Origin of the sequence: Nocardioides sp. HDW12B (genome assembly GCF_011299595.1) — a bacterium.
GTDB lineage: Bacteria > Actinomycetota > Actinomycetes > Propionibacteriales > Nocardioidaceae > Marmoricola_A.
Window position 1 is genome coordinate 2113454 of record NZ_CP049867.1, and the last position, 57671, is coordinate 2171124.

At 72.0% G+C, this 57671-nt stretch carries 52 protein-coding genes and 1 tRNA gene (2 of these 53 running past the window's edge); 14 read left to right on the plus strand and 39 right to left on the minus strand.

The annotated features are described in order from the left end of the window. A protein-coding gene (pyrR, locus tag G7072_RS09890; RefSeq protein WP_166085910.1) for a bifunctional pyr operon transcriptional regulator/uracil phosphoribosyltransferase PyrR crosses the window boundary here: on the minus strand, positions 1–479 show its 5' portion. 169 nt of this gene lie to the left of the window's left edge; 479 of the gene's 648 nt are visible here — the first part of the coding sequence; the start codon lies at positions 477–479; its stop codon lies beyond the left edge, outside the window. Between the two features lie 143 nt (positions 480–622). On the opposite strand from pyrR, the gene G7072_RS09895 reads away from it, so the two are divergent. Further along, a complete protein-coding gene (locus G7072_RS09895; RefSeq protein WP_166085913.1) occupies positions 623–1333 on the plus strand; it encodes an acetoacetate decarboxylase family protein in 711 nt (236 codons plus the stop codon). A 25-nt stretch (positions 1334–1358) separates the two neighbouring features. Here G7072_RS09895 and G7072_RS09900 read toward each other — a convergent pair whose 3' ends face one another. From G7072_RS09900 to efp, 3 genes are all read right to left on the minus strand, one after another. Continuing rightward, positions 1359–2816, minus strand: coding sequence for an NAD(P)/FAD-dependent oxidoreductase (locus G7072_RS09900; protein ID WP_166085915.1), 1458 nt, complete (start codon positions 2814–2816; stop codon positions 1359–1361). A gap of 180 nt (positions 2817–2996) precedes the next feature. After that, positions 2997–3425: a transcription antitermination factor NusB gene (gene nusB / locus G7072_RS09905; protein WP_166085918.1), complete on the minus strand. Its 429-nt coding sequence runs from the start codon at positions 3423–3425 to the stop codon at positions 2997–2999. A 43-nt stretch (positions 3426–3468) separates the two neighbouring features. Continuing rightward, positions 3469–4032, minus strand: coding sequence for an elongation factor P (gene efp / locus G7072_RS09910; protein WP_166085920.1), 564 nt, complete (start codon positions 4030–4032; stop codon positions 3469–3471). 154 nt (positions 4033–4186) lie between these two features. Here efp and argS point away from each other — a divergent pair, with 154 nt between their 5' ends. Together argS and G7072_RS09920 are read left to right on the plus strand one after the other, a co-directional pair. Continuing rightward, a complete protein-coding gene (gene argS, locus G7072_RS09915; RefSeq protein ID WP_166085922.1) occupies positions 4187–5911 on the plus strand; it encodes an arginine--tRNA ligase in 1725 nt (574 codons plus the stop codon). 223 nt (positions 5912–6134) lie between these two features. Further along, positions 6135–6716 (plus strand): DJ-1/PfpI family protein, encoded by a 582-nt coding sequence (locus G7072_RS09920; protein WP_166085924.1) that lies wholly within the window; start codon positions 6135–6137, stop codon positions 6714–6716. A 94-nt stretch (positions 6717–6810) separates the two neighbouring features. Here G7072_RS09920 and G7072_RS09925 read toward each other — a convergent pair whose 3' ends face one another. Together G7072_RS09925 and G7072_RS09930 are read right to left on the minus strand one after the other, a co-directional pair. Next, complete coding sequence (locus G7072_RS09925; RefSeq protein ID WP_166085926.1) at positions 6811–7239, minus strand: hypothetical protein; 429 nt, start codon at positions 7237–7239, stop codon at positions 6811–6813. A 444-nt stretch (positions 7240–7683) separates the two neighbouring features. Next, positions 7684–8229: a DUF6318 family protein gene (locus G7072_RS09930; RefSeq protein ID WP_166085928.1), complete on the minus strand. Its 546-nt coding sequence runs from the start codon at positions 8227–8229 to the stop codon at positions 7684–7686. Positions 8230–8761: 532 nt separating this feature from the next. On the opposite strand from G7072_RS09930, the gene G7072_RS09935 reads away from it, so the two are divergent. Both G7072_RS09935 and G7072_RS09940 read left to right on the plus strand, forming a co-directional pair. Beyond that, complete coding sequence (locus G7072_RS09935) at positions 8762–9679, plus strand: MoxR family ATPase (RefSeq protein WP_206063067.1); 918 nt, start codon at positions 8762–8764, stop codon at positions 9677–9679. Positions 9680–9758: 79 nt separating this feature from the next. Beyond that, positions 9759–11171, plus strand: coding sequence for a VWA domain-containing protein (locus G7072_RS09940; RefSeq protein WP_166085930.1), 1413 nt, complete (start codon positions 9759–9761; stop codon positions 11169–11171). 77 nt (positions 11172–11248) lie between these two features. Here G7072_RS09940 and G7072_RS09945 read toward each other — a convergent pair whose 3' ends face one another. Continuing rightward, a complete protein-coding gene (locus G7072_RS09945) occupies positions 11249–11443 on the minus strand; it encodes a hypothetical protein (protein ID WP_166085932.1) in 195 nt (64 codons plus the stop codon). A gap of 118 nt (positions 11444–11561) precedes the next feature. Between G7072_RS09945 and G7072_RS09950 the strand changes: the two genes are divergently transcribed. Continuing rightward, positions 11562–12512: a LysR family transcriptional regulator gene (locus G7072_RS09950; protein WP_166085934.1), complete on the plus strand. Its 951-nt coding sequence runs from the start codon at positions 11562–11564 to the stop codon at positions 12510–12512. On the opposite strand, the gene aroB is transcribed toward G7072_RS09950, so the two are convergent. The 11 genes from aroB to G7072_RS10005 all read right to left on the minus strand — a co-directional run bounded on the left by aroB (position 12509) and on the right by G7072_RS10005 (position 23966). Further along, positions 12509–13648: a 3-dehydroquinate synthase gene (gene aroB, locus G7072_RS09955; RefSeq protein ID WP_166085936.1), complete on the minus strand. Its 1140-nt coding sequence runs from the start codon at positions 13646–13648 to the stop codon at positions 12509–12511. The genes G7072_RS09950 and aroB overlap by 4 nt on opposite strands. Beyond that, complete coding sequence (locus G7072_RS09960; protein WP_240916854.1) at positions 13645–14199, minus strand: shikimate kinase; 555 nt, start codon at positions 14197–14199, stop codon at positions 13645–13647. Before G7072_RS09960 ends, aroB begins: the two co-directional genes overlap by 4 nt. Beyond that, entirely contained in the window at positions 14196–15383 is a 1188-nt protein-coding gene (aroC, locus tag G7072_RS09965; protein WP_166085938.1) for a chorismate synthase, read from the minus strand. Before aroC ends, G7072_RS09960 begins: the two co-directional genes overlap by 4 nt. Positions 15384–15426: 43 nt before the next feature. After that, a complete protein-coding gene (locus G7072_RS09970) occupies positions 15427–16134 on the minus strand; it encodes an A24 family peptidase (RefSeq protein ID WP_166085940.1) in 708 nt (235 codons plus the stop codon). Between the two features lie 67 nt (positions 16135–16201). Further along, complete coding sequence (locus G7072_RS09975; protein ID WP_206063068.1) at positions 16202–17026, minus strand: shikimate dehydrogenase; 825 nt, start codon at positions 17024–17026, stop codon at positions 16202–16204. Between the two features lie 14 nt (positions 17027–17040). Continuing rightward, positions 17041–18348, minus strand: coding sequence for an endolytic transglycosylase MltG (gene mltG / locus G7072_RS09980; protein ID WP_166085942.1), 1308 nt, complete (start codon positions 18346–18348; stop codon positions 17041–17043). Continuing rightward, positions 18345–18851 carry a Holliday junction resolvase RuvX gene (ruvX, locus tag G7072_RS09985; RefSeq protein ID WP_166085944.1) on the minus strand — a complete coding sequence of 169 codons (507 nt, stop codon included), beginning with the start codon at positions 18849–18851 and terminating at the stop codon, positions 18345–18347. Before ruvX ends, mltG begins: the two co-directional genes overlap by 4 nt. Further along, a complete protein-coding gene (gene alaS, locus G7072_RS09990) occupies positions 18851–21541 on the minus strand; it encodes an alanine--tRNA ligase (RefSeq protein WP_166085946.1) in 2691 nt (896 codons plus the stop codon). Before alaS ends, ruvX begins: the two co-directional genes overlap by 1 nt. Then, entirely contained in the window at positions 21541–21825 is a 285-nt protein-coding gene (locus tag G7072_RS09995) for a DUF6167 family protein (protein ID WP_166085949.1), read from the minus strand. The genes alaS and G7072_RS09995 overlap by 1 nt, the downstream gene beginning before the upstream one ends. Positions 21826–21844: 19 nt before the next feature. Next, positions 21845–22525, minus strand: coding sequence for a hypothetical protein (locus tag G7072_RS10000; RefSeq protein WP_166085951.1), 681 nt, complete (start codon positions 22523–22525; stop codon positions 21845–21847). A 91-nt stretch (positions 22526–22616) separates the two neighbouring features. Next, a complete protein-coding gene (locus tag G7072_RS10005) occupies positions 22617–23966 on the minus strand; it encodes a replication-associated recombination protein A (protein WP_240917275.1) in 1350 nt (449 codons plus the stop codon). 352 nt (positions 23967–24318) lie between these two features. Between G7072_RS10005 and G7072_RS10010 the strand changes: the two genes are divergently transcribed. From G7072_RS10010 to G7072_RS10030, 5 genes are all read left to right on the plus strand, one after another. Further along, positions 24319–25986 (plus strand): ABC transporter substrate-binding protein, encoded by a 1668-nt coding sequence (locus G7072_RS10010; protein ID WP_166085953.1) that lies wholly within the window; start codon positions 24319–24321, stop codon positions 25984–25986. Positions 25987–26101: 115 nt separating this feature from the next. Next, positions 26102–27103 carry an ABC transporter permease gene (locus tag G7072_RS10015; protein ID WP_166085955.1) on the plus strand — a complete coding sequence of 334 codons (1002 nt, stop codon included), beginning with the start codon at positions 26102–26104 and terminating at the stop codon, positions 27101–27103. Further along, positions 27096–28097: an ABC transporter permease gene (locus tag G7072_RS10020; protein ID WP_166085957.1), complete on the plus strand. Its 1002-nt coding sequence runs from the start codon at positions 27096–27098 to the stop codon at positions 28095–28097. The genes G7072_RS10015 and G7072_RS10020 overlap by 8 nt, the downstream gene beginning before the upstream one ends. After that, complete coding sequence (locus G7072_RS10025; RefSeq protein ID WP_166085959.1) at positions 28097–29173, plus strand: ABC transporter ATP-binding protein; 1077 nt, start codon at positions 28097–28099, stop codon at positions 29171–29173. The genes G7072_RS10020 and G7072_RS10025 overlap by 1 nt, the downstream gene beginning before the upstream one ends. Next, positions 29170–30192 (plus strand): dipeptide ABC transporter ATP-binding protein, encoded by a 1023-nt coding sequence (locus G7072_RS10030; protein WP_206063069.1) that lies wholly within the window; start codon positions 29170–29172, stop codon positions 30190–30192. The genes G7072_RS10025 and G7072_RS10030 overlap by 4 nt, the downstream gene beginning before the upstream one ends. Positions 30193–30304: 112 nt before the next feature. Here the strand turns inward: G7072_RS10030 and aspS are convergent, their stop codons facing one another. Genes aspS through G7072_RS10045 form a run of 3 tightly spaced genes read right to left on the minus strand, consistent with a single transcriptional unit; the run spans position 30305 to position 34208 of the window. After that, positions 30305–32110, minus strand: a complete 1806-nt coding sequence (gene aspS, locus G7072_RS10035) for an aspartate--tRNA ligase (protein WP_166085961.1) — start codon at positions 32108–32110, stop codon at positions 30305–30307. Further along, positions 32107–33486, minus strand: a complete 1380-nt coding sequence (gene hisS, locus G7072_RS10040) for a histidine--tRNA ligase (RefSeq protein WP_166085963.1) — start codon at positions 33484–33486, stop codon at positions 32107–32109. The genes aspS and hisS overlap by 4 nt, the downstream gene beginning before the upstream one ends. Next, a complete protein-coding gene (locus G7072_RS10045) occupies positions 33486–34208 on the minus strand; it encodes an MBL fold metallo-hydrolase (RefSeq protein ID WP_166085966.1) in 723 nt (240 codons plus the stop codon). Before G7072_RS10045 ends, hisS begins: the two co-directional genes overlap by 1 nt. A gap of 707 nt (positions 34209–34915) precedes the next feature. On the opposite strand from G7072_RS10045, the gene G7072_RS10050 reads away from it, so the two are divergent. Next, positions 34916–36151, plus strand: coding sequence for a DUF349 domain-containing protein (locus G7072_RS10050; RefSeq protein ID WP_166085968.1), 1236 nt, complete (start codon positions 34916–34918; stop codon positions 36149–36151). 357 nt (positions 36152–36508) lie between these two features. On the opposite strand, the gene G7072_RS10055 is transcribed toward G7072_RS10050, so the two are convergent. The 16 genes from G7072_RS10055 to thrS all read right to left on the minus strand — a co-directional run bounded on the left by G7072_RS10055 (position 36509) and on the right by thrS (position 53726). Further along, the gene (locus tag G7072_RS10055; protein WP_166089961.1) at positions 36509–38746 is read right to left on the minus strand and encodes a bifunctional (p)ppGpp synthetase/guanosine-3',5'-bis(diphosphate) 3'-pyrophosphohydrolase; all 2238 of its coding nucleotides are present in this window, start codon (positions 38744–38746) and stop codon (positions 36509–36511) included. Between the two features lie 251 nt (positions 38747–38997). Further along, a complete protein-coding gene (locus tag G7072_RS10060; protein WP_166085972.1) occupies positions 38998–39537 on the minus strand; it encodes an adenine phosphoribosyltransferase in 540 nt (179 codons plus the stop codon). Further along, on the minus strand, positions 39534–40796 hold the full coding sequence (gene secF, locus G7072_RS10065) for a protein translocase subunit SecF (RefSeq protein ID WP_166085974.1): 1263 nt from the start codon (positions 40794–40796) through the stop codon (positions 39534–39536). The genes G7072_RS10060 and secF overlap by 4 nt, the downstream gene beginning before the upstream one ends. Continuing rightward, complete coding sequence (gene secD / locus G7072_RS10070; protein WP_166085976.1) at positions 40793–42643, minus strand: protein translocase subunit SecD; 1851 nt, start codon at positions 42641–42643, stop codon at positions 40793–40795. Before secD ends, secF begins: the two co-directional genes overlap by 4 nt. Positions 42644–42705: 62 nt before the next feature. Further along, positions 42706–43128: a preprotein translocase subunit YajC gene (gene yajC, locus G7072_RS10075; protein ID WP_166085978.1), complete on the minus strand. Its 423-nt coding sequence runs from the start codon at positions 43126–43128 to the stop codon at positions 42706–42708. 358 nt (positions 43129–43486) lie between these two features. After that, entirely contained in the window at positions 43487–44605 is a 1119-nt protein-coding gene (gene ruvB, locus G7072_RS10080; protein WP_166085981.1) for a Holliday junction branch migration DNA helicase RuvB, read from the minus strand. Between the two features lies 1 nt (position 44606). After that, complete coding sequence (gene ruvA, locus G7072_RS10085; RefSeq protein ID WP_166085983.1) at positions 44607–45215, minus strand: Holliday junction branch migration protein RuvA; 609 nt, start codon at positions 45213–45215, stop codon at positions 44607–44609. After that, complete coding sequence (ruvC, locus tag G7072_RS10090; RefSeq protein ID WP_166085985.1) at positions 45212–45748, minus strand: crossover junction endodeoxyribonuclease RuvC; 537 nt, start codon at positions 45746–45748, stop codon at positions 45212–45214. The genes ruvA and ruvC overlap by 4 nt, the downstream gene beginning before the upstream one ends. Positions 45749–45826: 78 nt before the next feature. Then, positions 45827–46591: a YebC/PmpR family DNA-binding transcriptional regulator gene (locus G7072_RS10095; RefSeq protein WP_166085987.1), complete on the minus strand. Its 765-nt coding sequence runs from the start codon at positions 46589–46591 to the stop codon at positions 45827–45829. Between the two features lie 133 nt (positions 46592–46724). Next, complete coding sequence (gene pdxT, locus G7072_RS10100; RefSeq protein ID WP_277343365.1) at positions 46725–47381, minus strand: pyridoxal 5'-phosphate synthase glutaminase subunit PdxT; 657 nt, start codon at positions 47379–47381, stop codon at positions 46725–46727. After that, positions 47378–48313: a pyridoxal 5'-phosphate synthase lyase subunit PdxS gene (gene pdxS / locus G7072_RS10105; protein ID WP_166085989.1), complete on the minus strand. Its 936-nt coding sequence runs from the start codon at positions 48311–48313 to the stop codon at positions 47378–47380. The genes pdxT and pdxS overlap by 4 nt, the downstream gene beginning before the upstream one ends. 9 nt (positions 48314–48322) lie before the next feature. Next, positions 48323–49567: a glycosyltransferase family 4 protein gene (locus G7072_RS10110; RefSeq protein ID WP_240916856.1), complete on the minus strand. Its 1245-nt coding sequence runs from the start codon at positions 49565–49567 to the stop codon at positions 48323–48325. Continuing rightward, positions 49564–50505: a phosphatidylinositol mannoside acyltransferase gene (locus G7072_RS10115; RefSeq protein ID WP_166085991.1), complete on the minus strand. Its 942-nt coding sequence runs from the start codon at positions 50503–50505 to the stop codon at positions 49564–49566. Before G7072_RS10115 ends, G7072_RS10110 begins: the two co-directional genes overlap by 4 nt. Continuing rightward, entirely contained in the window at positions 50502–51134 is a 633-nt protein-coding gene (gene pgsA, locus G7072_RS10120; protein ID WP_166085993.1) for a phosphatidylinositol phosphate synthase, read from the minus strand. The genes G7072_RS10115 and pgsA overlap by 4 nt, the downstream gene beginning before the upstream one ends. Positions 51135–51163: 29 nt before the next feature. Beyond that, positions 51164–51730, minus strand: coding sequence for an HIT domain-containing protein (locus G7072_RS10125; RefSeq protein ID WP_240916858.1), 567 nt, complete (start codon positions 51728–51730; stop codon positions 51164–51166). A gap of 7 nt (positions 51731–51737) precedes the next feature. Then, entirely contained in the window at positions 51738–53726 is a 1989-nt protein-coding gene (gene thrS, locus G7072_RS10130; protein ID WP_166085996.1) for a threonine--tRNA ligase, read from the minus strand. Between the two features lie 212 nt (positions 53727–53938). Between thrS and G7072_RS10135 the strand changes: the two genes are divergently transcribed. Beyond that, positions 53939–55612: a sulfatase gene (locus G7072_RS10135; protein ID WP_166085998.1), complete on the plus strand. Its 1674-nt coding sequence runs from the start codon at positions 53939–53941 to the stop codon at positions 55610–55612. A 52-nt stretch (positions 55613–55664) separates the two neighbouring features. Here the strand turns inward: G7072_RS10135 and G7072_RS10140 are convergent. Continuing rightward, positions 55665–55736, minus strand: a tRNA-Val gene (locus G7072_RS10140). Between the two features lie 548 nt (positions 55737–56284). Between G7072_RS10140 and G7072_RS10145 the strand changes: the two genes are divergently transcribed. Then, positions 56285–56728: an SsgA family sporulation/cell division regulator gene (locus G7072_RS10145; protein ID WP_166086001.1), complete on the plus strand. Its 444-nt coding sequence runs from the start codon at positions 56285–56287 to the stop codon at positions 56726–56728. A 142-nt stretch (positions 56729–56870) separates the two neighbouring features. Here the strand turns inward: G7072_RS10145 and G7072_RS10150 are convergent, their stop codons facing one another. Continuing rightward, on the minus strand, positions 56871–57671 hold the 3' portion of the coding sequence (locus tag G7072_RS10150) for an aminotransferase class IV (RefSeq protein ID WP_166086003.1). 21 nt of this gene lie beyond the right edge of the window; only the last 801 of its 822 coding nucleotides appear in the window; the start codon falls outside the window, past its right edge; its stop codon occupies positions 56871–56873.

Below are 57671 nucleotides of genomic sequence, written 5' to 3' on the forward strand. Positions count from 1 at the left end.
ACGGCCTGCGGCCGACCCAGGTCGTTCAGGGCGTCCAGCGCGGCGCGGATGGTTCGGCCGGAGTAGAGGACGTCGTCGACGAGCACCACGACCTTCCCGTCGATCCCGTCGTGGGGGATCTCGGTGGGGAGCAGGGCCCGGGCCGGGCGCAGGCGGAGGTCGTCGCGGTACATCGTCACGTCGAGCGAGCCGACGGCCACGGTGGCGCCCTCGACGGCGGCGATGCGCTCGGCGACCCGCTGGGCCAGCGGCACGCCGCGGCGGGGGATGCCGAGCAGCACGAGGTCGGCGGCGCCCTTGTTGCGCTCGAGGATCTCGTGCGCGATGCGGGTCAGCGCCCGGGCGATGTCGGGGGCGTCGAGGACCACGCGCTCGGCGGTCCCGACGTCGGGAGCCTGCGAGAAGGGCGGGGGCGGCACGGCCTCCGCGGTCCCGGGGGACGGCGTGCTCTGGGGATCCTGCTCCGAGGATGACGGCATCAGCGCGTCTGACCTCCTTCTCCGCCTCACGGGACGGCTCGTTAAAGGATGTCGATCGGGGCTCACCCTAACAGCGCGCGCGCCCCCGCCCGCTAGGGTCGGGCTCCCGGACCCGGGCAGACACCACCAGCGCAGGGGGCCTCGTGACCACCACCCGACCCGAGATCAGCGGCGTGCGCGGAGTGCCGGAGTCGGCGGTCAGCGCCGCGCTGCTGGCCACCCTGCCGGCGAACGACGCCCCGGCTCCCTGGACGGTCACCTGCGAGGCCGTGCTGTGGTTCTGCCGCGGTGGCGACGCGGCGACGCAGGCGCTGCCGCCGTCCCTGCGCGCGGGACACCGCGGCCTGGTCGTGGTGGGAGGCGTGGTCCGCTACAGCGACACCCCCGTCGGCCCGTACGACGAGGTCTTCGGGCTGGTCGGCTCGCGCAGCGGACGCCACGGGTGGGGCTCGGTGTGCTTCATGTCGGTCGACTCCCCCGCGTCGCTGGTCGGCGGGCGCGCCAACTGGGGCATGCCCAAGACCCTCGGCGCCTTCACCGGCGAGATCCGCAGCGGGTCGACGGTCGTCGCGCGCGGTGTCGACGAGACGGACTGGTCGGTCAGCGCCACCCCGCGCGTACGCGGCCCCCGGCTGCCGGCGCGCAGCCGCGCCACCACCCGTCAGGAGCTCGACGGCGGCCGGGTCGGCCACAGCCGCCTGAGCGCGTCGGCGAAGGTCCGCCCGGCCCTGGTCGACGTCGAGGTCCGCTCCCCCGGCGACCTCGCCACGTGGCTGCGGTCCGGGCGGCACCTTGGGGCCGTCGTCGAGCGCTCCACCTTCACGCTCGCTCCCCCGACGTACCCGAACGGCTGACTCGGGAGGTCGCACCCGCCTGGCCTCACTCGATCCGGGCGAGGGCCACGCGGACCTGGCCGTGCCAGGTCGGGTAGGCGTAGATCATGCTCTCGAGGTCGCCGATCGGCACCCGGGCGTGGACGGCCAGGGTGAGCATCGACAGCACCTCGCCCCCGGCCGGTCCGACCGACGTGGCGCCGACGAGCTTGTCGTCGACGACGACGAGCTTGATGAGGCCGTCGTTGCCAGGGCCGTGCATGTGGCCGCGGGACGACTCCGGCAGCCCGACGCAGCCCACCTTCACGTCGAGGCCCTGCTCGCGCGCCTGCTCCTCGGTCAGGCCCACGGCTCCGACCTCGGGCTGGGTGAAGGTGACGCGCGGGACGGCGCGGTAGTCGGCCGGAGGTCCGGGCTTGCCGCGCAGCTGGCGGATGACGATGCCGGCCTGGTACTTCGCGGTGTGGGTGAAGGGCCCCTTGCCCACGATGTCGCCGACCGCGAACAGCCCCGGCACCGGCTCGCCGTCGCGCAGCACGTGCAGGCAGTCGTCGGTGTCGAGCGCGTCGACCTCGCCGTCCAGCCCGACGGTCTCCAGGCCCAGGTCGGGCAGGTTGGTGCGTCGTCCGGCCGCGACGAGCAGCTTCTCGACGTGGATCGTCTCCTCGCCGAGGTCGAGGGCGAAGCGGCCGTCGTCGTACGCCACCGACGCGATGTCGACCCCGGGCATCACCCGCATGCCCTCGCGCGTGAGGACCTCGGTCATGACGGTGCTGACCTCGGGCTCCTCGGCGACGAGGATGCGGTCGGCGACCTCCAGCAGGGTGACCTGCGAGCCGAAGCGCTGGAAGACCTGGGCCAGCTCGGAGCCGATCGCGCCCGACCCGATGACCGCGAGCGAGCCGGGGGCCTCGGTGACCTTCACGACCTCGCGGTTCGTCCAGTACGGCGTGTCGGCCAGCCCGTCGATCGGCGGGGCCGTCGGGTGGGTGCCGGTGGCCAGGACGATGCCCGAGCGGGCCCGCACCTGGTGCCCTCCGACGTCGACGACGCCCTCGCCGGCCAGCCGCGCGTGGGCGTGGACGACGGTGGCGCCGTTCTCGCAGAGCCGGTCGACGACCACGGTGTCGTCCCAGTCGTGGGTGGCCTCGGTGCGGATGCGCTCGGCCACCGGGCCGAAGTCGGGCGTCACCGTGCTGTCGCCGGCGACCTCGCGGACCAGGCGGGCCTCGGCGAGTGCCTCGGCGGCGCGGATCATCATCTTGCTCGGCACGCAGCCGTAGAAGGGGCACTCGCCGCCCGCCAGGTGCTTGTCGATCGCCAGCACCTCGAGCCCGGCCAGCGCCAGCTTGTTGGCGGTGAACTCGCCGCCGGGGCCGAGCCCCACGACGACGACGTCGTACTCGTCGGCCAGGTCGTCGGTGACGCTCGAGCGGTCCGCGGCCGCCTCCCCCGACACCGCGCGGGGGAACTTCTCGGCGGGCGGCGGCGGAGGCGGCGTCATGGGCCCACCCTGCCATCGGGGACCAACGCCGTACGGGGTTCGGCGCGGCTCACTCCGGCATCGGCGGACCCACCACCTCGAGTCCGTAGCGCGGCCCGCCGTCGACCCAGCGCGGGATCTCGACCTCCGGGGTGAGCCCGTCCGCACCGGGCAGGCCGCTCGGCCGGTCGGTACGAGGTGTCAGGACGACGGCGTGATGGACGCCAGGATCTCCTGCTTGTTGCGCACCACGGTGCCGAGGATGCCGTTGACGAAGCCCGGCGACTCGTCGGTCGACAGCTCCCGGACCAGCGCGAGCGCCTCGCTCACCGCCACGGCGTCCGGGACGTCGTCGACATGGAGGATCTCGAAGACGCCGATGCGCAGGACGTTGCGGTCCACCGCCGGCATCCGGTCGAGGGTCCAGCCCTCGGCGTACTGCGCGATGACGTCGTCGACCTCGGCGCGGTGGGCGGCGACGCCGCGCACCAGCTCCACGGTGTAGTCGTTCATGGGGCGGTCGGGCACGTTGAGCCGCTGCGCGAGCGTGCCGTCGGGCGCGAGCCCGCGGACCTCGCTCTCGAAGATGGCGTCGAGCGCACGCTTGCGTGCCTTGGACCGTGCCGACATGGGGAGCCTCAGACCTGCTGGAGTGACGGGGGGCGGAGCGAGGTCAGCTGTTGACGCGGCCGAGGTAGCTGCTGTCGCGGGTGTCGACCTTGACCTTCTCGCCGTTGGTGATGAACAGCGGGACCTGGATCTCGTGGCCGGTCTCGAGACGGGCGGGCTTGGTGCCGCCGCTGGAGCGGTCACCCTGCAGGCCGGGCTCGGTGTACTCGATGAGCAGCTCGACCGAGGCCGGCAGCTCGATGTACAGCACGCGGCCCTCGTTGGTGGCCACGATGGCCTCCTGCTGCTCGAGCAGGAAGTTCGAGGCGTCGCCGACGATCTCCGGAGCGATCTCCAGCTGCTCGTAGTCGGTGTTGTCCATGAAGATGTAGCTGGTGCCGTCGTTGTAGAGGTACTGCATCGTGCGCTTGTCGACGCTGGCCACCTCGACCTTGACGTCGGCGTTGAAGGTCTTGTCCACGGTCTTGCCGGACTCGATGCCGCGCAGCTTGGTGCGCACCACGGCGCCACCCTTGCCGGGCTTGTGGTGCTGGAACCACATGACCTGCCAGAGCTGGCCGTCGAGCTTGAGAACCATGCCGTTCTTCAGGTCGTTCGTGGTCGCCATGCGCGCGTGAACCTCTTCGTGGGTGGGAGACGGTGGGTCGTGCCGGGCGGCCGGGGCCCGCGGAGGGGCCGAGATGACGCCTCCCGCGTGGGGTTGGTCACCGGCCAGCGGTCCAGTTTATCGCGGGTGGGCGCTCGCCCCTAACCTTGGACGCATGACCAGCCCCACCGTCGCCCTCACCGAGCGCTTCCAGCAGGCCCTGGGCAAGGCGTTCGGCGACGAGTACGCCGACGCCGACCCGGTGATCCGGCCCTCGCAGTTCGCCGACCTGCAGGCCAACGCCGCGATGGCGCTCGCCAAGCGGCTCGGCTCCAAGCCGCGCGACGTGGCCGCCCGCATCGTGGAGGCGCTGGACGTCGACGACGTCGTCGAGGCCCCCGAGGTGACCGGGCCCGGCTTCGTGAACCTCCGGGTCCGCCCCGAGTGGGTGGCGTCGCAGGTCGAGCAGCTCGGGACCCGTCTCGGCGTACCGGAGCAGCCGCGGCAGGTCGTGCCGCTCGACTACTCCGCGCCCAACGTGGCCAAGGAGATGCACGTCGCGCACCTGCGCACCACCGTGGTCGGCGACGCGCTGGCCCGGACACTGGAGCACCTCGGCCACGAGGTCGTGCGCCAGAACCACGTCGGCGACTGGGGCACGCCGTTCGGGATGCTCATCGAGCACCTGCTCGACGTCGGGCGCGACTCCGAGGAGGCGCACGACCTGGAGGCGAGCCCGAACCGCTTCTACCAGGCGGCGCGCGCCAAGTTCGACGGTGACGAGACGTTCGCCGCCCGGGCCCGGCAGCGGGTGGTGACGCTGCAGGCCGGCGACCCCGACACGCTGGCACTGTGGGGCGAGCTGATCGAGCTGTCGAAGGCCTACTTCAACCGGATCTACCGGCTGCTCGACGTCACGCTCACCGACGACGACCTGGCCGGCGAGAGCATCTACAACGACGCGCTCGCCGGGATCTGCGACGAGCTGGAGGCCGCGGGCATCGCGACGGTCAGCGAGGGCGCACTGTGCGTCTTCCTCGAGGGCCACACCGGCCGCGAGGGCAAGCCGGTCCCGCTCATCATCCGCAAGAGCGACGGTGGCTACGGCTACGCCACCACCGACCTCGCCACGATCCGGCACCGCGTCGAGGACCTGCGCGCCGACCGGGTTCTCTACGTCGTCGGCGCGCCGCAGGCGCTGCACTTCCAGATGGTGTGGGAGACGGCCCGGCTGGCCGGCTGGCTGCCGGACGGAGTCGAGGTCGTCCACGTCAAGATCGGCAACGTGCTCGGCCCGGACGGCAAGATCCTCCGCACGCGCAGCGGCGACCCGATCCGGCTGATGTCGCTGCTCGAGGAGGCCGTGGAGCGCGCCGAGGGCGTGGTCGCCGAGTCGCGTCCCGACCTCGACGCCGAGACGCGCTCCCACATCGCCTGGCAGGTGGGGATCGGGGCGGTGAAGTACGCCGACCTCTCGGTCTCGCACGACAGCGAGTACACCTTCGACTTCGAGCGGATGCTGTCGCTGCAGGGCAACACCGGCCCCTACCTGCAGTACGCCGCCGCCCGGATCCGCTCGATCCTGCGCAAGGCCGCCGAGGCCGGTCATTCCGCCGGCCCGCTCGTGGTCGGCGAGGAGGCCGAGCGTGCGCTGGGGCTGGCGCTGCTCGGCTTCGGCGACGTGGTCGCGGCCGTCGGCGACACCCTCGAGCCCCACCGGCTCTGCGGCTACCTCTTCGACCTGGCCCAGGCGTTCACCGCGTTCTACGAGCACTGCCCGGTCCTCAAGGTCGACGACGACGCCGTCCGCGCCTCCCGCCTGACCCTGTGCACCCGGACCCTCGACGTCCTCGTCGCCGGCCTCGACCTGCTCGGCATCCAGACCCCCGACCAGATGTAGCCCCCCGCGAAGCGTCGCGTGCGTACCCGCGAAGCGTCGCGCGTGTACGCGCGAAGCGTCGCGTGTGTACGTCCGAAGCGTCGCGTGTGTACGCACGAAACGTCGCGTGTGTACGCACGAGACGTCAATCAGGAACGCGGCCACGTCATACTGACCGGATCTCGCGGCACGGTGGCAGCGCGTGCGCTGTCGCGCGACGCCGTACGCCGCGATGCTGTCCGGCATGACCACGACCCGAGTCGGGCTCCTCGCCTTCGACGACTGCGACGCCATGGACCTGATCGGTCCCTACGAGGTGCTCCTGACAGCCAACCGGCTGCTCGCGCGCGACGGACGTGAGCCGGCCTTCGAGGTGCTGGTGGTCGGCGAGGCCAAGGTGGCGGTGTACGGCGGTCTGCGGATCGCGCCGAGCGTCGCTCCCAGGGACGTCGAGCACCTCGACGTGCTCGTCGTACCCGGGGCCATCGACATCGACGCCGCGAGCCCCGACGACGCCGTCCGCGTCTTGGCGCCGAGGTCGGACGTGCTGACCTCGGTCTGCACGGGCGCGTTCTCCCTGCAGCGGCTGGGACTCGTCGACGGGCTCGAGGTCACGACCCACTGGGAGGACGTCGGTGTGCTGCGCGATGCCGGCGCCCAGGTCCGCGACGACCTGCGCTGGGTCGACAGCGGCGCACTCGTCACCTCGGGCGGGATCAGCTCTGGCATCGCGATGACGCTGCACCTCGTCGCGAGGTACGTCGACCGGGCGCTGGCCGAAGCGACCGCACGGCAGATCGACTACGTGTGGACCGAGAGCCGCTGACCCTGCCCCCATTCCGGGCTGCTCGGCCGCTCGTCATACGTCTGGACGGTTTCTGCCGCGAGAACTGTCCAGACGTATGACGAAGGCACTGCGGTCAGCGGTCGCCGGCCGTCAGCAGGGGCGTCGCCTCGCTGACCAGCAGCGGCGTCCCGGGACCCGCGCTGCTGACGGTGCCGTCGATGTCCTGCCACGCTCCTCCGCCGACGCGGAACCGGGCGGTGTAGCTGACGGTCACCGACGGCGAGACCGTCACGTCCGCGTCGGGGTAGCGGTGCGTGATGTCCTTCGACGGGTACGGCGCCCCCGGCGACGTCGTCGTCAAGCCGCTCCCGTCCCCGAAGCTCCAGGCGTACCCGGCCGGGGTCGCCACCACGTCCACCGCCTGGCCCAGGACCGTCAGGTCGACGCTCACCTGCTGAGGGTCGACGTAGAAGATCGTGTCGAAGTTGACCAGCGTCTCCCCCGCCGGCTGGGTCTGCACCGTGAGGTACGGCAGCCCGGTCCGCTCGAGTGCAGACAGCACGTCCCCCGGCGTCACCTCAGGCGGCACGTACTCCTCCGGTGGCGTCGATCCGCCGACGCACTGGCTGCCCAAGGATGACCACGCTCCCGTGGAGTCTCTGCCCCATAACCGGAAGCGACGCGCTTCACGTGTTGGACACGTCTGTGCCGAAGAGCATTCATCTGTAACTAGGTTTGTAGGCGACGACCCGAAGCACGATATGCCCCAGCGGTAATCGATGTAGGGCGAGCGTGATGACGAGTCACCTTCCGGCGAAGCGATACTCTCAGGTGCGCTTGATGGCGGGTGAGAGCACTGAACCTGCACTCGAAAAAAGCTGCCGCCGGCGCTGCCGCCAGAGGTGCATCCAGCCCCACTCGCGGATGGCAGGGTTACTGGAATCGCCTCGGTGGCGAATGCCGCCACAAGAGCGATAACCATGCAGGCGAATCGTCGCGTCACGATTCACCTCTGCTCGACGATTTCGTTCAGTCTCCAGTCACGGACTTTCACGCTCGTGACGGTGAAGTCATACAGAACGCTCTCCGCCGCAGTCTCGCGCGGCTCAGCACCGGCGCTATCGATAACTCTTTGCCGCTGGGTCTCGACAAGGACCTGCACACGCGTGAGTTCAGGATTAACCGGCCCTACGACACCAAGGTCACGAATAGACCAGAGACCATCCTCGAGCCGACCACCCGCGCTGCGAAGTTCGTCCACAGCTCCGGAGATCGCTTCACATGATTTACAGCCGGAAGCCGAGAGAGCTCGCAGCGGCTCCGTATCGAGCGAGGCGCTGGTGTAGTTGAGGACGTCGACGGCGTACCGGACGAAGGCTTCGGCGGACTTGCGCGACGTACCTTTCGCGGCGGCGGGCATCTCGGGCGGGCCCTCGACGTCGCTGGTGGGCTCGGGCTCGGCCGTGGCGGTCTGCTCCGTAGAGGCCGAGGGCGAGCTGTCCAACGGTGCCGGCTCGGGAGCGGGGTCGCTGCACCCGGCCACCAGGAACACCAGCGCGACGGCGCCTCCGACAGCGGTGCGGAGCGGGCGTGGACGTACGGACGGCATGACTCCCCCGACCGGCTCCGGGCACCCAGAGCCGTCGACTCGACAGGCAATGTGGACACAGCGTCGCCGCAGGACGGCGCCCGGCGAACATAACCCGAGCAGCACGTGCCTGCCGAGACCCGAGCTCGTCCCTGTGGACAACGCGCCCCCGAGCCCGCGGGCCAGGTGCCCCCGAGCCCGTGGGCCAGGCGCTCCCGGCCTGTGGACCAGGCGCCCCGAGTCCGTGGCCGGCGCTCCCCGACGCCTGCGCACGCCGACCCTCGAGATCGTGTGCATCTCGAGCCACCTGGTGACGTCGAACGCACACGATGACTGTCCCCACCCGCGCAGGAAGCCGAGGCACCCAGAACATCGCCCCAAGCGGCGAGTGACCAGAACGCCGCCCCCGCGCCGCGCGTGACCAGAAGTCGGCCGTCGGCGGCACCCCGTGCCCCACACCCGAGGACCCGCGACCCCGGCAACTAGGCTGCGCCGGGTGACCTGGTTCCAGTCCCCTGCGGACGCGTCCGAGCAGCTCCACGAGGCTGCCTACCTCGCCGACACGTCCACCGCGACGACGACCTACCTGGCCGGAGCGCTCGAGAAGCCGCTCCTGGTCGAGGGCCCGGCCGGGGTCGGCAAGACCGAGCTGGCCAAGGCGATCGCGCGCGCCAACGGCGCGGAGCTCGTCCGCCTGCAGTGCTACGAAGGTCTCGACGAGGCGCGGGCGCTTTATGAGTGGAACTACAAGAAACAGCTCCTTCGCATCCAGGCCACGTCGAGCGACCAGGCCTGGGAGGAGACCCACGACGACATCTTCACCGACGAGTTCCTCCTGCCCCGGCCCCTCCTGACGGCGATCCGCCGCGAGCAGCCCACCGTGCTGCTCATCGACGAGGTCGACAAGACCGACATCGAGGTCGAGGGCCTCCTGCTCGAGGTGCTCTCCGACTTCCAGGTCACGATCCCCGAGATGGGCACCGTCACCGCCGTACGGCGCCCCTTCGTGGTGCTGACCTCCAACGCCACCCGCGAGCTCTCCGAGGCACTCAAGCGCCGCTGCCTCTTCCTGCACCTCGACTACCCCGACGCCGTCCGCGAGAAGGAGATCGTGCTCTCCCAGGTCCCGGACCTCGACGACACCCTCGCCGGCCAGCTGGTGCAGATGATCGCCCGGCTGCGCGAGATGGAGCTGAAGAAGGCCCCGTCCATTGCCGAGTCCGTCGACTGGGCCCGCACCCTCATCGCCCTCGAGGTCTCCGACCTCGACGAGAAGGCCGTCGACGCCACCCTCGGGGTCGTGCTCAAGCACGCCTCCGACCAGGACAAGGCGCTGGCGGCGCTCCGCGGGGACGCCAACCGCCCCGGCCGTCCCGGCTCGGCCGCGCGCCCCCGCCCCCGTTCCGTCCGCTGACCCCGCTCCCGCTCCGCCCGCCGACCCCGATCCCGTTGCTCCCGCTCCGTCCGCTGATCCCCCGCCCGACAGGCCACGCATGACCCTCCTCGACCGCCACCTCGCCTTCGTCCGCGCGCTGCGGACGGCCGGCCTGCCGGTGTCGCTGGCCGAGGACCTCGACTCCGTGCGCGCGATGACCGACCTCGGCCTCGCGGACCGCGAGACGCTGCGGGCCGGACTGGCTGCGACGCTGCTCAAGCGCGAGAACCACCGCCCCAGCTTCGACGCCCTCTTCGACCTCCACTACCCCGCCCTCCTCGGCAGCGGCGTCTCGCTCACCCCGGAGGTCTCGACCGACCCGACCAGCGAGGACCGGGGCGATGCGCAGACCAGCAGTGCCACCTCCGCCGCCGAGCGGGAGGCCCGTCTCGCCGAGCTCCGCGGCGACCTCGTCGAGGCCATGGCTTCCGACGACGCCGCAGCCCTGCAGGCGCTGGCGGTCCGTGGCGTCGAGCAGTTCGGCGCGATGCCGGGCCGGGGGCAGGGACTGTCGCAGTGGTCGTCGTACAACACCATGCGCGCCGTCTCCCCCGACACGCTCGTGCTGCGCCTCGCCCGGGCCCTCGCCGCGGAGCAGGGCGAGGATCCCGGCCTGCGGACCACGACGGCAACCCGCCGGGTCGACGCCTGGCGCCGCCGCGTCGAGACCGAGGTCCGGCGCCGCATCGCCGAGGACAAAGGCGCCGAGCACGTCGCGCGCACCACGCTGCGCCCCACCATCGACCAGCTCGCCTTCACCTCGGCGCGCCGCGACGACATCGCCGAGATGCGGCGCCAGATCGGCCCGTTGGCCCGTCGGCTCGCCACGCGCCTGGCCAAGGAGCAGCACGCTCGCCGTCGCGGCCCCCTCGACGTACGCCGTACCGTGCGCGCCTCGCTCGCCACCGGCGGCGTGCCGATCACCACGCACCACCGGCCCAAGCGCCCGCACCGCTCGGAGCTCGTCGTGCTCTGCGACGTCAGCGGCTCGGTGGCGAACTTCGCGTCGTTCACCCTCCTGCTCGTCTACGCGCTGCGCGAGCAGTTCACCAAGGTGCGCGCCTTCACCTTCGTCGACGACCTGCACGAGGTCACCGGCGAGTTCACCCCCGGCGCCGACCCGGAGGAGGTGCTCACCCGGCTCGCCGACAGCGCGCGCCACGCGTCGATGTGGGGGCGCACCGACTACGGACGCGCGTTCGGGCTCTTCCAGGAGCGCCACGCCGACGCGCTCACCCCGAAGAGCGGCCTGCTGGTCCTCGGCGACGGGCGCTCCAACTACACCGACCCCGGGCTGCACCACCTGCGCCAGATGACCGCGGCCGCGCGTCACGCCTGGTGGCTCAACCCCGAGCACACCCGGCAGTGGGGCACGGGCGACTCAGCCGCGCCGGAGTACGCCGAGGTGGTCGCCATGGCCGAGTGCCGCAACCTCGCGCAGCTCACCGAGATCGTCCACGACATCGTCTGACCTCCGGACGCACGCCGAGCGCCGACCCACCAGGGTCGGCGCTCGCGGAGTCTCGAACGGCTCGAGCGGCGGATCGGTCAGGCCGCGACGGCGACCGTGTCCAGGCGCTCGCGGAGAGCCGCGGCCTTCTTGCCGGTGAGCAGCATCTGGGGCTCACCGCACCAGCAGGTGTAGTGCACCTCGATGCCGTGCTCGGTGTTGACGAGGCCGGTGATCTGGGTGGAGAAGATCAGCTGGCGGCGGTCGCAGGCGGAGCAGTGACGGGCGAACACGGGGAACCTCCCTCGGAAGACGGATCGGGTACCACTCCAGTGTGAAGGGCCGTCAGCCACAGGGGTAGCCTCGGTTTCCTAGAGAAGCCACAGGCTCGACCTATGGAAGAATGTGACCGTGCTCTCACTCCACCAGCTCACCTGCTTCCTCGCCACCTACGAGCACGGCTCGCTCACCGCGGCGGCCGAGGAGCTCGGCTACGCCCAGCCCTCGGTGTCCGAGCAGGTGCGATCGCTCGAGCAGACGCTCGGCGTCCAGCTGTTCCGCCGCGTCGGACGCGGCGTCGTGCCCACCACGGTCGCCGACACGCTCCGGCCGCACGCCGAGCGCGTGCTCGCCTCCGTCGACGACGCCCGCCAGGCCGTGCAGCAGGCGCGCTCGCTGGAGACCGGCACCATCCGCTTCGGGATGTTCGGCACCGCCCGCCTGTACGCCGGCGCCGGACTCGTGGCCGACGTGCTGGCGCGCCACCCCGGGGTGCGCGTCGAGCTGATCGGGCAGAACTCCAGCGACGTCTTCGAGCAGCTGCGCCGCGGACGCATCGAGGCGGCCATGATCGCGGTCTCGAGCGTCACCAGCGAGGGCATGACCGTGATGCCGGTGGCGCGCGACGAGCTCGTCTACGTCAGCGTCCACCCCGACCGCCTCACCCACCCGATCACCCCGCAGCGTCTCAGCCAGGCCGAGCTCGTCATGCCGGAGACCACCTGGCGCGCGGAGGACTCCACGCGCATCGTGCTGCGCCAGATGCTGCACGAGACCGGCCGCAACCCGCAGACCCGCATCGAGGTCGAGGACGTCGAGACCGCGATCGAGCTGGTCGGCATGGGTCTGGCCGACACCGTGATGAACCGCGGCGCCGCGATCCAGCTGATCCCCCGGCTCGCCCCCGAGGCAGGCATGGTCTCGCTGCGCCCGCGGCAGTACGACACCCTCGCCATCGTCCACCGCGCCGGCGCCGTCCTCAGCCCGGCGGCACGCCTCATGATCGAGCTCGCCACCGTGCGCATCCAGCAGGTCGCCGAGCCGATCCGCCTGCGCGGCTCGGCGCGACGCGCCGACTCCTAGTCCCGGAAGAACGGGAAGCGCGAGCGCCGCTCCGAGACCGCCCCGAAGGCCTCGCGCAGCACCGGCTCGGTCGGCCCCTCGAGGACCACGGGCCGCCCCAGGCCCTCGAGCACGACGAAGCGCAGCAGGTCGCCGCGCGTCTTCTTGTCGATGCGCATGGTGGCCAGCAGGTCCTCGAACGAGGCGCCGCCGTACGTCGTCGGCAGCCCGACCAGCTCCAGCACGCTCCGGTGGCGCTCGGCGGTGGCGTCGTCGAGCCGCTCGCTCAGGTGCGCGAGCTCGGCCACGAACACCATGCCCAGGGACACCGCGTCACCGTGCCGCATCCGGTAGTGCTCGGCCCGCTCGATCGCGTGCGCCAGCGTGTGGCCGTAGTTCAACGCCTCCCGCCCCGGGTGGCCGCCGGCGGCGCGCGCGCTCTCGCGCAGGTCGCCGGACACGACGTCGATCTTGACCTGGATCGCGCGCTCGACCAGCTCGCGCAGCTCGCGCGAGCCCGGCGTCACCGACGCCTCGGGGGCGCGCTCGACGACGTCGAGGATCACGGGGTCGGCGATGAAGCCGCACTTGACGACCTCGGCCAGCCCGCTGACCAGCTCCGCGCGCGGCAGCGTCTCCAGCAGGTCGAGGTCGCACAGCACGCCGGCCGGCTCGTGGAATGCGCCGACCAGGTTCTTGCCCTCGGCGGTGTTGATGCCGGTCTTGCCGCCGACCGCTGCGTCGACCATCGCCAGCAGCGTCGTCGGCACGTGCACGACCCGGACGCCGCGCAGCCACGACGCCGCCACGAAGCCGCCCAGGTCGGTCGTCGAGCCGCCGCCGAAGGTGACGACGAGGTCGGAGCGGGTGAACCCGCTGGAGCCCAGCACCTGCCAGCAGAAGGCCAGCACCCGGGCGTCCTTGGCCTCCTCGCCGTCGGGCACCTCGATGGCGTGGGCGTCGAGGCCAAGCCCGGCCAGGTGGGCGCGCAGGCCCTCGGCCCGGTCGGCCAGCGTGCGCGGGTGGATGACGGCCACGCGACGCACGCCCGCGACCAGCCCGTCGAGGTGGTGGCGCAGGTCGTGACCGACCACGACGTCGTACGGCCCGGCCTGGCTGCCCGGCCCGCCGACCGCCAACGTGGCGGAGTCGCTCACCGTCCGGGCTCCTCGTCCCCGGCGTGGGCGCGCATGTGCGCCATCACCGCCCGGTCGACCTCCTCGACGACCTCGTCGACGGCGAGGCCGTCGGTGGCGACGTGGACGTCGGCGACCTCGAGGTAGAGCGGCAGCCGCTCGTCGAGCAGGCTCTTCATGCGCGAGCGCACGTTGCCCAGCAGCATCGGGCGCCCCTGGCCCAGCCCCACGCGTGCGGCGGCGTCGGCCAGCCCGACCTGCAGGAACACCACGAGGTGGTCACGCAGCAGCGCACGGTTGCGGGGGTCGATGACCGCCCCGCCGCCGATCGCCAGCACGCCGGCGTGGGTCTCGAGCGCCACGCGCAGCGCGTCGTGCTCTCGCTCGCGGAAGTAGGCCTCGCCCTCGTCGACGAAGATGTCGGAGACCGTGCGCCGCTCGGCGTCCTGCACGTCGAGGTCGGTGTCGCGGAAGCCCACGCGCCAGCGCAGCGCCAGCCGGCGCCCGACGGTGGTCTTGCCCGCCCCCATGGCCCCGACCAGGACCACGAGCGGGCCCGGTGCCTGGCTCACGCGTACCTCACGGACTCGAGGAAGCCGGTCACGTTGCGGCGGGTCTCCCCCACCGAGTCGCCGCCGAACTTCTCCAGCACCGCCTCGGCCAGCACGAGCGCGACCATGGCCTCGGCGACGATGCCGGCGGCGGGGACCGCGCAGACGTCGGAGCGCTGGTGGTGCGCCACCGTCGCCTCGCCGGTCGCGACGTCGACGGTGCGCAACGCACGCGGCACGGTGGCGATCGGCTTCATGGCGGCCCGCACCCGCAGCGTCTCGCCGGTGGTCATGCCGCCCTCGGTGCCGCCCGAGCGCCCGGACGTACGACGGATGCCGTCCTCGGTCTGCACGATCTCGTCGTGGGCCAGCGAGCCGGGGTCGGCGGCGAGGGCGAAGCCGTCGCCGACCTCGACGCCCTTGATGGCCTGGATGCCCATGAGGGCGCCGGCCAGCCGCGCGTCGAGCCGGCGGTCCCAGTGGACGTGGGACCCCAGGCCGGGCGGCAGGCCGTGGACGCACACCTCGACGACGCCACCGAGGGTGTCGCCGTCCTTGTGGGCCTGGTCGATCTCGGCCACCATCGCCTTGCTGGCGTCGGCGTCCAGGCAGCGCACCGGGTCCTCGTCGAGGGCCGCGACGTCGGAGAACTGGGGCACCGAGCCGTAGGGCGCCTCCGCGGTGCCGATCTTCACCACGTGGGACACCACCTGGGCGCCGGTGGCCTGCTCGAGGAACTTCGCGGCCACCGCGCCGAGGGCGACCCGCGCCGCGGTCTCACGGGCCGACGCGCGCTCGAGGACGGGACGGGCCTCGTCGAAGTCGTACTTCTGCATGCCGACCAGGTCGGCGTGACCGGGGCGGGGGCGGGTCAGCGGCGCGTTGCGGGCCGACCCGGCCAGCTCGGCGGCGTCGGCCTCGTCGAGCGGGTCGGCCGCCATGACCTTCTCCCACTTCGGCCACTCGCTGTTGCCGATGCGCACCGCGAAGGGGCCGCCCTGGGTCCGGCCGTGGCGCAGGCCGCCGACGACCTCGATCTCGTCGCGCTCGAACTTCATCCGCGCCCCCCGGCCGTAGCCGAGCCGGCGTCGCGCCAACGCGTCGGAGATGTCGGTGGAGGTGACCTCGACGTGAGCCGGCAGTCCCTCCAGGATCGCGACCAGAGCGGGTCCGTGGGACTCGCCCGCAGTGAGCCAACGCAGCATGGGCGTCAGTGTTTCACGCCCCGGTCCAGGCCACCCACAGGTCTCAGCCCCCGAGGTAGACGCGGGACACCCACGGGCCCGCCAGCACCCCGAGCCAGGCACCGACCAGCATGAACGGCCCGAACGGGTAGGCCTTGCGGTCGACCAGGCGCAGCAGGCTCAGCAGCGTGCCGACGACGGCGCCGAGCACGAACCCGGAGTACACCCCCACGAGCAGCTCGCCCCAGCCCAGGTAGCCCAGCGCGAGCCCGAGCACCCCGGCCAGCCGCACGTCGCCGTACCCCATGCCCTTGGGGTAGATCCGCCACAGCAGCCAGAACACCCCTCCGGCGGCCAGCCAGCCGAGCAGGCTGCGCAGCAGGTCGTCGTCGGAGCGCTCGAGGCCGGCGGCCAGCAGCACCAGCGCGCCCACCACGAGGTACGACGGCGCGACCAGCTTGGTGGGCAGCAGCCGGGTGCGCCAGTCGATGACGGCCAGGGCGGTGCCGACCACCCCGAGGTAGACCAGGAACGTCAGCGACCACGACCAGCCGACCGCCGCGCCCGTGCCGGCGGAGGCGACCCCGCTGACCAGCGCGCTGCGCCACCGGAGGCCGGGGCTGCGGGCGATGTCGGCGTAGGGCTGCTTGTCGGCCGCGGGCTCCGGCGGCTCGGGCAGCCGCCCGATGACCTCGGGGACCAGCAGCCCCCCGAGGGCGCCCACGACCCCGGTCACGGCGGCGGTGTCGAACGCCCAGTCGGCCCAGGTCACCTGCGGAGCCTAGAAGAGCCGGACGGCGTACGGCGTGCGGCGCGTCGGGCTGGGGAGAAGCCGCCGGTCACGTCGTCGACCGGGCGTCGAGGGCGGCCTGACCGGCAGCGCGCATCGTCGCGAGCGGGCCGGGGAGGCCGGTCATGAGCTCGACCTGGAGCACCGCCTGGTGCACCAGCAGGTCGAGCCCGCTCACCAGCGGACGCCCGGCGCCGGTCGCGGCACGCGCGACCGGGGTCGGCCACGGGTCGTAGAGCGCCTCGAAGACGACACCCGCCTGCTCCGCGCACGCGCGCACCCGGCGGTCCTGGGCCGTCGCCGGGATGGTGCTGACCAGCAGGTCACACGGCTCGTCGGTCAGGTCCTCCAGCCGGACCACCCTGACCTCGGGCGGAGTCGGGTGCCGGGCCACCGCCGCGAGCGTCTGCGCGACCCGCAAGGGGTTGCGGACCGCGAGCACCAGGTACGGGAAGCCGAGGGTCGCCGCGGCCAGCGCGGCCGAGGCGGCTGTCGCACCCCCACCGAGCACGGTCACCGTCGTCAGCTCGGTGGGCCGCACCTCGAGGAACGCCTCGACGATCCCCGGGATGTCGGTGTTGTGCCCCACCCGGCGACCCGCGTCGAGGACGACCGTGTTCGCCGCCTGCGCCAGGGCCGCCTGCTCGCTGACCTCGTCGAGCAGCGGCAGCACGGTGCGCTTGAGCGGCATGGTCAGCGACAGCCCACGCCAGGTCGGGTCGAGCCCCTCGACGAACGCCGCCAGCCTGGCCTCGTCGACCTCGACCGCGTCGTAGGACCAGTCCAGCCCGAGCTCGACGTACGCCGCCCGGTGCAGGACCGGCGACAGCGAGTGGGCGATCGGGCTGCCCAGCACCGCGCAGCGGGTGACCACGGGGCCGTCGCCGCTCAGCAGCGGTCCGAGCCGTCGCAGTACGCCGCCAGCTCGACGTTCTTGAACCGCAGGAACTCGTCGTAGTCGTCGGTGAACTTGGTCTCGCCGGTGTCGAGGTTCACCGTCACGTAGTAGAGCCAGGGGCCCTCGGTCGGCGTGGTGGCCGCCGCGATCGCCTTGTCGCCGGGCGACTCGATCGGCCCCGGCGGCAGCCCCGGGAACTTCCGGGTGTTGTACGGCGAGTCGACGTCGAGGTCCTCGGGGGTCAGCCCCAGGCCGAGGTCGCGGCCGAGGGCGTAGTTCACCGTGGCGTCGATCTGGAGCAGCCCGCCGGTCTCGTCGGTCTCGAGCCGGTTGTAGATGACCCGGGCGACCTTGCCGCGGTCCTCGTCGCGGTTGGCCTCGGACTCGACCAGGCTCGCGATGATCATCAGCTCGCCGGGGGTGTAGCCGAGCTCCTCGGCCGCGGCCACGAGGTCGGCCTCCTCGGCGGCCTGCTGCCAGCGCTCGACCATCATCGACAGCACGTCGACGGCGTCGGCGTTCGGCGGCACGGCGTAGGTGGCCGGGAACAGGTAGCCCTCGGGGTTGCCCTTCGCGAAGGCCGGCAGACCGATCGCCTGGTCGCGCTTGATCGCCGCCTGGTAGTCGGCCAGCGGGATCTCGGTGCCCTTGGCCAGCGTCTTGAGCACGTCCTCGACCCGCAGGCCCTCCGGGACGGTGACCTCGGCCTGGAGCAGGTTCTCCGGGTCCACGAGCACGGCGAGCGCCGACTCGGCCGACATCTCCTCGTTGAGGTCGTAGAAGCCCACCTGGATGCTGTTGGCGTCGGGGTCCGAGGCGGCGGCGTCGGTGAACGCCTCCACGCTGGCCACGACCCCGTCGGACTTCAGGTTGCGACCGATGGCCGCGACCGTCTCGCCCTCCTTGACCTCGAAGACGACCGAACCCGTGCCCTCGCCGGCGTAGTCGTCGGCGCTGGCGAACGCGCCCTGCAGCTTGTCCACCCCGGCCACGAGGCCGAAGCCGAGCGCCGCCACGACGGCGCCGACGACGAGCAGCACGACGAGGCAGGACGCGGCGCTGCGGGTGCGCCGCGGGCGGACGTTGCGGTGCTCCTCGGGGTACGCGTGGTCGTGGTCCGGGTCGTGGTGGTCAGGGTCGTCGTAGCCGGCGTCGTGCGCGTGGTCGTCGTACCCTCCGCGCTCGTCGCGGGCGAGGATCGAGCCGCCCCAGGCGTGCTCGCCGGTGTCGCCGACGGCGTCGGGGTCCTCACCGGGGGCCGGGCGGTCGGCCCACTGGTCCTCGCGCTCGTCGCTCACGACTCTCCCTGATCGCTCGACGGGTCCCGGTCGGGTCCCTGGTCCGGAAGCGTCACGACCTCGCCGGGAGGCCGCCCCGTGGCGCGTTCGGTGTCGAGAGCATTCTGCAATATGACGACGGCCGCCGCTTGATCTACGACGGCACGGCGCTTCTTTCCCTTGCGCCCCTGCTGCCGCAGGACATTCTCCGCCGACACCGTGCTGAGCCGCTCGTCGCACAACCGGAGCGACGCCCCGGTGCCCGCGACGGCGCCGACGAGGGTGTCGGCGAAGGTGCGCGCCTTGGCCGCGGCCGGCCCCTCGCCCCCCGAGAGCGAGCGCGGCAGACCGAGCACGACCTCGAGCACCTCGTGCTCGACGACCAGCTCGCGCAGGCGCGCCAGGTCGCCGCGCCCGCGCGCCACGGTCTCCACCGGGGTGGCGATCAGGCCGTCGGGGTCGCTCAGGGCGACCCCGATCCGGACGTCGCCGACGTCGACGCCGAGGCGGCGTCCGCGACGCATCAGGCGCGCGCCAGCTCGGCGCGCACGTCCGCGAGGGCCTGCTCAACCTTGCTGGTGTCGGCACCGCCGCCCTGCGCGACGTCGTCCTTGCCGCCGCCGCGGCCGCCGAGAGCGGTCGCCGCCGCCTTGACCAGGGCGTTCGCCGAGATCCCGCGCGAGCGGGCGGCGTCGTTGACCGCCACCACGACCGACGGCTTGCCGTTGGCCGAGCCCACGATCGCGACCACGCCGGGACGGTCGGGCGCCAACCGGCCCCGGACGTCCAGGGCGAGGCGGCGCACGTCACCGGCGTCGGCGCCGTCCGCGCGGTGGCCGACGAAGGCGACCTCGCCGACCGCGTCGGCCTCGGACGCCAGCCGGCCGGCCGCAGCGAGCAGCTGGGTGACCCGGAACGACTCGATCTCCTTCTCCGCGGCGCGCAGCCGCTCGACGAGGTCGGAGACCCGCTCGGGCAGCTCCTCGGGGCGCGCCTTCAGCGCCTCGCTGAGCTGGGCCACGAGCACGTGCTCGCGGGCCAGGAAGCGGTAGGCGTCCGCGCCGACGAGCGCCTCGACGCGGCGGACGCCGGAGCCGATGGACGACTCCCCCAGCAGCTTGACCACGCCGAGCTGCGCGGAGCGGCCGGTGTGGGTGCCGCCGCAGAGCTCGCGGGCCCAGTCGCCGACGGAGACGACGCGGACCTGGTCGCCGTACTTCTCGCCGAAGAGCGCCATCGCGCCCGAGGCGACGGCCTCCTTCTGCGTCATGATCTCGGCCTCGACCGGCAGGTCGGCGAGCACCAGGTCGTTGACCCGCGCCTCGACGTCGGCGAGCACCGAGCCCGGCACCGAGCCGGTGGCGGAGAAGTCGAAGCGGAAGCGGCCGGGCGCGTTCTCCGAGCCGGCCTGGGTCGCGGTGTCGCCCAGCGCCTCGCGGAACGCCTTGTGGACCATGTGGGTCGCGGTGTGGGCGCGGCTGATCGAGCGGCGGCGCTCCACGTCGACCAGCGACTGCGCCGCCTCGCCGACGGAGATCTCGCCGTCGAGCACGCGCACCTGGTGGACGATCAGGCCCGTCAGCGGCGACTGGACGTCGAGCACCTCGACCCGCGCGCCGTTGCCGAGCTCGATGACGCCCTGGTCGGCGAGCTGGCCGCCGCCCTCGGCGTAGAAGGGGGTGCGGTCGAGCACGAGCTCGACCTCGTCGCCCGCGTGGGCGGTGCTCACGGCGCCGCCGCCGAAGACGATGCCGCGCACCGTGCCCTCGGAGACGACCTCGTCGTAGCCGGTGAACTCCACCCGCTGCCCGAGGCCGTCAGCGACCTCGCGGTAGGCCGTGGCGTCGCCGTGCTTGGCCTTCTTCGCCTTCGCGTCGGCCTTCGCGCGGTCGCGCTGCTGGCCCATGAGGCGTCGGAAGCCGTCCTCGTCGACGCTCAACCCCTGCTCGGAGGCCATCTCGAGGGTCAGGTCGATCGGGAAGCCGTAGGTGTCGTGGAGCGCGAAGGCGCGCTCCCCGCTCAGGGTCGGGCTGCCTGCCTTCTTCGCCTCGCCCGCGGCCAGGTCGAAGATCTGGGTGCCCGCACGCAGGGTGGCGCGGAAGGCGTCCTCCTCCGCGTAGGCGACCGTGGAGATCCGGTCCCAGTCACGGTGCAGCTCGGTGTAGGTCACGCCCATCTTGTCGCGGCTGACCGGCAGCAGCTCGGGCAGCACGCGGTCCTCGACGCCGAGCAGGCGCATGGAGCGGATGGCGCGGCGCATGAGCCGGCGCAGCACGTAGCCGCGGCCCTCGTTGCCCGGGGTCACGCCGTCGCCGATGAGCATGAGGCTGCTGCGGACGTGGTCGGCCACGACCCGGAGGCGTACGTCGTCACCCGCGTCGGCGCCGTAGCGTCGGCCCGAGAGCTCCTGGGCGCGCTCGATGACGGGGAACATGACGTCGATCTCGTACATGTTCTGCTTGCCCTGGAGCAGGTAGGCGACCCGCTCCAGGCCCATGCCGGTGTCGATGTTCTTGCGCGGCAGGGGCCCGAGGATGTCGAAGTCCTCCTTCGAGCGCACCGCGCTGAGCTCCTCCTGCATGAAGACGAGGTTCCAGAACTCGAGGTAGCGGTCCTCGAGCTCGGGCGCCATCGCGGTGCCCATCGCGTCCCAGTCGGCGTCGGGGCCGTACTCGGGGCCGCGGTCGTAGAGGATCTCCGAGCAGGGCCCGCCCGGTCCGGGCACGCCCATGGACCAGTAGTTCTCCTTCGGACCAAGCTTGACGATCCGCTTCTCGGGCAGGCCGGTCACCTTCATCCACAGGTGCAGCGCCTCGTCGTCGCCGGCGAGCACCGAGGGCCACAACCGGCTCTCCTCGAAGCCGAAGCCGCCGTCCTCCACGGGCTTGGTGACCAGGTCCCAGGCCAGCTCGATGGCGCCTTCCTTGAAGTAGTCGCCGAAGGAGAAGTTGCCGCACATCTCGAAGAAGGTGCCGTGGCGCGTGGTCTTGCCGACGTCCTCGATGTCGGGGGTGCGGATGCACTTCTGCACGCTCGTCGCCCGCGGGTACGGCGTCGCCTCCTGCCCGAGGAAGTAGGGCTTGAAGGGCACCATCCCGGCGTTGACGAACAGCAGGTTGGGGTCGTCGACGAGCAGGGGTGCCGACGGCACCGGGGTGTGTCCGCGCTGCTCGAAGTGCGCGATGAACCGTCGCCGGATCTCGGCGGTCTCCATCAGTCGTCGACCTTTCCTGTGGTGATCCCCGGGGTCTCCCCGGACGTTGAACCAGTGGGCTCAGTGGACTCATCAGACACCAGCGACAGCCGGGCCCGCACATCGGTTTCCTTCTCCGCGCGACCGGCGGCGACCTCGTCGCGCAGCACCCGCGCCCCGGCCGCGAGCCCCTGCAGCCGGTCCTGCAGCCCGTCGACCGTCATCGACTCGGCGGCCCGGCGGGCGCGGACGCTGGTCCAGACCCCGGCGGCGGTCCCGGCCAGGAACCAGAGCCCGCGTCTCATGCCGGCCTCGTCGAGGGCCTCAAGCGACGTCCCGGTCGCGGGTCGGGCGCTCGGCCCGCACCGTCACGGGTGCCCCGTCGCCGGCGCGCAGGTGCCGCACGAGACGTCGCGCCTCCCGGACCTCCGCACGGCGTACCCGCCGCGAGCGGCGTCGCGCGACGTGAGCCTCGGCGGCGGCCCGGTCCAGCGTCTCGGCCGACAGCGCCCGCCGGACGCCGTGGGCCAGCGCGACCCCCTGCACGCCGAGGTCGACGGCCCGGTCGCGCAGCGAGGAGACGCCCTGGTGGCGGGCGAGCGCCGCCACCACCTGGGTCTCCAGGGTCGCGGCCACCGCGGCGGCCAGGGTGGTGCCGCTGCGGACCTCCACCTCGGTGACCGCCACCTCGTCGCGTCGCTCGCCCCGGACCGGCCGGTCGTCGTCGTGCTCGGGCAGCGAGGTGATCAGGTAGTCGCCCGAGCGGGGACCGCGAGCCCCGCTGTCGGGACGGGTGCCGGTCGTCACCTGCTCCACGTCCTTCGACAGCGCCTCGAGGCGGCCCTCGAGCCGCTCGATCCGCTCCTGGGAGCGAGCCAGCTGCTGCTCGTGCTCGTGGGCGCGCTCGGCGGCGCGACGACGCGACGCGCGCCGGACCAGCACCACCAGCGCGATGAGTCCGAGCGTCCCGGCGACCGCCAGCAGGAGCGTGACGAGCGGATGCATGACACGGGACCCTACCCCGCACGCGCGGCCGGGACCCGGGCCCTCCGGCCGGGCGTTCGCCGGCAGGCGCCGGTCAGCGGTCGTGGCGCAGTCAGCGGCCGCGCACGATGCGGCGCAGCTTCTCCCAGCGCTGCTTGACCGCGGCCTCGGCCCCGAGCGAGGTCGGGCGGTAGTAGACGGCGTCCGCGACCACGTCGGGGGCGTAGTCCTGCTCCACGACGCCGAACTCCCCGTCGTGGGCGTAGCGGTAGCTCGTGCCGTGCCCGAGGTCCTTGCTGCCCGGGTAGTGGCCGTCGCGCAGGTGGGCCGGCACGGTCCCCACCTTGCCCGCGCGCACGTCGGCCTGCGCCGCGTCGATGGCGGCGATGACGGCGTTGGACTTGGGTGCCACCGCCAGCGCGATCACCGCCTGGGCCAGGCTCAGCCTGCCCTCGGGGAGCCCGATCAGCTGCACGGCCTGGGCAGCGGCCACCGCCGTCGTCAGGGCGGTGGGGTCGGCCAGCCCGATGTCCTCGCTGGCGAGGATCACCAGCCGCCGGGCGATGAACCGCGGGTCCTCGCCGGCCTCGACCATCCGGGCCAGGTAGTGCAGCGCCGCGTCGGCGTCCGACCCGCGGATGGACTTGATGAAGGCGCTGGTGACGTCGTAGTGCTGGTCGCCCTGGCGGTCGTAGCGCACGGCTGCCCGGTCCACGGCCCGCTCCGCGGTCGGTACGTCGACGTGGTCGGTGCCCAGGGACTCGGCCGCCCCGGCCGCCGCCTCCAGGTAGGTCAGGGCGCGTCGGGCGTCCCCGCCGGCGAGCCGGACCAGGTGGGCCAGCGCCTCGTCGTCGAGGGTGACCCGGCCGTCGAGGCCCCGCGGGTCGGTGACGGCCCGCTCGATGACCCCGCGCACGTCGTCGTCGGTCAGCGAGGTCAGGGTGAGCAGCAGCGACCGCGAGAGCAGCGGCGAGATCACGCTGAAGAACGGGTTCTCGGTGGTGGCCGCCACCAGCGTCACCCAGCGGTTCTCCACCCCGGGGAGCAGGGCGTCCTGCTGGGCCTTGGTGAAGCGGTGCACCTCGTCGACGAAGAGGACGGTCTCCTCGCCCGTGGTGGCCAGCCGTCGGCGGGCGGCGTCGATCGCGGCCCGCACCTCCTTGACCCCGGCCGTGACGGCGGAGACCTCGACGAAGCCGCGCTGGGTCTGACGGCTCAGGATGCTCGCGATGGTGGTCTTGCCGGTGCCGGGCGGGCCCCACAGCAGCAGCGACATCGGCTGGTCGCCCTCGACCAGCCGGCGCAGCGGGGAACCGGGCGCCAGCAGCTGCTGCTGGCCGGCGAGCTCCTCCAGCGTCTCGGGCCGCATCCGCACCGCCAGGGGCGCGGACCCGTGCTGGTTGCCCGCGAGCGTCCCGGCGCCGGGAGCACCCGCGCCGGCGCTCGTGCTCGGACCACCCACGGCAGCCGCGTCGAAGAGACCCTCCACCCGCGCAGCGTAGCCGCGTCGCCCCTCTGGTCCCGGTGCCCGGGACCTGTGGTCCTCCTGGGTGACGTCCGCCGGTCAGCGTCCGGCGTCCCCCGGACGAGGCAGGAAGATCGCCGGGGACCGTCCGATAGGTCTACCCACCTTGTCGAGACCGGCGCGGCCCGGAGGTAACGATTCGTTCACGACTCGGTCTCCGTTCGGGCACACATGGTGACGAACGTCCCGGCCGGTGCATAGGTTGCCCGTGCGGCGGGTCCGGCACCAACCGGTCCCACCCTGTCCCGGCTCGTGAACACCACGAAGCGTTTCTGACTGGAGGAACCCTATGAGGCGACCAAAGAGTTTGCTCTTTGCGATTCCGCTCACCCTTGCCCTGGCCCTGACGGCGTGCAGCGCCGAGTCCGACTCGTCGGGCGGTGACAGCAGCTCGGAGAGCTCGAGCAGCTCCGAGGGCGGCGAGTCCGCCGGCACCGCCGGCGGCACGTTCAGCGTGTCCAGCAGCGAGCCCGAGGCGTTCGCGCCGACGAGCAACTGCTACTCCTCCGACTGCTCCCAGATCATCAACGCGGTCTTCACCGGCCTGCTGAAGGTGGACCCGGAGACCTCGGAGCCCATCTACACCGGTGCGGAGTCGTTCGAGTCCGAGGACGGCCAGAACTGGACCATCAAGCTGAAGGACGGCTTCACCTTCCACAACGGTGAGCCGGTCGACGCCGAGTCCTACGTCCGCGCGTGGAACTACGCCGCGAACGGCGCCAACGCCACCCAGCTCGGCTTCTTCTTCTCCAAGGTCGAGGGCTACGACGACCTCCAGGGCGAGAACCCCAAGGCCGAGGAGATGTCGGGCCTCACGGTCGTCGACGACCTGACCTTCGAGGTCGCGCTCAGCGAGCCGTTCTCGCAGTTCCCCCTCACCATGAGCTACACCCCGGCCGCCGCGCCGATGGCTCAGGAGTGCATGGACGACATCAAGGCCTGCAACGAGCAGCCCATCGGCAACGGTCCCTACCAGTTCGCCGAGAAGTGGAACCACAACCAGTCCATCACGCTGGAGAAGTACGCCGACTACTCGGACGAGGAGACCGCCGGTCTCGCCGACGGCATGGAGTTCAAGATCTACGCCGACCTGAGCACGGCCTTCCGTGACTTCCAGGGTGGCAACCTCGACATCGTCATCCCCGACCCGTCGCAGATCCCCCAGGCCCGCGCGCAGTACGCCGACAGCCTCCTCGAGGTCGACAGCGGCTCGTTCGCCTACTTCGGCTTCCCGTTCTACGAGCCGGACTTCCAGAAGCCCGAGATCCGTCAGGCCCTGTCGCTGGCCATCGACCGCCAGTCGATCATCGACAACGTCCTGCAGGGTCGCTTCATCCCCGCGACCGACGTCATCTCGCCCTTCGTCCCGGGCTCGCGCGACGACGCCTGCGAGTTCTGCGTCTACGACCCCGACCAGGCCAAGGAGCTGTGGGACGGCGCCGGCGGCGTCGAGGGCAACGAGATCTCGATCTGGTTCAACAACGACGGTGGCCACGAGCAGTGGGTCAAGGCCATGGCTCAGGGCTGGCAGCAGGACCTCGGCGTCGACTTCACCTTCAAGTCGCAGCCGTTCACGCCGTACCTCAAGGCGCTGGGCACCCAGTCCGAGGTCGACGGTCCCTACCGTCTCGGCTGGCTGCCGGACTACCCGTCCCCGCAGAACTACCTCGACCCGCTGTACGGCGAGGGTTCGTCGAACTACGGCAAGTGGGGCGAGGGCGACTCCGCCGCGGACCAGCAGGAGTTCCTGGACCTGGTCAACGAGGGTGACGCCGCCGCCACGGTCGAGGAGGGCATCCCGTCCTACCAGGCCGCTGCCGACGTCGTGCTCGACAACATGGTCGTCATCCCGCTGTGGTTCGGCCAGACGTTCTACGTGATGAGCGAGAACGTCGAGAACGTCAAGTACAGCCCGACCGACCAGCTGCTGCTCGACGAGATCAGCGTCACCAGCTGATCAAGCCCCTGTGCGGGTGTGGACCGGTTCACCTGGTCCACACCCGCACACCCTTGTACGCTTCCATGCGCCCTCATGACGGGGCTGGAAGTCGAGCCCCCCAGAAGGGATCTCCATGGGCCGCTACACCGCGCGTCGTCTGCTGCAGTTCATCCCGGTCATCCTCGGCACCCTGTTCCTGCTGCACTACCTGCAGACGCTCTCGTTCCAGATCAACGGCAACCCCATCCGCGCGCTCTTCGGTGACCGGCAGCCGCCGCAGGAGACCATCGACAACATCACGCGCGCCTACGGCCTCGACGACCCGTGCCTCGAGCAGCCGGGCAACCCGTGCCTCGGCATGTTCGTCGACCGGCTCAAGAACTTGGCCACCGGCAACTTCGGCCAGGACTTCAACGGTCGCGACGTCCTCACGCTGATCGTCGAGGCCCTCCCCTTCACGTTGAAGATGACCTTCCTCGCGGTCGTCTTCGAGGCCGTCATCGGCATCGTCGCCGGCGTCCTGGCCGGCCTCCGCAAGGACAAGCTCACCGACAATGTCGTGCGCATCTCGACCACGCTGGTCATCTCGGTGCCGATCTTCGTGCTCGGTGTCCTCGTGCAGATCTTCCTCGGCCTCTACTTCGGCAACTGGCTGAAGACGCGCGAGGTGCCCGACGCGCTGAAGGCGACCTTCTCGGTGGCCTACCAGGAGGACTACCCCTGGGCCAGCCTGGTGATCCCGGCCTTCGTGCTCGGTGCCCTCTCGCTGGGCTTCATCGCACGACTCACCCGCACCAGCCTCATCGAGAGCCTGCGCTCGGACTACGTCCGCACCGCGCGCGCCAAGGGCCTGAAGCAGAGCCGCGTCGTCGGCGTCCACGCGCTGCGCAACTCGCTGATCCCGGTCGTGACCTTCATCGGCATCGACATCGGCGCCCTCATGGGCGGTGCGCTCATCACCGAGGGCATCTTCAACATCCCCGGCATCGGCGGACTCACCTTCCGCTCGATCCGCAACGGCGAGACCCCGGTCATCCTGGCGGTCGTGACGCTCCTGACGCTGGTCTTCCTCGTCGCGTCGCTCCTCGTCGACCTGCTCTACGCCGTCCTCGACCCAAGGATCCGTTATGAGTGACTTCTCGCAGCCGATGCCCGGTCACCAGCCCGCGATCGAGGGCGAGGCGACCCGTGGCGGGAACGAGCCCCCCTCCGGCAAGAAGCGCAAGTCCGGCGGCAAGAGCCTCTGGGCCGACGCTCGCAGCGACCTCCTGCGCAGCCCGATGTTCGTCACCGCCCTGCTCATCCTGCTGGTGGTGCTCTCCTGGGCGGTCGTGCCCGGCGTCTGGGCCACCCAGGGCCGCACCGAGTGCGACATCGGCGAGTCGAACCTGCCTCCGACCTGGTGGCCGTTCAGCCTGCCGCCGGGCATCACCGAGGACCGTCTCGTCGACGGTCACCTCTTCGGCACCACGACGCTCGGGTGCGACATGTACTCCGAGATCATCTACGGCGCCCGCCCCTCGATCATCGTGGCGGTGACGGTCACCCTCTTCACGGTGCTCATCGGCACCACGCTGGGCATCCTCTCCGGCTACTTCGGCGGCTGGACCGACACGATCATCTCGCGCATCACCGACATCGTGCTGGGCCTGCCGTTCCTGCTGGGCGCGCTGGTCTTCCTGGCGCTGCTGAAGTCGCAGGGCATCATCCCGCTCACGATCGTGCTGGTGGCGCTGGGGTGGACCTCGATGAGCCGCATCGTGCGCGGCAGCGTGCTGTCACTGCGCGACCAGGACTTCGTCGACGCCGCCCGCGCCATGGGCGCCAGCAACAGCCGGATCATCCTGCGCCACATCCTGCCCAACTCGTTGGGACCGGTCATCGTGCTCGCCACGCTCTACGTCGGCTCCTTCGTGGCCGCCGAGGCGACCCTGACCTTCTTGGGCGTGGGACTGCCCCAGGGCGAGACGCTGTCGTGGGGCATCACGATCCAGGAGGGCCAGAACCTCGCGACGGCCGGCTTCAGCCACCTGCTGGTCTTCCCCTGCATCGCCCTGATCCTGACCGTGCTCAGCTTCATCCTCATGGGTGACAAGCTGCGCGACGCCCTCGACCCGAAGGGACGATGATGGCCTCCGAGACCCTCTCGACCGACGGCACCAGCTCGGGCTCCTCCTCGTCGCGCGTGGCCAAGGGAGAGCTGCGCAACGTCTCGTTCGACCCGTCCGCTCCCCTGCTCCAGGTCAAGGACCTGCAGGTCGAGTTCCACACCCGTGAGGGCGTCGCGCACGCCGTCAACGGGGTGAACTTCACCGTCGAGGCCGGTCGCACGCTCGGCATCCTCGGGGAGTCCGGCTGCGGCAAGTCGGTGACCGCGCAGGCGATCATGGGCATCCTCGACATGCCTCCGGCCCGCATCGCCGGTGGCGAGGTCCTGCTCCAGGGCGTCGACCTGCTGAAGCTGCCCGAGGACACCCGACGCCGGGTGCGCTCGGACCGCGTCGGCATGGTGTTCCAGGACGCGCTCAGCGCCCTCAACCCGGTCTTCACCGTCGGCTGGCAGTTGGCGGAGCTGTTCCGGGTGCACCGCGGCTTCTCGCGCAAGCAGGCGAAGGCCGAGGCGGTCCGGCTGCTCGACCTGGTCGGCATCCCGGACGCCAAGCGGCGCGTGGCCGACTACCCCCACCAGTTCTCCGGCGGCATGCGCCAGCGCGTGATGATCGCGATGGCGCTGGCGCTCGACCCCGACGTGCTGATCGCCGACGAGCCGACCACGGCCCTCGACGTGACGGTGCAGGCGCAGATCATGAAGCTGCTGACCGACCTGCAGTCGGAGCGCAACATGGGGCTGATCCTCATCACCCACGACATGGGCGTGGTGGCCGACGTCGCCGACGACATCTGCGTGATGTACGCCGGTCGCGTCGTCGAGCGGGCCGGTGTCCTCGACATCTACGCCCGGCCGGCGCACCCCTACGCGAAGGCGTTGCTCGAGTCCATCCCCCGCGTGGACATGAAGGGTCAGGCGCTGGCGTCGATCAAGGGGCTCCCGCCCAGCCTGGTCGACCTTCCGACGGGGTGCAGCTTCCGACCTCGCTGCGGGTTCGCCAAGGACCGCTGCGCCAGCGAGGAGCCGCCGCTGTACGACGTCGACGGCACCCGGCAGAGCGCGTGCCACTACTACGAGGAGGTGCTCTCGTCATGAGCCCCATGACCGACGAGGTCGTGCTGTCCGCCGAGAACGTCGTCAAGCACTTCCCCATCCAGGAGGGCATCCTCTTCAAGCGCACCGTCGGGCAGGTCAAGGCCGTCGACGGCGTCTCGCTGGAGCTGCGCAAGGGCGAGACCCTCGGTGTGGTCGGCGAGTCAGGCTGCGGCAAGTCGACCCTGGCGCGCGTGCTGATGGGCCTCATCCCCGCGACGTCGGGCTCGGTGAGGCTCCACGGCGAGGAGCTGGTGGGCATGTCGCAGAAGCGCCTGCGCGCCGTACGCCGCAACGTGCAGATCATCTTCCAGGACCCCTACACCTCGCTCGACCCGCGCATGAGCGTCGGCAAGATCGTCGGGGAGCCCTTCGAGATCCACCCCGACGTGGCGCCCAAGGGCTCGCGCCGGCAGAAGGTGATGGAGCTGCTCGAGGTGGTCGGGCTGAACCCCGAGCACATCAACCGCTACCCCCACCAGTTCAGCGGTGGCCAGCGTCAGCGCATCGGCATCGCCCGCGCGCTCGCGCTGCGACCGAGCGTCATCATCTGCGACGAGCCGGTCTCCGCGCTCGACGTGTCGGTGCAGGCGCAGGTGGTCAACCTGCTCGGCGACCTGCAGAAGGAGTTCGACCTCTCCTACGTGTTCGTCGCGCACGACCTGTCGGTGGTGCGCCACATCTCCAACCGCGTCGCCGTGATGTACCTCGGCAAGCTGGCCGAGATCGGCAACGAGCACGAGATCTACGAGCAGCCCATGCACCCCTACACGCAGGCGCTGCTGTCCGCCGTACCCGTGCCGGACCCGACGCTGCGTGGCAAGCGCGAGCAGATCATGCTCGAGGGAGACCTGCCGTCGCCGGCCAACCCGCCCTCGGGCTGCCGCTTCCGCACCCGCTGCTGGAAGGCCCAGGACATCTGCGCCGAGCAGGAGCCCCCGCTGGCGCCCCACGGCGCCGCCGGCCAGCTGGCCGCCTGCCACTTCGCCGAGCACCGCGACGTCGTCCACGCCACCCAGTAGGGCGTTGGGGCTGCCGGTTTCACTAGGTACCTAGTGAAACCGGCGCTTCCCGAGCGAAGTTTCGCTCGGGAAGCGCCGGTTTCGTGCGGGAAGCACTCCCGTCGTACGTCGCTCAGCTCACCTTCGGGCTCGCCGCCGGCTCGTTGACCGGCGGGGCGCTCGGGGCCGGCTTGGCGTCGACCCCGGCCTCCTTGCGCTGCTCGGGCGTGATCGGCGCCGGCGCGGCCGTCAGCGGGTCGTAGCCGCCACCGCTCTTGGGGAAGGCGATGACGTCGCGGATCGAGTCCGCCCCGGCGAGCAGCGCGCAGATCCGGTCCATGCCGACCGCGATGCCGCCGTGGGGCGGCGCGCCGAACTTGAAGGCGTCGAGCAGGAAGCCGAACTTCTCCTGTGCCTCCTCCTCCGTCAGCCCCATGACCGCGAAGACCCGCTCCTGGACGTCGCGTCGGTGGATACGGATCGACCCGCCGCCCAGCTCGTTGCCGTTGCAGACGATGTCGTAGGCGTAGGCCAGCGCGTTGCCCGGGTCGGTGTCGAACGTGTCGAGGAACTCCGGCTTGGGACCCGTGAACGCGTGGTGGACCGCGGTCCACGCGCCGGCGCCGACGGCGACGTCACCGCTGGCCACCGCCTCGGAGGCGGGCTCGAACATCGGGGCGTCAACGACCCACGTGAAGGCGAAGCCGGTCTCGTCGAGCAGGCCGGTGCGGCGACCGATCTCCAGGCGCGCGGCGCCCAGCAGCGCCCGCGAGGACTTGGGCGCGCCCGCGGCGAAGAAGATGCAGTCTCCCGGTGCGGCGCCGACGTGGGCGGCGATGCCGGCCTTCTCCTCGTCGCTGATGTTCTTGGCCACCGGGCCGGTCAGCTCGCCGTCCTCCTTGACCAGGAGGTAGGCCAGTCCGCGGGCGCCGCGCTGCTTGGCCCACTCCTGCCAGGCGTCGAGCTGCTTGCGCGGCTGCGAGGCCCCGCCCGGCATGACGACCGCGCCGACGTACTCGGCCTGGAACACGCGGAACTCCGTGCCGGCGAAGAACTCGCCGCACTCGACCAGCTCGAGGTCCATGCGCAGATCGGGCTTGTCGCTGCCGAAGCGACGCATCGCCTCGGCGTAGGTCATCCGCGGGATCGGGCGCTGGATGTCGACGTCGATGGTGCGCCACATCGCGACCAGCACCTCCTCCATCAGCTCGATGACGTCCTCCTGGTCGACGAAGGACATCTCGATGTCAAGCTGGGTGAACTCCGGCTGGCGGTCGGCGCGGAAGTCCTCGTCGCGGTAGCAGCGCGCGATCTGGTAGTAGCGCTCGATGCCGCCGACCATGAGCAGCTGCTTGAACAGCTGCGGGCTCTGCGGCAGGGCGTACCAGCTGCCCGGTCGCAGCCGCGCCGGCACCAGGAAGTCGCGGGCACCCTCGGGGGTCGAACGCGTGAGCGTCGGGGTCTCCACCTCGGTGAAGCCACGGTCGGCCAGCACATCGCGGGCGGCCTTGTTGACGGCGCTGCGGAGCCGGATCGCGCGGGCGGGCGCGGGACGGCGCAGGTCGAGGTAGCGGTGCGCCAGGCGCGCCTCCTCCCCCACGTCGACGTGGTCGTCGATGGGGAACGGCAGCGGCGCCGAGCTGCCGAGGACCTCCACGTCGCTGGCGATGACCTCGATGTCGCCGGTCGGTAGGTTTGGGTTCTGATTGCCCTCGGGGCGCGCGGAGACCTCCCCGGTCACCTTGATGCAGAACTCCGAGCGCAGCTGGTGGGCGACGGCCTCGTCGCGGACGACGACCTGGACGACGCCGCTGGCCTCGCGGAGGTCGAGGAAGGCGACCCCGCCGTGGTCGCGACGACGGGCCACCCACCCGGCGAGGGTGACGGTCTGGCCGACGTGGTCGGCGCGGAGGGCGCCGGCCTCATGGGTGCGGATCAACGAACTGCTCCTTCGGAGGTTGCTGCGTGGGTCGAGACGACGTGGGGGCGGAGGTCCTGGGCCGGTGGGGCCCAGGTGCCGGGATCGGCGTCGGCCTGGTCGCCGCTGCGGATGTCCTTGACCTGGTGGGCGGCGCCGGGCTCCCCCGGAGCGGCCGGGAACCACACGAACGGGATGCCGCGCCGCTCGGCGTACCGGATCTGCTTGCCGAAGCGCTGCGCGGAGGCCGCGACCTCGGTCGGGACGCCACGCGCGCGCAGGGCGGTGGCGACCGCGTCGGACGCCTCCCGGGCGCCCTCGTCGGCGACGGCGACGAGCACCGCGGAGGGCACCTTGCGGCTGCCGGTCACGTCGCCGCGGGCGAGCAGCGGCACGAGCACGCGGCTGACGCCGAGCGAGATGCCCACCCCCGGGTACGTCGTGCGCCCGTCGTCGGCCAGGGCGTCGTACCGGCCGCCGGAGCAGATGGACCCCAAGCCTTCGCTGCCCTCGAGACGGGTCTCGAAGACGGTGCCGGTGTAGTAGTCGAGCCCGCGCGCGATCGAGAGGTCGGCGACGACCTGGACGCGCTCGGAGACCAGCGGGGCGCAGCCCCGGACCACGGCGGCCAGCTCGGTCAGACCCTCGTCGAGCAGCGGGTGCTCGACGCCGAGGGCGCGCACGCGGGCGACGAAGGAGTCGTCGGCGGTAGCGATCGCGGCCAGGGCCAGCGCCTGGTCGGCCTGCTCGGCGGAGGCGCCCGCCTCGCTCACCAGCAGCCGGCGGACCTCGTCGGCGTCCAGCTTGTCGAGCTTGTCGACGAGCCGCATCACCTCGTCGCTGTCGCTGATGCCGAGGCCGGCGTAGAAGCCCTGGATCAGCTTGCGGTTGTTGACCTGCACCCGGAAGGGCGGCAGCACCTCGAGGTGCGTCAGCGCCTCGACCATGACCCGCGCGACCTCGACGTCGTGGTGGGTCGGCAGGGTGTCGCGGCCGATGATGTCGATGTCGGCCTGGGTGAACTCGCGGTAGCGACCCTCCTGCGGCCGTTCCCCGCGCCACACCTTCTGGACCTGGAAGCGGCGGAAGGGGAACTCCAGCTTGCCGGCGTTCTCGAGCACGTAGCGCGCGAACGGGACGGTCAGGTCGAAGTGGAGGCCGATCCCCGAGTCGTTGCCCGAGTCGGCGTCCTGGAGGCGGCGCAGGACGTAGACCTCCTTGGAGGTGTCGCCCTTGCGCAGCAGCTGGTCCATCGGCTCGACGGCGCGGGTCTCGATCCCGGCGAAGCCGTGCAGCTCGAAGGTACGGCGCAGTGTGTCGAGCACGTGCTGCTCGACCACGCGCTGCTCGGGCAGCAGCTCGGGGAACCCGCTGAGCGGGGTGGGCTTCCTGGCCATCAGAGTCCCCGAGAGGGCGGCGGCGTGCTGGCGCCGGCGCCGCGCTGCAGCTCGAGCAGGAACGGGTTGGTGGCGCGCTCCTGGCCGATGCTGGTCTGCTCGCCGTGCCCGGGCAGGACGGCAATGTCGTCGGGCAGCGTCAGCACCTTGTCGGTCAGCGAGCGCAGCATCACGGCGTGGTCGCCGCCGGGCAGGTCGGTGCGACCGATGGATCCGGCGAAGAGCAGGTCGCCGGCGAACATGACCTGGCTTATCTCGCCGGGCGCTGCGTCGTACGGCGTGCGGAACGTGATGGAGCCGGGCGTGTGGCCCGGGGTGTGGTCGACGCTGAACGTCAGCCCCGCCAGCTCGAGGTCGGCGCCGTCACCGATCTCGGTGACCGCGTCGGGCTCGGCGAACTCGTACTTCCCGCCCAGCAGCATCCCGGCGGTCTCGGGCGACATGCCGGCCATCGGGTCGGACAGCAGGTGCCGGTCAGCCGGGTGGATGTACGCCGTCGCGTCGTAGCTGCCCGCGACCGGGGCGACGCACCACATGTGGTCGATGTGACCGTGGGTGACGAGCACCGCGACCGGCTTCAGCCCGTGCTCGCGCACGACCTCGTCCACCCCGGACGCGGCGTCCTTGCCGGGGTCGACGACGACGCACTCGGCGCCGGACCCGGTGGCCACGACGTAGCAGTTGGTCCCCCACGGTCCCGCGGGGAATCCGGCGATCAGCACGGTGGCGCTCCTGTCGCTGCGGGCGGGTTGACCCGGCGAAGCCTACCGAGGGCGGGGGTGCATCGAAGAATCGGTAACACCTGCTCCGCGGGCCGCTTCGGGCCAACGACTAGCATGACGTGGCAGCGTCAGCGAGGTCCTCGTCACCGTGCGGGTCCCCGCGGCGCACCGTGCGCACAACCGACACGCGCCGGCACGTCGTCGGCGCCGACACGAGGTGAACCTCCGTGAACCCCAGCCCGCCCCCGACGTCCCCCGAGCAGCCCGAGGCCCCGGCCGACGCGCCGTCCACGGCCCCGGCCGACGACCAGCCCGACACCCCGCCCGAGGCGGCCGTCGAGGTTTCGCAGGAAGCCTCCGAGGCCCCGGCCGCGCCGAGTGAGGGGGTCGACGTCCCCGAGGCCGCCGAGACGCCGGTCGCGACGACCGAGCCCGTCAAGGCGGTTGCGACGCCTGAGCCGGCTGCCGCGGAGGCGTCCGAACCCACCGAGACGCCGGAGCCAGTCGCGGCTGAGGCAGCCGAGCCCGCCGCTGCAGAGGCACCCGAGGCCGCAACCGGCGAAGCGCCTGCACCGGCCGCACCGACACCGGCTCCCGCACCCTCGGCGCGACCGGTCCCCCGGCCTCCCGGTCCGCGTCCCGGACCCCGGCCCGCGCCGCCGAAGCGATCCGCCGCCGCAGCCGCGCCCGTCGTACCGGCTCCCGCGGTGGAGCCCAGCGACGCCGCGACCTGGGGTCGGGTGGACGCCGACGGTGCCGTCTTCGTCAGGACCGGCGACGGTGAGCGGCAGGTCGGACAGTGGCCCGACGGCGACCCGGCGGAGGTCCTGGCGCTGTTCGCACGGAAGTACGACGCCCTGGCGTTCGAGGTGGGGCTGCTCGAGCAGCGGGTCAAGGCCGGGACGGCTTCGCCCGAGGACGCCGGTGCCGGGCTGAAGCAGATCCGTGCCGCGGTCGACGAGGCGCAGGTCGTGGGCGACATCGACGCTCTCGAGGCGCGCGTCGCGGCCCTGGAGGGGCTGATCAAGCAGCAGCGCGAGCGCAAGCGGGCCGAGCGGGCCGAGCGGGTCGCCGCCGCGCGGGTGCGCAAGGAGGAGCTGGTCTCCGAGGCCGAGACGCTGGCCGCCGGCGAGAACTGGCGCTCCGGGGCCGACCGGCTGCGGGCGCTGCTCGACGAGTGGAAGTCGCTGCCCCGGCTGGACAAGGCTGCCGACGACGCCCTGTGGCGACGGTTCTCCTCGGCACGCACGACGTACACGCGCCACCGCAAGGCCCACTTCGCCGAGCTGGACGAGAAGCGCGAGGGCGCCCGCGGCGTCAAGGAGCGTCTCGTCACCGAGGCGGAGAAGCTCTCCGGGTCGACCGAGTGGGGTCCGACGGCCGGCGCCTACCGCGAGCTGATGCGGCGCTGGAAGGCTGCCGGCCCGGCGCCGCGTGACGTCGAGGAGGACCTGTGGCGCCGCTTCCGCGGCGCGCAGGACACGTTCTTCGGCGCGCGCGACGCCGCCAGCGCCGCGACCGACGCGGAGTACGCCGCCAACGCCACCGTCAAGGAGGGCATCCTCGTCAAGGCCGAGGCGCTCGTCCCCGTGAAGGACCTGACGGCGACGAAGGCCGCCTTCCGCGACCTCGCGGACCAGTGGGACGCCGCCGGCAAGGTCCCGCGGGAGCGGATGAAGGACCTCGAGGGCCGGATGCGTGCGGTGGAGAAGGCGATCCGCGACGTCGAGGACCAGGCGTGGTCGCGGTCCAACCCCGAGGCGCGGGCCCGGGCCGCCGACACGGTGGCCCAGCTCGAGGCCTCGCTGGCCGATCTCGAGTCCAAGCGTGCGAAGGCGGAGGCGGCCGGCAACGACCGCAAGGCCGCCGAGCACGCTGCCGCCATCGAGGCCCGCTCCGCCTGGCTCGCCGAGGCTCAGCGCGCCCTCTCCGACTTCTCCTGACCCCGCCCCTCGACCGGTCGAGGGGCGGGGCGTGTGTGCGCGAAACGTCGCCCGTGTACGCGCGAAATGTCGGCTGTGTACGCTCGAAGCGTCGGCTGTGCACGTACGAGAGGTCGCTCACGCGCAGCTTAGTGATCTCCGGCGCGGCCACGCTGCGTCGCATTCCCGGCCGGAGGTGCGCGAGCGACGCTTCGCGTGAACACACGTGACGCTTCGCGCGTACACACCTGACGCTTCGCGCGTACACACCTGACGCTTCGCGCGTACATGAGCGACGCTTCGCGCGTACATGAGCGACGCTTCGCGCGTACACGCGACGTTTCGCGCGGGGTGGAGGGGGAGGAGAGTTCTGCGGGGTCAGGAGGTGACGCGGTAGGCGTCGAAGACGCCCTCGACCTGGCGTACGGCGCGCAGGACGTGGCCGAGGTGCTTGGGGTCGCCCATCTCGAAGGTGAACCTGCTCTTGGCGATCCGGTCGCGGCCGGTGTTGAGCGAGGCGGCCAGGATGTTCACGTGGGTGTCCGACAGCGCCTTGGTGATGTCGGACAGCAGCCGCGCCCGGTCCAGCGCCTCGACCTGGATGTTGACCAGGAACATCGAGCGCTCGGTCGGGGCCCACTCGACCTCGACGATCCGCTCGGACTGCTGGCGCAGCGAGTCGGCGTTGGTGCAGTCGCGCCGGTGGACCGACACCCCGGCCTCGCGGGTCACGAAGCCCATGATGTCGTCGCCCGGCACCGGCGTGCAGCACTTGGCGAGCTTGACCCACACGTCCGCGTCGCCGCGCACGATGACGCCGGCGTCGCCCGGTGAGGGCCGGCGGCCAGCCCGCCGCCCGGTGATCTGGACGGCCTCGGCGAGGTCCTCGGTCGCCCCGTCCTCGCCGCCGAACAGGTCCATCACCCGGCGTACGACGGTCTGCGCGCCCAGGTGCCCCTCGCCGACGGAGGCGTAGAGGGCGGAGACGTCCGCCAACCGCATCTCGGCGGCCACCGTCGTCAGCGTCTCGTGGGTCATCACCCGCTTGAGGGGCAGGCCCTCCTTGCGCATGAGCCGGGCGATCTGGTCCTTGCCCTTCTCGACCGCCTCCTCGCGCCGCTCCTTGGTGAACCACTGGCGGATCTTGGTGCGGGCGCGCTGCGAGCGGACGAACGTCAGCCAGTCACGGCTCGGCCCGGCCGACTGCGCCTTGGAGGTGAACACCTCCACGACGTCGCCGTTGTCGAGCGTCGACTCCAGCGGCACCAGCCGGCCGTTGACCCGGGCGCCGATGGTGCGGTGACCGACCTCGGTGTGGATGGCGTAGGCGAAGTCGACCGGCGTCGCGCTGGCCGGCAGCGCGATCACGTCGCCGGCCGGGGTGAAGACGTAGACCTCGGAGGAGTTGATCTCGAAGCGCAGCGACTCCAGGAATTCGCCCGGGTCCTCGGTGTCCTGCTGCCAGTCGAGCAGCTGGCGCACCCAGGCCATCTCGGCGGTGCCGCCGTCGGCGGCCTTGCGGTCGGTGTCGACCCCGGCCCGCATGTTCTCCTTGTACTTCCAGTGCGCCGCGATGCCGTACTCCGCGCGGCGGTGCATGGCGTAGGTGCGGATCTGGAGCTCGACCGGCTTGCCCTCGAGCCCGATCACGGTCGTGTGCAGCGACTGGTACATGTTGAACTTCGGCATCGCCACGAAGTCCTTGAACCGTCCGGGGACCGGGTTCCACCGGGAGTGGATCGCCCCCAGCGCGGCGTAGCAGTCGCGGTCGTCCTCGACCAGGATCCGGATGCCGATCAGGTCGTAGATGTCGGAGAACTCGCGGCCCCGCACGATCATCTTCTGGTAGATCGAGTAGTAGTGCTTGGGCCGGCCGCGGACGGTCGCCTTGATCCGCGACGACGCCAGGTCGCGCTCGACCTGTGCGATCACGCGCGCCAGGTAGTTGTCGCGCGAGGGGGCCCGCTCGGCCACCAGCCGCACGATCTCGTCGTACATCTTGGGGTGCAGGGTGCCGAAGGCGAGGTCCTCCAGCTCCCACTTGAGCGTGTTCATGCCGAGCCGGTGGGCCAGCGGCGCGAAGATCTCGAGGGTCTCGCGGGCCTTGCGCTCCTGCGTCGACTGCTTGAGGTAGCGCAGCGTGCGCATGTTGTGGAGCCGGTCGGCGAGCTTGATGACCAGCACCCGGATGTCGCGACTCATCGCCACGATCATCTTGCGGATGGTCTCGGCCTCGGCGCTCTCGCCGTACTTCACCTTGTCGAGCTTGGTGACGCCGTCGACGAGCAGCGCCACCTCCTCGCCGAACTCGCGCGCCACGTCGCCGAGCGTGTACGGCGTGTCCTCGACCGTGTCGTGGAGCAGCGCCGCCACCAGCGTCGGCTCGGTCATGCCGAGCTCGGCCAGGATCGTCGTCACGGCCAGCGGGTGGGTGATGTAGGGCTCGCCGCTCTTGCGCTTCTGAGTGGAGTGCAGGCGCTGCGCCGTGAGGTAGGCCCGCTCCAGCAGCGCCAGGTCTGCCTTGGGGTGGTTGGCCTTGACGACCCGGAACAACGGCTCGAGGACCGGGTTGGTGGCCTGGCCCTTGGTGCCGATGCGCGCCAGGCGGGCCCGCATGCCGCCGGCGCCGGTGACGGGTCCGCCGGAGGCGGCCGCCTCGCCCGACGGGCGCTCAGCGGCCGGTGCCGGCGCGACCGACGACGACGGTCCGGTCGACGCACCGGTCGGAGCGGACGTGGACGCCGGGACCTGGTCGGTCGCGGGCGTGACGACGTCAGCGGTGTCGGTGGACACCGGTGCTGCTGACCCGTCGTCCGGCACGCGTCACTCCCCTCGGCGGTGGTGCCGCCAGTCTATGCGCGCCGGGTTCAGACGGTGTGGAGCGCCGTCAGCGGGGCACCGCCGAGCTGGTCGCGTCCGGGGAGGAACGACAGCTCCATGAGCACCGCGACACCGGCGACCTCGCCGCCGCACTGCTCCACCAGCGCCCGGGTGGCCGCCACCGTGCCCCCGGTGGCGAGCACGTCGTCGACGAGCAGCACCCGCTCGCCGGGCGCGATGGCGTCGCGGTGCACCTCGAGGACCTCCTCGCCGTACTCCAGGGAGTAGGACACCTCGTGGGTCTCACCGGGCAGCTTGCCGGCCTTGCGGACCGGCACGAAGCCGACGCCGAGCTCGAGCGCGACCGGGGCGGCGAAGATGAAGCCCCGCGCCTCCATGCCCACGACCTTGCTGACCGTCGTGGTGCCGTCGGCGTCCCGGCCGGCCGCAGCCAGGGCGAGCACGACGGAGCGGAACCCCTCGTGGTCGGCCAGCAGGGGCGTGATGTCCTTGAAGACGATCCCGGGCTTGGGGAAGTCCGCGATGTCGCGGACCAGCCGCTCGACGTGCGCCGCGTGGTCGCTCACCCGCGACCTCGCCGGGAGCGCGGCTTGCGGGTGGGCTGCGGTCGTCCCGCGGCGGTCGAGCCGGACACCGGGCGAGCCGTGCCGGGTCGCTCCCCCGCCGAGACCCGTCCCGGGGCACCGGGGGCGACGGAGCGGTTGCCGCCCTCGCTCACCGGACGCGCCGGGGCCTGGTCGGACGGCACACCGCCGGCCGGCGACGGGTTGTCCGGGTCGTCGGCGAGCGGCATGTCCTCACGGAACGCCGGTACGGCGGCGTAGGGGTCGACCGGTCGGCGGCTGCGGTGGCTGCGCGCCCGCTGGTCACCCGCCTTCACACCGCGCTCCCGCTCCTTGAGCTGCACCAGCAACGGGGTCGCGATGAAGATCGAGGAGTAGGCACCGGCCGCCATGCCGACGAACAACGACAGCGCCAGGTCCTTCAGCGCCCCCGAGCCGAGGGTGAACACACCGACGTAGAGCAGCGCACCGACGGGCAGCAGCGCGACGATCGAGGTGTTGATCGAGCGGACCAGCGTCTGGTTGACGGCGAGGTTGGCCGCCTCGGCGTACGTCTGGTGGGTGCGCCCGAGGGCCTTGGTGTTCTCGCGCACCTTGTCGAACACGACGACGGTGTCGTAGAGCGAGAAACCGAGGATCGTCAGGATTCCGGTGACGGTCGCGGGGGTGACCTCGAAGCCCGAGAGCGCGTAGACGCCGACGGTGATGATCAGGTCGTGCGCGAGCGCCACGATGGCCGCGACCGACATCTTCCACTCGCGGAAATAGCCCCAGATCAGCAGCACCACGAGGACCAGGAAGACCACCAGGCCGGTGAGGGCGCGGTCGGCCACCTGCTGACCCCACGAGGGCCCGATCTGCGAGGAGCTGAGGTCCTCCACGCCGTCGACGGCCCGGATGGCCTCGTCGACGGTGGTGGACTCGTCGGTGCTCAGCGGCTCGGTCTGCACCCGGATGAGGTCACCGTTGCTGCCGGAGGTGTTGACGATCGGGGCCGAGGCGTTGTCGATCTCGGTGTCGCGCACGGCCTGGTTGATCGCGGTGACGGCGTCGTCGTCGGCCTCGCCCGCGGCGAAGGAGACGCGGTACTCCACGCCGCCCTCGAACTCGATGCCGAGGTTCAGCTGCTTGCCGACGAGGCCGAACATCGCGACGAGCACGATGACGAGCGAGATGCCGTACCAGAGCCACTTGCGGCCGACGAAGTCGATCGAGACGCGGCCGTCGTACAGCGACTGGCCGAGGCGTGCGAGGCGGCTCATCGGGCACCCACTCCGTGGACGGGGCGGGCGCCGATCCGCTCGATCCCGGCCTGCTCGGCCGAGAAGCCGGACATCTTGTGACCGGTCGAGAAGAAGCGGAAGCGGGCCAGCCAGGTGGTCATGGGCTTGGTGAAGAGGAAGAACACCACGAGGTCGATGAGCGTGCTGATGCCCAGCGCGAACGCGAAGCCCTTCACCACGCCGATGGCGAAGATGTAGAGGACGACGGCCGCGAGGAGCGACACCGCGTCGGCGGCGACACAGGTGGCGCGGGCACGGACCCAGCCGGCCTCCACTGCCACGCGCACGGACTTGCCGTCACGCATCTCGTCACGTATTCGCTCGAAGTAGACGATGAACGAGTCCGCGGTGATACCCACCGCCACGATCAGTCCGGCGATGCCGGGCAGCGTCAGCGTGAAGCCCGCGGTCTCGGACAGGAAGATCACCGCCGCGTAGGTCAGCGCAGCGGCCACCGCCAGCGAGGCGACGACCACGATGCCGAGGCCGCGGTAGTAGACCATGCAGTAGATCAGCACCAGGGCCAGGCCGATGCCGCCCGCGAGCAGGCCCGCGGAGAGCTGGTCCTGGGCCAGGGTCGGCCCCTCCTCGGAGACGACGGAGTCCTCGAACTCCAGCGGCAGCGCGCCGTACTTCAGGCTGTTGGCCAGCGACTGCGCCGACGCCTGGTTGAAGTCGCCGCTGATCTGCGCGTTGCCGTCGACGATCGCGCTGGTGACACCGGGGGCGCTGAGCACCTCGCCGTCGAGCACGATCGCGAAGCGGTCGTCGGTGCCGACCAGGGCCCGGGTGACGTCGGCGAAGGTGTCGGTGGCGGTGCCGTCGAAGTCGAGGTTGACGACGTACTGCACGTCGTTGGGCGGGATACCGGAGCTGGCGTCGCTCAGCTGGGTGCCCTCGATGACGGCCGGGGTCAGGAGGTACTTCACCTGGCCCGCCTCGTCGCAGGCGATGAGCGGCTTGTTCGGGTTGTCCGGCAGCTCCTCGTCGCAGGTGGCCTGCTGGAACTGCTGCAGCGACTCGGCGTCGGGCGAGCGGATCCAGGCCAGCAGCTCCTCGAGGGAGGAGTCACCGTCGGGCACCGGGGCGGGCTCGGGGGCGGGCGGGGCCTGGGCGCCGTCGCCGGCTCCCCCGCCGGTCGCGTCGCCGGTGCCGTCGCCCGCACCGCCACCGGCGGAGTTGCCGCCGCCGTCGTTGCTGCCGGCTCCGTCGTTGCTGCCGGCTCCGTCGTTGCTGCCGGCTCCGTCGTTGGTGCCGCTCAGGCTTGCCAGGCCGCGCGACAGCGCGCGGCCCGCGGGCGAGGACTCCTCGACGGGGCCTGCGGTCTCGTCGGGCGCGACCGTGTCGTCCTGCCCGCCGCCGTTGCCACCGCCGCCGTTGCCGCCGTTGCCACCACCGCCGCCGGTGCTCTCGGAGGGCGACGGGGAGGGGGCAGGCTCGGCCGGCGGGGCCACCGGGGCCGCCGCACCGACGAGCCGGAAGCGCAGCTGGGCGGTCTGCTGGACCGTGTCGACGAGGTCCTTGCGGTTCTGCCCGGGGATCTCGACGATGATCGTGTCGCCACCCTGGGTGGCCACCTCGGACTCCGCGACACCCTGGCCGTTGACCCGGCTGTCGATGATCGTCGCGGCCTCCTCGAGCTTCTCGGGAGTGATCGCCTCACCCGTCGAGGTGCTCGCGCTCAGCGTGATGCGGGTGCCACCCTGAAGGTCCAGCCCCAGCTTGGGGGCCCACACGCCGTTGAGAGCCAGTCCGCCGTACATGGCGACGACCACCAGGGCGAAGACGATCAGCGTGCGTCCGGGTCGGGACGCGTTGTTCGCCATGCTGCTCCTCGCAGATTCGGTTCGTTCGGGAGCGCGGCGAGGCCGCGCTGGTCAGGGGCGGGTCAGGAGGTGGTGGGGCGGTGCGGGTCGGACCCGTCGGGTCCGCGGTCGGTCCCGCCCTCGTACGTCGTGCCGTCGTACGTCGTGTCGTCGTCCGCCGTGTCGTCGTACGCCGAGCCGTCGTGGGCGAGCTCGTCGTCCTCGGGCAGGTCGGTGGTGTCGACCGGGTCGACCAGCGTGCGCACGACCGCCTGACGGGCCACGGTCAGGTGGGCTCCCGGGGAGATCTCGAGCTTGAGGAACTCCGACCCGGCCTCCCGGACGTGTCCCACGATGCCGGCGCTGAGCAGCACCTGGTCACCGATGACGACCTCGCCCTGGGCACGTGCCAGCTCCTGCTGTCGCTTGCGCTGGGGCCGGATGAGCAGCAGCCAGAACGCGAGGAAGATGAGCACGAAGGGGAGCAGCTGCTCCAGTCCGTTCACGCGCTGCACCTCTCTCGTCGGGGCCCGGGACCAGCCGCGGGCCGAGCTTCTGATCTGCGCCGGCGCTCCGTCGCAGCCCCCGGAGGGACCCGTCGGACGGCACGGCGCAGGGACCGGGGGTCGGCCGGTCAACGGCCGAGTGTAGCCCCCGCCACTCCCAGAACCGATTCGCCCGCGCCCGCCCACGCAAGCGGTCCCGGGCTCTCAGGTGACCTTCAGCAGACCCTCAGGGCCGGACTCCCCCGGCCTCACGTCGTCACCGACCTCTGACGACCGGCCCCACGTCGGCGACGACGTCCGGACGGTCCGGGGTCCTCGGCGACCCGCCCCACGTCGGTGACGACATGAGGCGGGTGGTTCAGGAGCCGAAGAGGGTCTCGGGCTCGTCGGCCGCCGGCACCGGGCCGGGCGAGCCGACGAGGCCGGCCGGGGGCCGCAGACCGAGGTGCTCCCAGCCGGCGGCGGTGGCGACCCGGCCGCGCGGGGTCCGGGCGAGCAGCCCGAGCCGCACGAGGAAGGGCTCGGCGACCTCCTCGACGGTCTCGCGCTCCTCCCCCACGGCCACGGCGAGCGTGCTGAGCCCGACCGGGCCGCCGCCGAAACGACGGCACAGCGCGTCGAGCACGCCGCGGTCGAGCCGGTCGAGACCGCTGGCGTCGACCTCGTAGAGGTCCAGGGCGCGGTGGGCCACCTCGAGGGTGCAGACCCCGTCGGCCCGGACCTGGGCGTAGTCGCGGACCCGGCGCAGCAGCCGGTTGGCGATGCGGGGCGTGCCCCGGCTGCGGCTCGCGATCTCGGCGGCGCCGTCGTCGGTCAGCGAGGCGTCGAGCAGCCGTGCGCTGCGACGCACGATCAGGTCGAGCTCGTGCGGCTCGTAGAAGTCGAGGTGGGCGGTGAAGCCGAACCGGTCGCGCAGCGGCCCGGGCAGCAGACCGGCTCGCGTGGTGGCGCCGACCAGGGTGAAGGGCGGCAGCTCCAGCGGGATCGCGGTCGCGCCGGGCCCCTTGCCGACGACGACGTCGACACGGAAGTCCTCCATGGCCAGGTAGAGCATCTCCTCGGCCGGGCGCGCCATCCGGTGGATCTCATCGACGAACAGCACGTCGCCCTCGTTGAGCCCCGAGAGGATTGCAGCGAGGTCGCCGGCGTGGGTGATGGCCGGGCCGCTGGTCAGGCGCAGCGGTGCCCCCACCTCGGCGGCGATGATCATCGCCATCGTGGTCTTGCCCAGCCCCGGCGGCCCGCTGAGCAGGACGTGGTCGGGCGCCCGGCCGCGTCCGAGCGCGGCGTGGAGCACCAGCGCCAGCTGCTCGCGCACCCGCTCCTGCCCGATCAGCTCGTCGAGGGTGCGCGGTCGCAGGGCGGCCTCGACGACCCGGTCCTCGAGGTCGGCCTGGCCGTCGACCAGGGCCCGGCTCTCGACGTAGGCGATCTCGGCGGCGCTCAGCTCGACCTCGCGCTCCACCTCGGGGTCCATGTCAGCGCCCGCTCATCGCGCGCAGCGCCATCCGCAGCACGGTGGCCACGTCGGGCACGTCGTCCTCGTCGGGCACGGCGAGCGCGATGCCCTTGTCGGCCTCCTTGCTCGACCAGCCCAGGCCGACGAGGGCCTCGCGCACCTGGACGCGCCACACCGGCTCGGCATCGGTGGCCACCACGGGCGCGGCCGTCGTGGTCCCCGACGAGGGCGGGCCGATGCGGTCCTTGAGCTCGAGGATGATGCGCTGGGCGCCCTTCTGGCCGATGCCCGGCACCCGGGTCAGGGTGCGGACGTCCTCGCCGATGACCGCGCGGCGCAGGTCGTCGGGCGAGAGCACGGCGAGCATCGCCTGCGCCAGCTTGGGCCCGACCCCGCTCGCGGTCTGCAGCAGCACGAACAGCGACTTCTCGTCCTCGTCGAGGAAGCCGAAGAGCGTCAGCGACTCCTCCCGCACGACGAGGCTGGCCGGCAGCGTGGCGGTGGCCCCGTTGCGCAGGGTCGCGAGCGTGCCGGGGTTGCACAGCAGCTCGATGCCGACGCCGTTGACGTCGAGCACGGCGGAGCTGAGCCCCACCTGGGCCACCTGGCCCCGGACGAAGGCGATCACGAGCCGCTCCCCGCGACACCCGCCGTGTGACGGCGTACGGCGTCCTGGAACCGGGCCTGGGCGCCCCCGCGCCAGACGTGGCAGATGGCCAGCCCGAGCGCGTCGGCGGCGTCCGCCGGGGTCGGCTTCTGCGGCAGCCGGAGCAGGCGGGTGACCATCGCCCCGACCTGCTGCTTGTCGGCGCGACCGCTGCCGGTGACGGCCGCCTTCATCTCGCTGGGGGTGTACGTCGCCACCGGGATGCCCCGGCGTGCCGCGGCGACGAGCGCCAGCCCGCTGACCTGGGCGGTGCCCATGACCGTGCGGACGTTGTGCTGGCTGAAGACCCGCTCCACCGCGACGGCGTCGGGCGTGTGCCGGTCGAGCCACGTCTCGATCTGCTGGTCGATGAGCAGCAGCCGGTCGGCCAGCGACGCGCCCGCAGGGCTCGTCAGGACGCCCACGTCGACGAGCGACAGCGGTCGGCCGACGTCGCCGGTGACCACGCCGACGCCGCAGCGCGTGAGGCCGGGGTCGATCCCGAGCACGAGCATGGGCTGCCTTCCGTCCGAACAGGTGTTCGGACCAACGCTAGCCCAGCGTCGCCCGTCGGCCGTCGACCGACGCGCCGCTCAGGCGTCGAGGGAGGCCATGACCTCGTCGGGGATGTCGACGTTGGCGAAGACGTTCTGCACGTCGTCGAGGTCCTCGAGCGCCTCCACGAGGCGCATCACCTTGCCGGCCCCCTCGGCGTCGACGGTGACCTCCATCGAAGGCACGAACTGCGCCTCGGCGGAGTCGTAGTCGAGCCCGGCCTCCTGCAGCGCCGTGCGTACGGCGACCAGGTCGGTGGCCTCGCTGAGCACCTCGAAGGAATCCCCCAGGTCGTTGACGTCCTCGGCGCCGGCGTCGAGGGTCGCCTCGAGGACGTCGTCCTCGCTGACCTCGCGGCCCTCCTGGTGCTTGGGCAGCACCACGACGCCCTTGCGGTGGAAGAGGTAGGCGACCGAGCCCGGGTCGGCCAGCGAGCCGCCGTTGCGGGTGGCCGCGGTGCGGACCTCCATGGCGGCCCGGTTCTTGTTGTCGGTCAGGCACTCGATGAGGATCGCGACCCCGCCGGGGCCGTAACCCTCGTACATGATCGTCGTGTAGTCGGCCCCGCCGGCCTCGGCGCCCGAGCCGCGCTTGACCGCGCGGTCGATGTTGTCGTTGGGGACCGAGGACTTCTTGGCCTTCTGGATGGCGTCGTAGAGCGTCGGGTTGCCGGAGATGTCCCCGCCGCCCATGCGCGCGGCGACCTCGATGTTCTTGATCAGCTTGGCGAACATCTTGCCGCGGCGGGCGTCGATGACGGCCTTCTTGTGCTTCGTGGTCGCCCACTTGGAGTGGCCTGACATGGTCCCCTCTTTCTCCTGCGACGGCGTTTCCCGTGCGGCGTCGTGCGGCGTTCGTGCGGCGTTCGTGCGGCGTTCGTGCGGCGTTCGTGCGGCGTTCTGGTGCGGCGGGAGGCCCGGCGCGACGTACCCGCCCTCAGGAGCGGGAGGTGCCGCGCACGACGTCGACGAAGAACGCGTGCACTCGCGGATCGCCGGTGACCTCGGGGTGGAACGACGTGGCGACGAGGTGCGCCTGCCGGACCGCGACGATCCTACCCGTGGCGGGTCCGGTGGCCACGGTGCCGACGACCTCGACGTCGGGACCGACCTTCTCCACCCAGGGCGCGCGGATGAAGAGGGCGTGGAAGGGGCGGTCGAGCGAGCCCAGGTGCTCCAGGTGCAGGTCGGCCTCGAAGGAGTCGACCTGGCGGCCGAAGGCGTTGCGGCGCACGACCACGTCGAGCCCGCCGATGGTCTCCTGGTCGGCGGTCCCGCCCTCGATGCGGTCGGCCAGCATGATCATCCCGGCGCAGGTGCCGAACATCGGCAGGCCGTCGCGCGCCGCCTCCCGCAGCGGCTCGAGCAGGTCGAAGACGCGGGCGAGCTTCGACATCGTCGTCGACTCCCCGCCGGGGAGGATCAGCCCGTCGACCTCGCCGAGCTCACGGGCACGACGTACCGGCACGCCCTGCGCGCCGACGGCGGCGAGCATCGCGACGTGCTCGCGCACGTCGCCCTGCAGCGCGAGCACCCCGATGCGGGGCGCCGCGGACGCGGGAGCGGAGGAGGGAGCCGTGGCGCCCGTGGTCACCAGCCGCGCTCGGAGAGCCGGTGCGGCTCGGGGATCTCGTCGACGTTGAGGCCGACCATGGCCTCGCCGAGGCCGCGCGACACCTTCGCGACGACGTCGGGGTCGTCGTAGAAGGTGGTGGCCTTGACGATCGCCTCGGCGCGCTGCACCGGGTTGCCGGACTTGAAGATGCCCGAGCCGACGAAGACGCCCTCGGCGCCGAGCTGCATCATCATCGCCGCGTCGGCCGGGGTGGCGATGCCGCCCGCGGTGAAGAGCACGACGGGGAGCTTGCCGGTCTCGGCGACCTCGCGGACCAGCGGGTACGGCGCCTGCAGCTCCTTGGCCGCGACGTAGAGCTCGTCGGCAGGCAGCGAGGACAGGCGGCGCAGCTCGGCGCGGATCGTGCGCATGTGGGTGACGGCGTTGGAGACGTCACCGGTGCCGGCCTCGCCCTTGGAGCGGATCATCGCCGCGCCCTCGGAGATGCGACGCAGCGCCTCACCGAGGTTGGTGGCGCCGCACACGAAGGGGGCGGTGAACTGCCACTTGTCGATGTGGTTGGCGTAGTCGGCCGGGCTCAGCACCTCGGACTCGTCGATGTAGTCGACCCCGAGGCTCTGCAGGACCTGGGCCTCGGCGAAGTGGCCGATGCGGGCCTTGGCCATCACCGGGATGGAGACGGTCTCGATGATGCTGTCGATCATGTCGGGGTCGCTCATCCGCGACACGCCGCCCTGGGCCCGGATGTCGGCGGGCACGCGCTCGAGCGCCATCACCGCGACGGCACCGGCGTCCTCGGCGATCTTCGCCTGCTCGGCGGTCACGACGTCCATGATGACGCCGCCCTTGAGCATCTCGGCCATGCCGCGCTTGACGCCGTCGGTGCCGGTGAGCCGGTTCTCGTGCGGGACGTTCTCGGTCTGCTGGGGGGAGGTCTGCGGTGCGTTCACGTCTCCAGGTTACGTCCCCGACGGTGCCGGAGACCAACCGAGACGGGGCCCCCGGCGTCCGCCCCCGGGAGCGTCCTGACCGGCACCCGCGTCGGCGTACACCTCGAGCACCTGCGGCGCGACGACGGACCAGTCGAAACAGGCGTACGCCGCCTCGTGGCCGGCCCGCGCGAGCTGCTCGCTGAGAGCGAGATCACCCAGCAGGGTGCACACCCCGGCGGCCAGGGCGGCGGCGTCCTCCGACGGCACCAGCAGCCCGCGGCGGCCGTCGTCGAGCACGGCACGGAAGGCGACGAGGTCGCTGGCCACGACCGGGAGCCCGGCCGCCATCGCCTCGGTCAGCACGATGCCGAAGCTCTCGCCCCCGGTGTTGGGGGCCACGAGCACCCGGGCCCGGGCCAAGCGCTCGACCTTGCCGTCGTCGCTGAGTCGTCCGGCCGCCTCGACCACGTCGTCGACGGCGAGCCCCAGCGGCTCCAGCGCGCGGCGCAGCGCCGAGGCCGGCTCCCGCGGCAGCCGGTCGCCGCCGACCACGACCAGCCGGGTGCCCGGGTGGCGGGCCACGATCTCGGGCAGCGCCTCGAGCAGGACCTGCAGGCCTTTGCGGGGCTCGTCCGGACGCCCCACGAAGACCAGGTCGTGGCGCTCGGCGAGCGGCGGCGCGGTGCGGGTGCGGTCGAGGTCGGCCACCGTGACGCCGTTCGGGACCGGGACCGCGTCGACCTGGTGGTAGCGCAGCAGCGTGCGGCGGGCCTCCTCGGAGACGACGATGTGCGCGTCGATGCGCGGCAGCACCTGGCGCAGCACGGTCGGGGCCGCCACCCGCAGCGCCAGCGCGCGGTCCTGGGCGATGTGGTGGGTGGCCACCACCGGCACCGGCTCCTCGAGCAGCGCGCGGACCGCGGTGAAGGACGTGCTCGGTGCGGCCGGCTCGTGGACGTGGACGACGTCGAAGCGGCCCTGCGCGAGCCAGGCGCGGACCTGGCGGCGCGCCCCCATCCGCACCGGGGCGACCGAGCCGTTGAACGGCAGCGCCTGTCCCTCCCCCACCACCGTCACGTGGGGGGACCGGGCGCGGTCGGTGTCGCCGGGTGCGAGCACCTCGACGTGGTGCCCGGCGGCGCGCAGGCCGGCGGCCAGGCCGGCGACGTGCTGCTGGACGCCGCCAAAGGTGTCGAGCGAGTAGGGGCACACCATGCCGACGCGCAGGCCGTGGGGGGCGGGCGCAGGCACGGGCGGCCGTCGCGCGCTCATGCGCTCTCCCCCCGGGGCTCCGGCGCGGGGAGGTCGTCGACGAAGACCCGCTGCATCATGTGCCAGTCGGCGGGGTCCGCGACCAGCGCGTCGGTGAACGCGTCGGCGACCCGCTGGGTGGCGGTCTCCACGCCCAGCGCGGCGACGTCCACCTCCTGGTGGAACGTGATCTGGAGCCGGTCGCCGCGGTAGGCGGTCGTGATCGGCACCAGGGCGGCCCCGGTCTCCAGCGCCAGGGCGGCGGGCCCGCGCGGCATCCGGGCCGCGTGGCCGCAGAGCGTGACGTCGACGGCGCTGCGGCTGAGGTCGCGGTCGGCCAGCAGCGGGGCGAACCCGCCGGCCCGGACGTGCTCGGCCAGTCGCGGCAGGGGCGGCTCGCCGCCGGTCAGCGGCAGGATCGTCATGCCCAGCGAGGACCGGAAGGCGACGAACTCGTCGTACAGGCGCTCGGGGCGCAGCCGCTCGGCGACCGTCATCACCGGCGCGCCGGTGGCGCAGGCCCAGGCACCGGCCCAGTCCCAGTTCCCCTGGTGGGGCAGGGCGGCGACCACCCCCCTCCCCGCGTCGTACGGCGTGCGCAGCCGCTCCTCGTGGACCGTCGTGACGCGGGCGACGAGGTCGTCGGTGGGCCACGACGGCAGCCGGAACGACTCGCACCAGTAGCGCAGGTAGGAGTGCACTCCCTCGCGGGTCAGCTCGTCGAGGGCGTCGTGGTCGAGCTCGGGGCGCACTCGCGCCAGGTTGGCCCGGAGCCGGTGCACGGAGGTGCCGTGCCGGGCGTGCATGCGGGCCGCGATGCGGTCGAAGAGCGCGCGGGCGTGGTCCTCCGACAGCCGGCCGACGCCCCGCCAGCCGGCGACGTAGGCCGCCGCGACCGCCTGCTCGGTGCCGGAGGCGAACGCCCGCTCCAGGGTGGCCAGGACCGGGTGGGGGCTCACGGGGTCAGGCCGTGGGCCTGCTGCCGGACCACGAGGATGCGCTGCACCACGGTGACGGTGCTGGCGATGGCGAGCACCGCGAGGGTGATCGGGATGAGCACGAGCGCGCCCTCGCCGACCCCGAGGACGTTGAGCAGGTCGGCCACGCCGGTCATGACGAGGATCGCCACGAGCCGGTCGGCGCGCTCGGCGATGCCGACCTTGGCCTGCATGCCCAGCGACTCGGCGCGGGCGCGGGCGTAGGAGGTGACCGAGCCCATCGTCAGGCAGTAGATCGCCAGGGCGGCGAGCAGGTCGTTCTCGCCGGGGCCCACGTAGTACATCGCCAGCGCGCCGAAGATGGCGGCGTCGGCGATGCGGTCGAGGGTGGAGTCGAGGAACGCGCCGAAGCTGCTGGTCCGGCCGGACTGGCGCGCCATCGCGCCGTCGACGAGGTCGGAGAACACGAAGGCGGTGATCACCAGCACGCCGACGAGCAGCTCGCCCTGCGGGAAGAAGACCACCGCGCCGGCGCAGACGCCGAGGGTGCCGACCAGGGTGACGACGTCGGGGCTGACCCCGGCTCGCAGGAGGCCCCGGACCACCGGGTTGAAGAGGCTGGTCCAGAACGCGCGGAATCTTTCCATCATGGCGACGCCAGACTAGACGGTCGCCCGGGTCACACCGTGTCCCAGGCCTCCGCGAGCAGCCGGCGGGTCTCGGTCAGCAGCTGCGGCAGCGTCTTGGTGCGCCCGATGATCGGCATGAAGTTGGCGTCGCCGCCCCAGCGCGGCACGACGTGCTGGTGCAGGTGAGCGGCGATGCCGGCACCCGCGACCGACCCCTGGTTCATCCCGAGGTTGAAGCCGTGGGCACCGCTGACGGCCTTGATGACCCGCATCGCCCGCTGGGTGAGGTGGGCGACCTCGACGGTCTCCTCCTCGGTCAGGTCGGGGTAGCTCGCGACGTGCCGGAAGGGGCAGACCATGAGGTGGCCCGACGAGTACGGGTAGAGGTTGAGCACCACGAAGCACTGCTCGCCGCGGTGCACGACCAGGCCGTCCTCGTCACCCATCTGCGGGATCTGGCAGAACGGACAGGTCTCGGAGGTGCCGTCGGCCGGCTTGTTCTCGCCGGAGATGTAGGCCATCCGGTGCGGCGTCCACAGCCGCTCGAGGGCGTCGGGCTCTCCCGCCCCGCCCTGGTGGTGGGTGGTCCCGGGGCTCTCGCTCCCCTGCTCGCTCACCCGCGCCTCAGACCTGCTCGCGGCCGGCCACCGCGGCCTGGACGCGTGCGATCGCCTCGTCGACGGGTACGCCGTTCTCCTGCTCGCCGTTGCGGTAGCGGAACGAGACCGCGCCGGCCTCGAGGTCGCGGTCGCCGACCAGCATCATGAAGGGCACCTTCTCCAGCTGGGCGTTGCGGATCTTCTTCTGCATCCGCTCGTCGCTGCCGTCGATCTCGACCCGCAGGCCGAGCCGCCGCATCTTCTCGGCGGTCTCGAACAGGAAGTCCTGGTGGCGCTCGGCCACCGGGATGCCGACCACCTGCACCGGCGCGAGCCAGGGCGGGAAGGCGCCGGCGTAGTGCTCGACGAGCACGCCGAGGAACCGCTCGATCGAGCCGAACTTGGCCGAGTGGATCATCACCGGGCGCTGGCGCGAGCCGTCCGCGGCGACGTACTCGAGCTCGAAGCCGCGCGGCTGGTTGAAGTCGTACTGGATGGTCGACATCTGCCAGGTCCGGCCGATGGCGTCGCGCGCCTGCACCGAGATCTTCGGTCCGTAGTACGCCGCGCCGCCGGGGTCGGGGACCAGCTCGAGGCCGGACTCGGTGGCGACGTCGGAGAGCACCTTGGTGGCGACCTGCCACTCCTCGTCGGAGCCGACGAACTTGTCGGGCTTGGAGTCGTCACGGGTCGACAGCTCGAGGTAGAAGTCGTCGAGGCCGAAGTCGCGGAAGAGGCTGAGGCAGAAGTCGAGCAGGTGCTTGATCTCCGCCGGGGCCTGCTCGGGGGTGACGTAGGAGTGCGAGTCGTCCTGCGTCATCCCGCGCACGCGGGTGAGGCCGTGGACGACGCCCGACTTCTCGTTGCGGTAGACGCCGCCGAACTCGAAGAGCCGCAGCGGCAGCTCGCGGTAGGAGCGGCCGCGGGACTGGTAGATGAGGTTGTGCATCGGGCAGCTCATCGCCTTGAGGCGGTACTCCGCGCCGTCGAGCTTCATCGGCGGGAACATGCCGTCGGCGTAGTAGGGCAGGTGGCCCGAGGTGTGGAAGAGGCCGTCCTTGGAGATGTGCGGCGTGCCGACGTAGGAGAAGCCCTCCTCGATGTGCCGGCGGCGGACGTAGTCCTCCATCTCCCGCTTGATGACGCCGCCCTTGGGGTGGAAGACCGCGAGGCCGGAGCCGAGCTCGTCGGGGAAGGAGAAGAGGTCGAGCTCTCGCCCCAGCTTGCGGTGGTCGCGACGCTCCGCCTCGGCGATGCGCTCGAGGTGCGCCTCCAGCTCCTCCTTCGACGGCCAGGCGGTGCCGTAGAGACGCTGCAGCTGCTTGTTCTTCTCGTCGCCGCGCCAGTACGCCGCCGCCGAGCGCATCAGCTTGAACGCCGGGATGCGCTTGGTGGTGGGCAGGTGCGGGCCGCGGCACAGGTCCTTCCAGGCCAGGTCGCCGTTGCGGCGGTGGTTGTCGTAGATCGTCAGCTCGCCGGCGCCGACCTCGACGTTGGCCCCCTCGGCGGCGTCGTCGGCCGAGCCGGAGCCCTTGAGGCCGATGAGCTCGAGCTTGTAGGGCTCGTCCGCGAGCTCGGCGATCGCGTCGCCGTCAGAGACCGCGCGTCGCGAGAAGCGCTGGCCCTCCTTGATGATCTTGCGCATCCGGGTCTCGATCTTCTCGAGGTCCTCCGGGACGAACGGCTCAGCGACGTCGAAGTCGTAGTAGAAGCCGTTCTCGATCGGCGGGCCGATGCCCAGCTTGGCGTCGGGGAACAGCTCCTGGACGGCCTGGGCCATCACGTGGGCGGTCGAGTGGCGCAGGATGTCGAGGCCGTCCGGCTCCGACATCGCGACCCCCTCGACCACGTCGCCGTCGGCCAGCTCGTGGGCGAGGTCGCGCAGCTCACCGCCGACACGCGCCGCGATCACCTCGGGCGACTCGGCGAACAGCTCCCAGGCCTTGGTGCCCGTGGTGACGGCTCGCTCCGCGCGCTCTGCTGCGTGGACGACGGTCACCTTGATCTCGGACACGGGAACTCCCTGGTCGTGACGGTCGGCGGGCCGCGCGCTCGCGGCCACCGGGTCGACGTACGTCGGCCGTGGCGATGGTATCCAGCGCCCGTCGTCACCTTCACCCGAGTTCGCGGCGTGACCAGTGGACCGCGGCGCCGACGACCATCGTCATCGGTCTTCGTGGCCCCCGCCACTGGGGACGCGCGGCGGCTCCCTGGTCGGGTGGGGCCATGACCTCTCCGACATGGTCGCGTCCGGGCCGGCCACCCGCCATCCGGGCCGCGCTGCTGCCGGCGGCGCTGCTCGCCCTGCTGCTCGCCCTGCTGGTCGGAGTCGCACCCAGCCCCGCCCCTGCGGCGCGGGCGGCAGCGGCACCGGCACCGGCATCAGCACCGGCGCGGCCGAACATCGTGCTGCTCATGGTCGACGACATGCGGGCCGACGACCTGCGCTTCATGCCGCGCACACGGCGCCTGATCGGCGGCGAGGGCGTGACCTTCAGCCGTTCCTTCTCGCCCAACCCGCTGTGCTGCCCGGCCCGGGCCTCGGCCCTGACCGGTCGCTACACCCACAACCACCGTGTCTTCCACGTGTACGCGCCCTGGGGGTTCCGCTCGTTCGACGACCGGTCCACGGTCGCGACCTGGCTCCAGCACGCCGGCTACGCCACGATCCACCTCGGGAAGTACCTCAACGGCTACGGCTTCATGCGCGAGCCGGGCGCGACGTCGGGGAGCTCGGTCCACTACGTGCCGCCGGGATGGACGCAGTGGCGGGCCTCCCTCGACGGCGGCCTGCCTCCCGGCCACCCGGCTCGGGGCAGCACCTACGAGTTCTTCGACACGACCTTGAGCCGCAACGGCGAGGGCTTCCAGCCTCTCGAGGGCCAGTACCAGACCCGCGCCTACGGCCGGATCGCCCGGGAGATCGTCACCCGTCGCGCGGCCGGCGCACGCCCCTTCTACCTGCAGGTCGCCTTCACCGCCCCGCACAACGGCGGGCCGATCGAGCCCGACGACCCCGGAGACGTGAAGCGCTCGGACGGGAAGCTCGAGCACTTCGGCACCACGGCACGCCCCGACGACGTCAAGGGCCGCTTCGACCGGACGCTCACCGCCGCGCCCGGAGCGTCCTGGCACGACCCCGACTTCAGCGACAAGCCGGCCTACCTCGCCGTCCGGCCGCCCCTCAACGACGCGGAGCGGGCAGCCATGCTCGAGGAGACCCGGCAGCGCGCCGAGGCGCTGTGGGTCGTGGACCAGCAGGTGGAGCGCACGATCGAGACGCTGCGCGCCACCGGCGAGCTGGACCGGACCCTGGTCGTGTTCACCTCCGACAACGGCTTCTACCTCGGCGAGCAGCGCTTCCGCCACGGCAAGGTCTTTCCGCACGAGCCGTCCATCCGGGTGCCGCTGCTGATGCGCGGCCCGGGCATCCCGGCGGGCGCAATCCGCCGTGACCCGGTCATGTCGATGGACCTGGCCCCGACCTTCGCCGCGGCCGCGGGCGTGGTGCCGCCGGCCACGGTGGACGGCCAGTCGGTGCTGTCCGTGGCGCGCAACGGTGACGTCGGCTGGCAACGGGGTGTGCTCACCGAGAGCCGACCCGAGGGCAGCATCGTGCGCGACACCGACGAGGCCGGCCGTCCGCTCGGCGGCGGCGGCACGGCCGACATCCGGTACGCGATCGGCGTGCGCACCGCGCACTTCCTGTACGTCGACCTCGCCACCGGCGAGGAGGAGCTCTACGACCTCCGCACCGACCCGGAGCAGTACGTCAACCTCGCGGGCCGGCCGGAGTACGCCGCGACCCAGGCGCTGCTGCGCGAGGTGCTGTCCCGGCTCCGCGCCTGCGACGGCGCCGAGTGCCGACAACCACTGCCCCCCGAGTTGGCCGGGGGCTGAGGGCACTCGAGGCCGGCTCCGCGTCGCGGGGCCGGCCTCGGAGGAGGAGCGGTGGGCGATACTGGGCTCGAACCAGTGACCTCTTCGGTGTGAACGAAGCGCGCTACCACTGCGCCAATCGCCCTCGTACGTCGTGCCCGGTCCGGCCGGGCGACGCGCGGGTCACAGTATCTCATCGTCGCGTCGTCGTTCACATCGGGCGGTCCCGGCCAGCCGTCCCGCCGACGTCCGGCTCGCGTCGCACCGGCCCCTCGCGGGATGTCCGTTTCGGGACGTCACGACCGGACGTCGACCCGATGTCCGCGGTGACCCGACTAGGACCTTGGTCCTGGCACCTGCGCACCGCCCGCTCGGGGGACCATCCTGAGGTGGTCATCCGGGCTGGTCTCGACCAGTCGCTGCCCGTTTCGGGGGGCTATCACCGCGATGTTCGGGTTGGTCCCCCATCCGAACGGACAACGGCAGCACCACCCATAGCCAGACCTGACTAGTCATCTGAGGTCAATCACGCGGCAATATCCCGGTTCTAATGGACTTTGGTCCCGACCTGGGAGGAATATTGGTCGCGAGGAAGGGCCCGGGAAAGAAGTCCCGGAAAAGTCCCCGAATCGGCGTCATGGAGGCCCTGGGAGGCCGTCTCCTAGACGTTACTGCCAAGGGAGAGGCATTCAGATGGAGCAGCACATCAACACCAAGCGGGTCGTCACCACCGTCACCAAGACGCTGACGCTGGACCTGATCGACGCGACCGGTGCGGCTACCCCGCTCGACACCGAGCTCTCGTACAACCCGGCTGACCCCTTCGCGGTCACCGCCACCTTCCTCACCGTGGCCGGCGAGGTCCGCTGGACCTTCGGTCGCGACCTGCTCATCGGCGGGCTCTACGAGCCCACCGGCGACGGCGACGTCCACGTGTGGCCCTGCCTCGACACCGACGCCCACTCGGTCGTGATGATCGAGCTGTGCTCGCCCGACGGCGAGGCGCTGGTCCAGGCCCGCACCTCCGACATCACCGCCTTCGTCACCGAGATGACGCAGCTGGTCGCGCCGGGCGCCGAGACCCACCTCGTCGACATCGACGGCGCCATCGCCGCGATCCTGGCCGAGGCCGCCTGACCGTCCTGCTCCGGCGGGCCGGTCGACCGGTCCTGACGTGCTCGACCGCGCCTGGGGGCGCAGACGGTCCGACAGGACAGGACCGCGCCTGGGGGCGCAGACGGTCCGACAGGACAGGGTTGCGACCTCGGCGACCCGCGACCTACGGGTCGAGGTCGGCTGCTTCACGGGCTGCCCACGTCGCCGCTGCTGCGGCGGTGACCGGGCCGGGCGTCTCGAGCTCCCGTCCGTCGCACCAGGCGACGGCCTGGACGTCGCGCGTCGTGGAGGCCAGGAAGATCTCGTCGGCGCGCGCCAGCACGCCGACCGGCTCGTCGACCTCGACGACGTCGCACCACTCGACCAGCAGCGCCCGGGTGATGCCGGCGAGGCAGCCCGACTGCAGCGTCGGCGTCCGCAGCTGGCCGTCGACGACGTAGAAGACGTTGGACCCGGTGCCCTCGCACAGGTCGCCCTTGGTGTTGGCGAACACCGCCTCCCCCGCCCCCACCGTCGCCGCGTGCGCCAGCGCGACCACGTTCTCGGCGTACGACGTGGTCTTGAGCCCGGCGACCGCCCCGCGCTCGCTGCGCGGCCACGGGACGACCGTGACCCGTGCCGGTCCCTCCCAGGCCTGCAGGGGTGCGGCGACGACGACCAGGGTGGGCTCGGCGTCACCGCGCCCGGAGCCGAGCGGCGCCGGGCCGCCGGTGTAGGTGACGCGCAGCCGTCCCAGCGGCAGGTGCTCGGCGGCGAGCACCTCCTCGACGCCGGCCCGCACCCGCTCGAGGTCGGGCTCGGGCAGCCCGAGGCCGCGCGCGGAGGCCGTCAGCCGGTCGAGGTGGCGCGTCAGCGCGAAGGGCCGGCCCTCGACGATCTTGACGGCCTCGAAGACGCCGTCACCCACGGTGAACCCGTGGTCGGTGACCGGCAGGGCCGGTGCCGTCGGGTCCTCGAGCAGCTG

Bases quoted from the DNA above. Each gene is read 5' to 3' on its own strand.
- G7072_RS09900 (WP_166085915.1), bottom strand. From the start codon at position 2,816: ATGACGCCGCCTCCGCCGCCGCCCGCCGAGAAGTTCCCCCGCGCGGTG.
- nusB (WP_166085918.1), bottom strand. From the start codon at position 3,425: ATGTCGGCACGGTCCAAGGCACGCAAGCGTGCGCTCGACGCCATCTTC.
- efp (WP_166085920.1), bottom strand. From the start codon at position 4,032: ATGGCGACCACGAACGACCTGAAGAACGGCATGGTTCTCAAGCTCGAC.
- argS (WP_166085922.1), top strand. From the start codon at position 4,187: ATGACCAGCCCCACCGTCGCCCTCACCGAGCGCTTCCAGCAGGCCCTG.
- G7072_RS09920 (WP_166085924.1), top strand. From the start codon at position 6,135: ATGACCACGACCCGAGTCGGGCTCCTCGCCTTCGACGACTGCGACGCC.
- G7072_RS09940 (WP_166085930.1), top strand. From the start codon at position 9,759: ATGACCCTCCTCGACCGCCACCTCGCCTTCGTCCGCGCGCTGCGGACG.
- aroC (WP_166085938.1), bottom strand. From the start codon at position 15,383: ATGCTGCGTTGGCTCACTGCGGGCGAGTCCCACGGACCCGCTCTGGTC.
- ruvX (WP_166085944.1), bottom strand. From the start codon at position 18,851: ATGCGTCGCGGACGCCGCCTCGGCGTCGACGTCGGCGACGTCCGGATC.
- alaS (WP_166085946.1), bottom strand. From the start codon at position 21,541: ATGGAGACCGCCGAGATCCGGCGACGGTTCATCGCGCACTTCGAGCAG.
- G7072_RS09995 (WP_166085949.1), bottom strand. From the start codon at position 21,825: ATGAGACGCGGGCTCTGGTTCCTGGCCGGGACCGCCGCCGGGGTCTGG.
- G7072_RS10000 (WP_166085951.1), bottom strand. From the start codon at position 22,525: ATGCATCCGCTCGTCACGCTCCTGCTGGCGGTCGCCGGGACGCTCGGA.
- G7072_RS10010 (WP_166085953.1), top strand. From the start codon at position 24,319: ATGAGGCGACCAAAGAGTTTGCTCTTTGCGATTCCGCTCACCCTTGCC.
- G7072_RS10015 (WP_166085955.1), top strand. From the start codon at position 26,102: ATGGGCCGCTACACCGCGCGTCGTCTGCTGCAGTTCATCCCGGTCATC.
- G7072_RS10020 (WP_166085957.1), top strand. From the start codon at position 27,096: ATGAGTGACTTCTCGCAGCCGATGCCCGGTCACCAGCCCGCGATCGAG.
- G7072_RS10025 (WP_166085959.1), top strand. From the start codon at position 28,097: ATGGCCTCCGAGACCCTCTCGACCGACGGCACCAGCTCGGGCTCCTCC.
- G7072_RS10030 (WP_206063069.1), top strand. From the start codon at position 29,170: ATGAGCCCCATGACCGACGAGGTCGTGCTGTCCGCCGAGAACGTCGTC.
- hisS (WP_166085963.1), bottom strand. From the start codon at position 33,486: ATGGCCAGGAAGCCCACCCCGCTCAGCGGGTTCCCCGAGCTGCTGCCC.
- G7072_RS10055 (WP_166089961.1), bottom strand. From the start codon at position 38,746: ATGCGGGCCCGCCTGGCGCGCATCGGCACCAAGGGCCAGGCCACCAAC.
- secF (WP_166085974.1), bottom strand. From the start codon at position 40,796: ATGAGCCGCCTCGCACGCCTCGGCCAGTCGCTGTACGACGGCCGCGTC.
- secD (WP_166085976.1), bottom strand. From the start codon at position 42,643: ATGGCGAACAACGCGTCCCGACCCGGACGCACGCTGATCGTCTTCGCC.
- ruvB (WP_166085981.1), bottom strand. From the start codon at position 44,605: ATGGACCCCGAGGTGGAGCGCGAGGTCGAGCTGAGCGCCGCCGAGATC.
- ruvC (WP_166085985.1), bottom strand. From the start codon at position 45,748: ATGCTCGTGCTCGGGATCGACCCCGGCCTCACGCGCTGCGGCGTCGGC.
- G7072_RS10095 (WP_166085987.1), bottom strand. From the start codon at position 46,591: ATGTCAGGCCACTCCAAGTGGGCGACCACGAAGCACAAGAAGGCCGTC.
- G7072_RS10110 (WP_240916856.1), bottom strand. From the start codon at position 49,567: ATGAGCGCGCGACGGCCGCCCGTGCCTGCGCCCGCCCCCCACGGCCTG.
- pgsA (WP_166085993.1), bottom strand. From the start codon at position 51,134: ATGATGGAAAGATTCCGCGCGTTCTGGACCAGCCTCTTCAACCCGGTG.
- G7072_RS10135 (WP_166085998.1), top strand. From the start codon at position 53,939: ATGACCTCTCCGACATGGTCGCGTCCGGGCCGGCCACCCGCCATCCGG.
- G7072_RS10145 (WP_166086001.1), top strand. From the start codon at position 56,285: ATGGAGCAGCACATCAACACCAAGCGGGTCGTCACCACCGTCACCAAG.